Origin of the sequence: Frischella sp. Ac48, assembly GCF_019641635.1 — a bacterium.
In the GTDB taxonomy this organism is placed as follows: Bacteria; Pseudomonadota; Gammaproteobacteria; order Enterobacterales; family Orbaceae; genus Frischella; species Frischella japonica.
Window position 1 is genome coordinate 115,344 of sequence record NZ_JAETXP010000003.1, and the last position, 57,671, is coordinate 173,014.

Sequence of the window (57,671 nt, forward strand, 5' to 3'; positions counted from 1 at the left end):
ACTCTTCACCATTAGCTTCTTTGGTTAAATTAGCACTTAACACCGCATTGACTTCATCAATAGTTTCAATATGTGGATGAACCCAAATATCGCGTAATCGTGCACGTTCTTGTTCAATAGCTTCTATTTTTTGATTAAACTGTAGCCAGCGATAATCATCTACCAAACCTAACTTTCGACCAATTTCAGTTAAACGGATATCGGCATTATCTTCGCGTAACATCAAACGGTATTCAGCACGAGAAGTAAACATACGATAAGGTTCATTAGTACCTAATGTACAAAGATCGTCAACTAATACGCCCAGATAAGCTTGATCGCGAGTTGGATACCATTGTTCTTCGTCATACACAAAACGAGCTGCATTTAATCCTGCAAGCAGTCCTTGGGCAGCAGCTTCTTCATACCCGGTAGTACCGTTGATCTGACCGGCTAAAAATAATCCTTTGATCACTTTGCTTTCAAGAGTTGGTTTGAGATCCCGTGGATCAAAATAATCATATTCAATTGCATATCCTGGTCTTATAATGTTCGCATTTTCGAGACCTTTCATACTACGTACAAAAGCGAGCTGTGTATCAAATGGTAAGCTGGTAGAAATTCCGTTTGGATAAATTTCATTACTATTTAATCCTTCTGGTTCTAAATAGATCTGATGAGAATTGCGATCCGCAAAACGCATGATCTTATCCTCTATAGATGGACAATAACGCGGTCCGATCCCTTCGATCACGCCGGTATACATTGGGCTGCGATCTAAATTATTGCGAATGATCTCATGGGTTTTTTCATTGGTTGATGTTATGTAACAAGGGATCTGTTTAGGGTGATCGCTTGGTTTTCCTAAAAATGAAAACACGGGTATAGGATCATCTCCCGCTTGGATCCCTAATTGAGAAAAATCAATTGTACGCGCATCGATCCTTGGTGGTGTACCTGTTTTTAAGCGACCTATTCTAAATGGGTATTGATGCAAAGCATGTGATAAACCGATTGAAGCAGGATCACCTGTGCGTCCACCACTATAATTATTTAATCCAATATGGATCTTTCCAGCTAAAAATGTACCAGCTGTGATCACAACTGCTTTAGCTTTGAATTTGATACCCATTTGGGTAATAACACCTGTGATCTGATCGTTTTTAATGATCACATCTTCAACTGATTGTTGGAAAAGCATTAAATTAGGTTGATTTTCCAATGCAATTCGGATGTTATTGCGATATAAGGAACGATCTGCTTGTGCGCGCGTAGCTCTAACGGCAGGACCTTTACTGGCGTTTAAGATCCTAAATTGGATCCCAGCATGATCCGTTGCTTGGGCCATTAATCCACCCATTGCATCGATCTCTTTAACTAAGTGTCCTTTGCCAATGCCACCAATTGCTGGATTGCATGACATTTGTCCTAATGTATTGATATTATGGGTTAAAAGCAGTGTTTTTCTACCCATTCTTGCTGATGCCATTGCTGCTTCAGTACCTGCATGACCGCCACCGACGATGATGACATCGAAAAGATCTGGGTAAAACATATCTAACCTCAACTGAATATAATTAAAAAATGGCTATCAAGAGATAGGAATTTATTCGAATGATAAATTTTACTCGTCTTTTTAGCTACGTCAAATGATCTGTTTGTGATCACTAAATAATTAAAAGGATCTTTTATGTTTTTAGATTATATTTTTTATTATTAATAAAGAGATCTTTGTGTATAAATTTTTGTAGCCCTTATTTATCAATATGTTGTTAAGGATCAAAACGTGTTGATAACTCTAATTAAACTTAGGATTAAGCTATGGATAACGATCCTTTTTATCCACATTGATTAATATGTGAAAAGTTATTTCCATGTTGATAACAGGATTGTGATCGTTTTAATGACAGAGTTATCCACAAAAAATCAGTTTAATCGCTGTTTTTCTGTTTGTTAATAGGTTATTTTGGCAGCATGATTCGATCAATTATTTGGATCTTTTATGCTTTTTTAACAGAATTTTTATCGAGAAAATTGTAAATTTCGCTATATTAAGATCATCTTTTTACAACGAAGATAGATTTGGTTAATCTGACGATCTTATTTGATTATGTGGAAAGAGGCATTAAGAGAGGTATTTGAGTGTTTTCAAAGAGAGAAGATGATCGATTGGTAGTTATCTTAAGTTCACTTCGATCATCTTTAATTTTTAAACTATATTTAGTGCGCTTCGTCCCAGTTATTGCCAAAACCTACGTCGACTTTTAAAGGAATATCAAGTTGATAGCAGTTTTCCATAATCGTTTTTATTTGCTCGGTTATGGTATCTAGATGGGTTTCTTTTACTTCAAAAACTAATTCATCGTGTACCTGCATGACCATTTTAACATTATCTCCTTGTTTTTGAATAAAATGATTTACAGCTATCATTGCAGTTTTAATGATATCTGCAGCAGTACCTTGCATTGGTGCATTAATTGCAGCACGTTCGGCTGCGCGTTTTTCGATACCGCTTGCAGAATTTATTCTCGGTAAATAAAGTCGTCGACCTGATAAGGTTTCTACATAACCTTTTTCCGCAGCTAATTTACGAGTATTTTCCATATATTGTTCAACACCGGGATAACGCTCAAAATAGCGATCAATATAAAATTTTGCTTCATTTCTGGGAATATTAATTTGTCTTGATAAACCGAAAGAACTCATACCGTAAATTAAACCAAAATTGACAGCTTTAGCACGACGACGCTCTTCTGATGTGACTTCATTTTCTTGTTTACCAAGAATTTCACTGGCGGTAAAACGGTGAATATCTTTATTATTGGCAAAAGCATCTAATAAGTTTTTGTCTCTTGATAAATGCGCCATGATTCGTAGTTCAATTTGTGAATAGTCGGCTGAGACAATCTTATAACCTTTTGGAGCAATGAAAGCCTGACGGATTTTACGTCCTTCCTCATTGCGTACTGGAATGTTTTGTAGATTTGGATCATTGGATGATAAACGGCCTGTTACTGTGCCAATTTGGTTATAATTAGTATGTACGCGATGATCAATGCGACTTATCATTAATGGTAATTTATCAGTATAAGTATTTTTAAGTTTAGCTAGACCGCGATATTCAAGAATCAGGCGGGGTAATTCATAATCATTGGCTAGTTCACTTAACACTTCTTCATTCGTTGATGGATCACCTTTGGGTGTTTTTCTGATAACTGGTAGTTGATTTTTTTCAAACAGAATGACTTGTAATTGTTTAGGGGAAGCGATATTAAATTTTTCACCAGCTAAGTCATGAATCTGTTGTTCGAGTTGATCAAGTTTAGATTGGATCTCTGTTGAATATTGGTGTAATAAGCTTTCATCGATTAATACACCGGTTCTTTCGATATTGGCTAAGATGATCGCTAATGGCATTTCAATATCATTAAAGAGGTGCGTTAATTTACTATCTTGTTTCAGTTGAGCCCATAATTTGTTATGAATAGTAAGGGTTAAATCAGCATCTTCACAGGCATAACGTGTGGTGTGTTCGATATCGATTTTATCAATTGTTAGTTTCTTTTTATCGACTTTGGTTAATTCATCATAGGTTATTGTTTTTACATGTAGATGTTTTTGGGCTAAATGATCTAAATCATGTCTGTCATTACTATTAAGAACGTAAGATTCTAACATGGTATCATATGTAATACCTTGTACGGTAATGCCATAATTCGCTAATATTGAATAATCAAATTTGACATTTTGCCCAACTTTTTTAAGTTTTGCATTTTCAAATATTGGTTTAAGCTTTTGGATAACTTCATCAAGCGGTAACTGTTTTGGTACACCTAAATAGTGATGATGAATTGGTATATAACAGGCTTCATTTTCAGCAATACTCAACGATATACCGACTAACTCGGCGTGAAAATGATCAATATTATTGGTTTCAGTATCAAAAGCAATTAAATGGCTGGTGGCTAATTTTTTTACCCAACTGTCTAATTGTTCACTGGTTAATATAGTTTCATAATGCTTTTCCGCTTGAGGGGAAGGGATTGATGACTGACTGTTTTTATCGTTTTCTGACACTTGATTAACTAAAGGTTGCTCTGATTTGATAAATCGTCCATGATTAAGTTCGGTTAGCCAACGATTAAAACCGTGGTATTCAAAAATTTGCTTAAGTTTATTAATGTCAATTGGTTGTGGTTTTAATTGTTCATTACTAAAATTGAGTTCGACATCGGTTTTTATGGTAGCGAGTAAATAAGATAAACGAGCTTCTTGTTCATTATCGATTAATTTTTGTTGAATAGATTTAGCTCCACGAATAGATAGCGTGATGACTTTATCTATATTGTGATAGATATCATCAATACCTGTAAATTCACTAAGTAAACTACTGGCTGTTTTTTCTCCAACACCTGGTACACCAGGAATATTATCGGAGCTGTCACCCATTAAGGCTAAATAATCGATAATTTTTGTCGGTGGCACGCCAAATTTTTGTTGTACACCATTCGGATCTAAAACAACGTTATTCATGGTATTAATTAAAGTAATTTTATCTGAAACGAGTTGTGCCATATCTTTATCGCCAGTGCTGATTAATACTGATAGACCTTCTGCTTCAGCTTGTTTAGCTAGTGTACCAATCACGTCATCAGCTTCAACATTATCTACACATAATAGTGGTAATCCCATTGCTTTTAAAATGTTATGAATAGGTTCGACTTGTACTCGTAGATCTTCCGGCATAGCGTCACGTGTTGCTTTATATTCGCTGTATAACGTTTTTCTAAAAGAGCCTCCTTTGGCATCAAAAACTACCGCAATATGAGTTGGTTGATATTGATTAATCAGGCTTCTGATCATGTTTGTTACGCCATAAATCGCACCAGTTGGTTCCCCTTTGGTATTTGTTAACGAAGGTGTTGCGAAAAAGGCTCTATATAAATAGGACGAACCATCGATAAGGATAATCGGTTTTTCTGTTTTCATAGTAAATTCACTTTGATTGAATATAAACAAGTTATTAACAATGAGTATACTCAAAAGTGATAGAAATAAAAGTCATAGCGTAGAAAAGGTGATTCTTGTCAGTTAATTAAAGTATTTATTCGTTATGTTATATAAAGGGATTGGGGTAAATAAAAATAAGATTAGTCAGAATATTAGAATTAACGCTAGTATTCTGACTATCATTGGGATGGTAGATTAATCTTGTTGTAGTAAAAAATTGATTACACGTGAATAATCCTTAATATAAGTTTCATAAGAAGTAGCATCTAGACCTTGAGAATTAATAATATACAATCTGTTAACGAAAAAACTAGGAATCGATGTTGGTTGTAACTCATCTCTAGCTTCATTTTGCTGAACTTCAAAGGCTTTTACCAAAAAGTTATCTTTCATGCTTTCATACTTGGCTTCATCAATACCTAAATTGATGAAAACACCTTTAATATCGTCGGCTGTTTTGATAGTTTTATCAAGTTGAATACCATCATAAAGATCAGATGCTATTTCATTTTGGATACCTAATACATTTGCAATAGCCCATGCTTGCGACAATTCTTCAGCGAGAGGACCAAAATTATTTAAATGATAACGTTTAAATTTAATGTTTTTCGGCAAATTAGACGTAATAGTTTCGTTAATTTTATATGTTCTTTCAAGCTTAAAACAAGATGAGCAATTAAAAGAAAAAAATTCAATCACTTCTTTTTCGGGAGAAGCAAACTTGGCTAATTTATAATATTGCTTGCCATCAGTAATTTTAACCGGTTCAACGGATTCTTCAGTTTCAGCAGCCAAAGTACAAAACGATATAATAATGGCACTGATTGTCACAAAAAACTTTTTAAACATGTTAAAAGGCTCCTAAAATTTAGTCATTCAATTAGTCATATAATGATTCAAATCAGTGTAATTAAGTAATGCCACGCGCTTTCAATAAAGCGGATTTAAAATCAGCTTCATAATCTTTTTTTATACCAGGAATTGCTTCCGATTTATCTGTATCACGCATTTTCAAATGATAAATTAATACTTCATCACTCAAGTTATTTAATTCGCCTTCATAACCTGCATCACTACCTAATTTAGCTAGAAATTCAAGTAGATTTAAATCGGATTCTTTCTCCCAAGCTGGGGTAAGAAGTTCGATAAGTTCTTCAATTCTATGGCACGCCATAATAATTTACCTATTTATTTTGATTAATTTTGCTTATAGTAATGGTATTTAAAATTTTAGCAATGCTCTATAAGCGATTATTTATGTCACTAATGCCTATAACTGCAATTATTCTGGCTGGCGGTCAAAGTAGCCGAATGAATCGACAGAATAAAGGACTGCAATTATTACACGGTAATCCATTATACTATCACGTTATTAATAAAATAAAACCGCAAGTTAATCATATTGTGATTAATTGTAATCAAGATATTGAACAGTATCAAAAATCAGGCTATCCAGTTATTGTTGATGAATTAATTGGCTTTTTAGGACCATTAGCAGGGATTTTCTCAGGATTAATAACCAGTTCAACCGATTGGAACTTAGTGGTAAGTTGTGATACACCTTTTTTACCAGATGATTTAGTTAAGCGCTTACAAGCGCATTGTGATACTCATCTCGCGGCTTATGTGTTTGATGGTGAAAAATCACATCCTACATTAATGCTAATTCATCGTCAATTAGCTCCAATGATTAAACATTATTTATTACAAGGTAAACGAAAATTACTTGGTTTTTTACAGCAAATCGACGCTATTCAGGTTGATTTTAGTGATAAACCAGACGTATTTATTAATATTAATACGTTAGAACAATTGGCTTATTGGAATCAAAAGCAATGCAAATAATTGGAATATGTGGTTATAGTGGTAGTGGTAAAACTACGCTATTGACAAAATTAATCCCTTTACTAAAACAACAATCTATTCGTTTAGCCGTAATTAAACACAGCCACCATAATATGGATATTGACTTGCCCGGTAAAGATAGTTATCAGTTGCGTTATTCTGGTGCAGATCAAGTGATTGTTGCTAGTGATAAACGATGGGCATTAATGACTGAAACACCACATAATCCACCTGATTTACTGACATTAGCCAAACAATTTAATCAAGTTGATTTAGTTTTAGTCGAAGGGTTTAAACATGAAATGATTCCTAAAATTGTCTGTTATCGGCATTCTCTCGATAAACCGCCATTTTATGATGAGTATACACTGGCAATAGCTACCGATTACGAACTGGATATTGCAATTAAACAATTTGATATCAATGATTTAATAACAATTAGCCAATGGATTAAGCATTATTTATTGCTTTCAATATCTTAATCCAATTGGAGGAATCAATTATCAATAAAAATATTGATCGCTTTTATCTTGATGGTTAAAAAAATAATATCATCAATATGTAGATAATTTATTGATTATCATATCAATAGTATCTGTATTGAATTTTAAATATATCAATCCATTAGGTACGAGGTTAATGTTTGAATAAACATTATACGTTAGCATAAAATACAACAACGATAATAGAGTGATTATGCAGATCTCTTCGAGCATATAAAAATAACCTTTCGCTGCTGGATATCACAAATTTTGCTTATCATTTTTTTTTGCTCTTCTTGTCTCTAACTTAGTGATATTACACAATCAACAGCATCAATCGTTACAAGGCGCGAGTATTTTAGCTAATAGGTGACTAAAAATCTCTTGTTATGGTTATTGCAGAATGGTATCCGTTAACGATTGGTTCTTAGGTATACTGTTTAAAATATTTGGTAAAAATAACGTATCCTAAAATTTTACTTTAATAGTGACAATGGGGGAAATGGTATATTTGCTATTGAATTGGCATTCAATATTATTTTCCTACTAATGCCAAATAATTATCACCAAAGCTAACAAGTTTACTTGCTGCGGTATTACCAATTCCCCATCAATTCAATCCCATTTATCTCAATGATAGGTTACATTGTAAAGCAAACTGGATTGAGAAATAAATAGTCAATTTAGGTAAACAGAACTAGTTAGAACATCTATCGTATTAATAACCTCTTTCATCATTCATATTTATTACTAAGCGATTTTTGTTAGTAACTGTTGAATAAAATGGGGTACAATTTGGCTAGCAGGTCCATAAATTTTTAGATCAAACAGATTTTCTTTTAACGATGGTTCTAAATTTAATTCAATAGTATGTGCGCCAAACTGATTGGCTAGTTGTACAAAATTGGCTGCTGGATAGACATGACCGGATGTGCCTATGGCAATAAAATAATCTGCTTGTGTTATTTGTTGATGGATTTCATCTATATAAAGTGGTATTTCACCAAACCAAACAATATGTGGACGAATCATTTTATTTTTCTCGTAATAAATATCATCATAGCAATCGAAGATTTGACCCGTTTGTTCATCACGAACTTTTAGTAACTCACCATGCATATGAATAATATTTTTAGATCCTGCCTGTTCATGGAGGTTATCGACATTTTGCGTCACAATGGTTACATTTTCGCTGCCAATTGTGTATTCTAATTTAGCTAATGCAAAATGAGCTGTATTAGGTTTAACGTTCGGTTGTTGTAATTTTTTACGTAGCATATTGTAGAAGCGATGAACTTGAACGGGATCACGTAAATAACCTTCATATGTGGCGACATCATCCACATTATACCCTTCCCATAAACCATTTTGTGCACGAAATGTTGCTAAACCTGATTCAGCTGAAATACCAGCACCAGTTAAAATGACGAATTTAGTTTTTTTCATTATAGTTCGCTCTTTTTTAATAAGTTTTAGCTATATTGTAACGGTTTTGATATATAACTGATATTACTTAATTATTTTAAATCGAGTTTTAATGAAATAATTTTATAAAGAGATATGTAAAAATAGTATAAAATCAAATAGATATTGTTATAAAGTTTTTTTTTGGCTAATCTGTACATTAAGTAATTTTTTGATAATTTATTGAGTTTTCTACAAAAATGATAAAGTGAGTTCCATCATCACAAACTCATCGCGACGAATGATTAATTTTGTAATTTTTATAAAATAGTAAACAGGAGCAAATGATGAGTAAGAAGTACCACAAAGCCGTTATGCCAGATCAACGAGCCGTACACCCCCATACTTTTGACACCGCACCTAGTGATATCAATATCAAACCAACCCCTAAACCTACTCAGCCAGGCAGTGAACCTTATGCTGCAGGTTCACAAAAATTACCACAAAATAGTAATGCAAAATTACAAGATTTGGATACTTATCGCAGTGTCGATGATAATCAACCATTGACCACCACAACTGGGGTAAAAGTAGCGGATAATCAAAATTCATTAAAAGCCGGGGTGCGCGGTCCAACGTTAATGGAAGATTTTTTATTACGCGATAAAATGATGCACTTTGACCGTGAACGTATTCCAGAGCGGGTAGTTCACGCGCGTGGTGCAGCGGCGCATGGTTATTTTCAGCTTTATAAATCATTAGATAAATACACTAAAGCGAACTTTTTAAATGATACCGGCTTAAAAACCCCCGTGTTTGTGCGCTTTTCAACCGTGCAAGGTTCACGTGGTTCAGCTGATACGGCACGAGATGTGCGTGGCTTTGCCACTAAATTTTATACTCAAGAGGGAAATTTTGATATTGTCGGTGTGAATACGCCAACATTTTTTATTCAAGATGCAATTAAATTTCCAGATTTTGTTCATGCGGTAAAACCTGAACCGCTCAATGAAGTGCCACAAGGACAAAGTGCCCATGATAGCTTTTGGGATTATGTCTCTTTACAACCAGAAACGATACAAAATGTGATGGTTGTAATGTCTGATCGTGGTATTCCACGGAGTTATAGTAATATGGAGGGGTTTGGGATCCATACATTTCGGTTAGTGAATAGTAAAAATGAAAGCTGTTTTGTACGTTTTCATTGGAAACCGATTGCCGGAACATGTTCAATGATTTGGGATGAAGCTCAAGCCCTGATGGGACGTGATCCTGATTTTCATCGTAAAAATTTGTGGGAAAGCATTGAAGCTGGCGATTATCCGGAATATGAACTTGGTTTGCAAATTATTCCGGAAAGCCAAGTAGATAATTTTGATTTTGATATTTTAGATGCGACGAAATTAATTCCTGAAGCCTTAGTACCAGTCCAACGAATTGGTAAAATGGTCTTAAATCGCAATCCAGATAACTATTTTGCCGAAACTGAACAAGTGGCATTTTGCCCAGCAAATTTAGTTCCTGGTGTTGATTTTTCAAATGATCCATTATTACAAGGTCGTATCTTTTCGTATATTGATACTCAAATGTATCGACTCGGTGGTGCCAATTTTAATGAGATCCCGATTAATAAACCGGTTTGTCCATTCCACAATCAGCAACGTGATGGATTTCATCGGATGGAAATCAATACCAATCCGGCAAATTATGAACCTAACTCAATTAATAATAACTGGCCAAGGGAAACCGCCCCCAAAGCCCAAAATGGTGGATTTAGTAGTTATCAAGAAACATTGGATGGCGAAAAAATTCGGCAACGTAGTGAATCGATGACTAACTTTTATTCCATGCCTCGGCTCTTCTGGCAAAGTCAAACAGCAACCGAACAACAACATATTATTAACGCCTTTAGTTTTGAATTGGGTAAAGTGATGCGTCCTTATATTCGTGAACGTGTGGTTGATTTGTTATGTAACATTAATCATGATTTAGCGAAAGGTGTGGCCACTCATTTAGGTATTACATTAACCGCAGAACAAAAAGCGCGTCCCGCTCCTATTTTGTTTAATAACTTAGATAGTGATCCGACACTGAGCTTGTATGCCAATAAGACATTACCATTAACTAGTCGTAAAGTTGCTATATTAGTGAGCGACGGCGTATGTGGGGAATCTGTCGATAAAATTCGTGAAATGTTGACCAAGAAAAAGCTTTACAGCTTACTACTTGCTCCACACATGGGAGTGGTAAAAACGCAACAAGGTGACAGCTTGAAAGTAGATGGTACAATTGAAGGGAATCCTTCTGTTACCATTGATGCTGTAGTGGTTCCAACCAATCAAAATATTGAGATGTTACTCAACGACGGTAACGCTAAATATTATTTACAACAAGCTTATAAACATCTTAAACCAATTGCATTACACAATAATGCTAAACGTTTATTTGATGCGGCGATGCTTGAGGAAGATAAGGGTACGTTGATGGATGACAATATTGTTGAATTGATTTTAACCTTGATGAAAGTCCTATCCTTGCATCGTATCTGGGAACGTGAAGAAAAGGCTTTATCCGTGCCAGCTTAATACTCAAAAATGATTGGTATTAAAAACAGAATATAAATATATTATTTTTAATAAAATCAACCAGTTATAATATTATGTATAACTGGTTGATTTATTAAATAAATCAAGATATTGGTTTAATTTCTTATCTGTTAGCCAAAAAATGTCACTATATGGAATAAAAAAGTAATTATTTATCTTTAAGATCAACACTTATTTCAAAAAAGGTGTATAATTTTGCGCCTAATTATCCTGTTAATTTTTTCTGGAATCGATATTGTGATTGAAAATATAAGAAATATTGCCATTATTGCGCACGTTGACCATGGTAAAACGACATTGGTTGATAAACTCCTTAAACAATCGGGAACCCTTGATTCACGTGGTGATGACACTGAACGTGTTATGGATTCCAATGCGTTAGAGAAAGAACGTGGTATTACCATTTTGGCAAAAAATACGGCGATTGATTGGAATGGTTACCGTATTAATATTGTCGATACCCCAGGCCATGCTGATTTTGGTGGTGAGGTTGAGCGGGTTATGTCAATGGTTGATTCTGTGCTATTGCTGGTTGATGCTATGGATGGACCAATGCCACAAACCCGTTTTGTAACGCAAAAAGCGTTTGCTTATGGTTTAAAACCAATTGTTGTGATTAATAAAGTAGACCGTCCAGGTGCTCGTCCTGATTGGGTAGTTGATCAAGTTTTTGATTTATTTGTTAATCTCGGTGCCACAGATGAACAATTGGATTTTCCCATTATTTATGCTTCCGCATTAATGGGTGTAGCGGGTGAAGATCATGAGGCTATGGCAGAAGATATGACACCGCTATTTGAAGCGATTGTTAAACATGTTGAGCCACCAAAAGTTGATGTTGATGGTCCATTCCAAATGCAAATTTCTCAGCTTGATTATAATAGCTATGTGGGTGTAATCGGTATTGGGCGTGTTAAACGAGGTCGTATCAAACCAAATCAACAAATTACGATTATTGATGCTGAAGGTAAAAAGCGTAATGGTAAAGTGGGACAAGTTTTAAGACATTTAGGTCTTCAACGTTATGAAGCTGATGTTGCTGAAGCTGGCGATATTATCGCTTTAACGGGATTAGGGGATTTAAATATCTCTGATACGATTTGTGATGTCAATGCTGTTGAAGCACTACCAGCTTTAACAGTTGATGAACCAACTGTGACCATGTTTTTTAATGTTAATACATCCCCATTCGCTGGAAAAGAAGGAAAATTTGTCACTTCACGTCAAATTTTAGAGCGTTTAAAGAAAGAGTTAGTGCATAATGTGGCATTACGTGTTGAAGAAACCCCTGATCCAGATGCTTTTAAAGTCTCAGGTCGTGGCGAATTGCATCTTTCCGTATTAATCGAAAATATGCGTCGTGAAGGATATGAATTAGCAGTTTCACGTCCAAAAGTTATCTTTAAAGAGATTGATGGACGTAAACAAGAGCCGTTTGAACAAGTTACCATTGATGTTGAAGAACAGCACCAAGGTCCGGTAATGGAAGCACTAGGTTTACGTAAAGGTAATCTGACTAATATGATGCCAGATGGTAAAGGTCGAGTGCGATTGGATTACGATATTCCAAGCCGTGGCTTAATTGGCTTTAGAACTGAATTTTTAACGATGACTTCTGGTACTGGTTTACTTTATTCAACTTTCAGCCATTATGATGATGTGCGTCCTGGTGAGATTGGACAACGTATTAACGGAGTATTAATTTCTAATGGAACAGGTAAAGCGTTAGAGTATGCATTACATAGCTTACAAGATCGTGGTCGTTTATTTATCGGACATGGTGTAGAAGTATATGAAGGTCAAATCATTGGTATTCATACTCGCTCAAATGATTTAACTGTAAACTGTTTAACTGGTAAAAAATTAACCAATATGCGAGCTGCCGGTACAGATGAAGCCACAACACTATCACCACCAATTAAAATGACCTTAGAACAGTCATTAGAATTTATTGATGATGATGAATTAGTTGAAGTTACACCATTATCTGTTCGTTTACGTAAACGTCATTTAACGGAAAACGATCGTAAACGAGCGTTCAGAAATAATAATAACGACTAATTTTTATTCAAAATTAAAAAGCGTTGACGATTACGTTAGCGCTTTTTTTGTGCGCTCAGTTTTTATTTAGTATCCTCTCTTCTTTACCGATTAATTATCCTTAATACTGACTTGCTATGCTGATTAATAATAGAGGCGTAGGTGAAGTTTTCTTATATTTTGTTTAACAAATAATCTTACATGTAATATTTACATGTAAGATTATTGTGATAAAATGTCTTTATCTACTTTTATTAAATATGACAATTTTGGGTTACCCAAATTATATGGAAAAAACGCAACCAATTAAGAATTCAGCTTTTTATCAAAGACGCTACCGTCAACGTTTACAAGAACAAGGTTTTGTAAAAAAAGAAGTGTGGATTTTGCCAGAAAATACACCTAAATTGCAGGAAATAGAACTTAAATTACGCCAATTTCGAAATAATGTTGGGGATGCAAATCCGAACAAACTACAGGAAAAGAATACAATGAAAAAAAATGAAGTATGGGGTATTACCGATCTTTACCAAACCTTAAAAAAGGAACCTTTATTTACACAAGGTACGGCGAGCATTGAAATCATTGATGGTGTTGATGCCTGCTTGCATATAATTATGCATCAGTATGGTGATTTACCGTTATTTTTAAGTGTTTCTAATCAACAAATCATGGTTGAAGCATTGCTTTGGCCGGTAAACATGGTTAAACAACCAGAAAAATTTAATCAGGATGTATTGTGTACGCGTAAACTTTTCCCGTTATCGACTATTGCCATTGAAAAAGCCGGTGATGGTAGCGTTAACTATATAATGTATGGTGCATTAAGTTCAACATCGTTATTAAGTAATATTATTTATGAACTTGAAATGCTTTCCGATAATGTTATTAAAGCAACAGAAGCTTATGAACATTATTTAAATATAAATAAACAAGATTAATCATTAATCGAATTAGAAAGAATACGAGGTTTAAAAATGGCAATATTATCAAAATTAATTACGGCATTGCGTGGTGGCATAAATGAAGCTGGCGAAGCGATTATTGATACACAAGCATTACGTATTTTAGATCAAGAAATTCGTGATGCTGATAGTGAATTAAAACAAGCGAAGGAAGCGTTAGCTAGTGTTATGGCCCAGCAGAAAATGGCTGATAAACAAGTTGTTGAAACGCAATCTAAAATTACTGAATATGAAGGTTATGCACTTAAAGCGTTAGATAATAATGATGAAGTATTAGCGTTAGAAGTTGCAGAAAAAATCTCGCAACTTGAAAATGTATTAGCTGGTCAGCAAAAACAAGCTAAAGCGTTTGCTGAAAGTGTAACGAACTTGCGACAAACTATTTCACAAACCGAAATTAATATTCGCAATTTAAAACAACAAGTTGATATTGTAAAGGCAACAGAAAGTGTACAGAAAGCACAATCTGCTGTTTCTCAACGCTATGGGGGATCAACAGCAAAATTACAAACAGCATTGGATTCCTTAGATAGAATTAAACAGCGTCAGGAAAAAAATGCGGCAACAATTGAAGCGAAAAATGAATTAGCGCAGTCAGAAAATCATGATCCATTAGATGCTAAATTAAAAGCAGCCGGAATTAAATCAGAAAATCAAAATGCTGCGATAATTTTAGCAAAATTAAAAGAAAAAAATGCTAAATAAGTTAAGTGATTTATTTTTGATTTTTTTAGGCTAAAATATCAAAAAATAACTAACTAAAATATGTCACACAGATATCTTGGATAAAAGGAAAAATAACAATGGATATTTTTGTCAGTATATTTCTTGCCTTTCCTGTGGTAATTTACAGTGGCTTACTGGCTTTATGTGTTTTATATTGGCTGTTTGCGGCAATGGGTATATTGGCTATAGACTGTCTTAATTTTGATCTCGATCTTGACCTTGATGTTGATGCCTATCACGCGGAAATACCTTCTACCAGTTTGGGGGGACTTCTAATGAAATTTGGTTTTAATCAAGTCCCGTTAACCTTGATTATTACGCTAATTTCGTTAATTGGTTGGATCATTTCTTATAGTTCTTTTCAATTATTACTCCTCCCTTTTTATGATGTGCCATGGATTTATTATCCAGTGGGTATCGTTGTATTTTTTGTAGTATTAATCATCGCTATATATATTACAGCTTTTATTATTAGACCAATACGGCCGCTATTTAAGCGATTGAATGCGACAAATCATAAGACTTTACTTGGACAAACCGTCGTCATTCGTTCAAGTGTTGTAAATAATGATAAAGGTGAAGCAATTTATGAAGATGGGGGGGCTGGATTAATTTTACAAGTTAGGTGTGATGAATCATATCAATTTAAACGTGGTGATAAAGCTATATTGCTTAATTATGATGCAACTTATAATAGCTATCAAATCGTGAGTATTGATGAATTTAATGGATCGTAAAGGTAAATTTTTGGAGAATAAAAAATATGGGTTTTAGTTTTGATAGTTTAACACTTTTTGGCATTGTGATTGCGATTATTGCCATTATCATTGTCGGTTTTATAGCATTATTTAAATCATTTTATATCAAGGTACCACAAGGAACGGCGTTAATTGTTAATGATATGACATCAAGCCCTAAGGTACATTTTACTGGTGCATTAGTTTATCCGGTAATCTACAAAAAAGAGTTCATGAAAATATCTTTAATCTCTTTTGATGTTGAACGTCGTGGTAAAGATGGTTTGATTTGTAAAGATAATTTGCGGGCAGATATTTGTGTCGCTTTTTATTTACGCGTTAATGAAACAACCGAAGATGTTTTGAAAGTTGCTAAATCAATCGGTGTTGATCGTGCTTCAGATCAAAAAGCAGTGAGTTCCTTATTTAGTGCTAAATTTTCCGAAGCATTAAAAACCGTAGGTAAGCAATTTGAGTTAGCTAAATTATTTGAAGATCGAATGAATTTCCGTGAGCGTATTATTGATGTTATTGGTAAAGATTTAAATGGTTATGCTTTAGAGGACGTTGCCATTGACTATTTAGAACAAACACCAATTCGTTCACTAGATCCAGATAATATTTTTGATGCTGAAGGGATTAATAAAATCACCTATATTACAGCAATTCATAAAGATGAAACCAATAAACGTGAACGAGATCTTGAATTAGCATTAAAAAAGAAAGATACCGAAACAATAGAAGCTAAACTTGAACTTGAACGTCAACAAGCGGATGCTGAAGCGCGCCAAAAACGTGAAATTGAAACAATTCGTGCTCGTGAACTTGCTGAAACATTAAAAGTGAAAGAAGAAGAACGTTTAAAAGCAGAACAAGCACGAATTCAAGCTCAACAAGAAATTGAAGTCAGAGAAGAAAATCGTCAGCGTGAAGTGGAAGTAGCACAACAAAACCGCTTACGCGCTGTTGCGATAGAAGAAGAACGTGTAGAAAGAGCACGCTCTTTAGAAGTTGTGGCTCGTGAACGTGAAGTTGAGTTGCAACGAATTGAAAAAGATAAAGCACTCGAAGAAGAAAAAAAGAATATCGCCAATGTGATTCGTGAACGTGTATCTGTTGAAAAAACGGTTGCTGTAGAAGAGGAACGTATCAAAGAAGTGCGTGAAGTATCAAAAGCCGATCGTGACAAACAAATTGTAGTTATTGATGCGCAAGCGCGTGCCGAACAAGAATTAGTAAAACAGGTTAAACAAGCAGAAGCAGATGAACAAGCGGCGAAACATCGTGCGGTCGAAATCAGTATTATCGCTCAAGCTGAGCTTGAAGCAGCAGCTAAAAACGCTGAAGCGAAAAAACAATTAGCGCAAGGTGTTGAGGCTGAAGAAGCTGCTATTGGTCTTGCTGAAGCAACCGTACGTAAGGCCAGCGCTGAAGCTGAAGAAAAAGAAGGTTTAGTTAAAGCGCATGTTTGTGCTGAAACATTATTAGCCGAAGCGAAGGGTAATCAAGAGAAGGGCTTAGCCGAAGCAAAAGTCATCGAGGCAAAAGCAATTGCCCTTGAAAAACAAGGTTTAACAGAAGCAAAAGTGTTAGAAGAAAAACTTTCTGCTCAAGCACGTGGTGATGAAAGAATTGGTTTAGCAAAAGCTACTGCAACCAAAGAAGTTGGGATCGCTGATGCTCTAGTGATTCGTGAGCGCTTAACGGCAGAAGCAAATGGTTTGGTTGAGAAGTTCCAAGCTCTTGGTACAATGAATGAGCAATCAAAAAATCATGAAGAATTCCGCTTAGCATTGGAAAAAGGTTTTGAACAGGCGATGGCGGCGATTGCAGCGAATAAAGAAATTGCCAAAGAACAAGCCGAAGTACTTGCGGCTGCGTTTAGTAAAGCTAACATTGAAATTGTGGGTGGTAATGATAACTTCTTCAATAGCTTCTCAAAAGCAATTAGTGTAGGTAAAGCGATTGAAGGGGCTGTCGGTCAAAGCCCTGTACTACAGAATGCATTACAATCCGTATTAGCTCGCTTATCAAATAACAAGGATATCGATATTAAAGAAGCGCTTGGTAATACCGATTTAAAAGCATTAGCTAAACAGTTCTTATCTTCTTCTGATCAGAGCTAGTAAGGCGATTGTTTTATAACACTTGGTAATAAAGTGATTTTCATTATCTGTTTTTACTCAGCCGCTTCATTGGCTGAGTAAAAATAATCATCTTTTCTGTATAATAATTAATGAGTTAAAAATGACAGACGTTCAACAAGATAATCAACAGCAAACAGCACTGGATAATGCCGTAGCCGAAGGCGGTGCTTATGAAATTCTCCGTAAACGTTTAACCGCATTGGGTCAAGAGCTACAGCAAAAAACGGAAGCATTAAACCAACAAAGATTGTCTGAGTTCGGTAAAAGTGATATGTCAATTATTAGCCGAATTCGTATTCGTACGGAAAATAATTGTATCGCTCGAGATATTGTACGATTTGGTGATTGGTTATTATTTGGTTATAACGTCTTTCTAGGGTTGAAAAAAGAGACCAAAATAGCCGATGTATTTTCACTTTATCAGTTAGTAGAACGTGATGGTAATTACGAGACTGAACCGGTTGCTCTGGGTGATACCTTTTTAAATATTGAGCGTTTTGTACAAGATTTTAATGAACTTTATACTTATTATAAAAATGCTCAACTTTTGCAATTAGTTGAACGAGATGGGAAATTACTGGCAAGTTTTCAAATTGGTGAAAGGGTTAGTGATATTCGGGTTTTCCGTTGGTCTATTTCAAGTGATAAAAAAACCATTAATTATATTGATAATCGTGGTGAACGTGATATTGCCTTACCGCCCGCTTATGATTTTGAATGGGTTGAAACAACGCGTGAAAATATTGTTAATGGTCGTTTTCCGCATATCAATATTTTAGATACAGTATTTGTTGAAACGATTGGCGGTGATCTAACCATCAAATGTGAGAATAATACCAATGATGGTTTGGGTATTTATCGTGAAGAAGTTTTGGATAAAAACCAATCGCTTAACGATGCTAAAATTGAATATGCTAAAGTGGGTTCTTTAATTCTATTAAGAATATTACCTTATCGCGAAGAGAATTGGCGATATCTTATTTATAATACGTTGACTCAAAAGGTTCAGCGTATCGATTCTATTGGTCAAGCTTGCATTCAATTACCAGAGGATCATGGTGTTATTTTTCCGGGTGGTTATTATTTACAAAACGGTGAATATAAATCTTTTGATCAATCAATGGAAGGAATGCGGTTCCGCCGTATTCGTCGTTCACCAAATGGTGAAGATGTGATGTACATCTTTTATGATCCGAATTCGGGCCGTTTAGCACTGTTTAATTACAATATGATTGAACGAAAACTCAGTAGTCCGATTCTTGGTCATGGTTATGCCGTGTTTGAAGATGGACGAATGGTGGTTTTTGAAGGTGAACGTGATGAACCTACACGTGTCCATCCAATGCAAATCTGGCAAACGCCATTTTACAGTGATGAATATGCTGCACAACAACCTACTAATAATAGCTTCTTAGGTAAAATTGGAAATGCTGAATTAGTTAGGGGGATTTCTGATCTCTATTTTATTGTTCGTGAAATTGATAATCAGGCTGTTTCATCTACTCTTTATAGCAAATTGATCACCGATACCAAACGTTTATTTGATAGTTATTTTTGGTTGAACGATGAACGTCATTTATCATTTAATACCAACCTACATAATATTTGTCAAACTAGTGAATTAGTATTGGATGAGTATGAAAAAGTTGAAAGTATTCGTCGGCAGTCTGATAGTTCTATGCGTGAGGCGATATCTGATCAGAAGGCATTACTAACCACGCTTTATCCAGATACATGGCAAGAGACCCAAATGTATGTTGATGCACTTAATGCTATTAAGATGCAACTTGGGAAACTTGTTACTTTACGAAGCTATCGTTATATTGATCTCGATCAGCTCGATCAGATGGAAAATGAATTAAAAGAACGACAATCTATCGTTTCTTTGGCAACCGCAAAATTTTTAGCTGGTGAACAAGCGCTTAAGCCATTTTTAACAAAAATTAATGAATTAGAAGCTACTATTGCAAAAGCGGATACAGCAGTCCAACTTAACGAGGCCATTAAGCAAACGGAACAAATGTCGGTTGACTTAGACATGCTGTCTCAGTTAATTGCTTCATTAAAATTTGATGATGTTACATTACAGACAAAAATTATTGAAGCTATTGCTGATGTTTATAGCCAGTTAAATCAAACCAAAGCACGTATTAATCAAAAACGTAAAAGTCTAGCTAGTGTTGAAATGGTTGCACAATTTGGTGCCCAATTTAAGTTGTTTAACCAAAGCATTGCCAATGCGTTAAGTATCTCAACAACACCAGAAAAGTGTGATGATGAATTGTCGCGTTTACTTGTGCAACTGGAAGAACTTGAAAATCAATTTAGTGATAGTGACGAATTTCTTAATGATATTTTATCTAAAAGAGAAGAAGTACTTGAAACATTCGAAACCCATAAACAAGCACTACTCGAAGAGAGAACCAAGCGATCTGAAGCATTGCAAACAGCAGCGCAGAGAATTCTCGATAGCATTCCACGCAGAACGGCTAAATTTGTGGATCCTAATGAGTTAAATGCTTTTTTTATTGCAGATACGTTAGCCCTGAAAATTAAGGAATTGGTTGAAAAACTTAGGTCTCTATCTGATAACGTTAAAGCCGATGATATCGAATCGCGTTTTAAAAGTGCTAAAGATCAAGCTATTCGCACATTACGTGATAAATCAGAGATTTTTGAGTCAGGTGGTAATGTGATCAAATTAGGTCCTCGCCACAAATTCAGTGTTAATACCCAAGAGCTTGATTTAACCATGGTGGCAAAAGAAGACCATCTTTATTTACAACTTACTGGTACTGATTATCAAGAAAAAATTAACAATTCCAAACTTAATAGTTATAAAGCATTTTGGCCATTATCGTTAGAATCAGAATCTACAACGGTTTATCGTGCTGAATATTTAGCCTATTCTATTATTTCCTCGGCGCTGAAAAATGAAAATGGTTTAACCTATGCAGATTTAACAACGCAGGTAAATCAATTAGATAGTTTAAATAAAACGGTGCGCGATTATGCCGCAGTGAGGTATCGTGAAGGTTATGAAAAAGGGGTGCATGATCATGATGCGGTAAAGATTATAGCCAAATTAATTCCATTGGGTGAAAGTGCAGGTTTGTTGCGTTACAATCCTTTAGCTCGTAGTTTGGCCATCCTATATTGGCATTATAATCAAAAAAATGATATTGCGACTTTGTGGCCTGAACGGTCAAAAACCTGTATGGATATTTACACATTATTTGGTCATGACGAAGGATTACAAAACTTGCGTTTAGAAATTGCCAATGAGTTAACGTTGTTTTTGTCCCAGTATCCCATTGCACATGAACATTTTCATATTAAACAAGCCGCCGAATATCTCAGCTATGCTTTAGCTGTGGTTCCCCAAGAATTTGTATTAAGCAAATATAGTAAACGTTTATTTGACGAGTTGAAAAATCATTTAAATCAATCCCATATGTGGAGTGATTTTAACCAGTCACAGGTGAAACTAGCTGATCGCATTGCCGATCGATGGCAATTAATTGAAAATTGGTATAAAGGCTTATGTACTTTACCAAAATATCAAGCTTTACAAAGCTATATTGCTGAAGCAGTGATTTTATGTTTGTTAGATAAACAGACACATCTCAATATTACGATCAGTGAAATGGAACTGGAAATTACGATAGGGGATTTATTAGGACAACATCAACGAGTTAAGCAAGGTGTATTGACTATAAATCTTGATAATTTCTTTACCCGTATGCGCCATCAATCGCGTATTGTCATTCCTGAATTCCAGAAATATCAAGCTATACGTCAAGAAATATTAAATGAACAGCGTAATGATTTACATTTGGATGAATTTAAGGCGAAACCGTTAAGTTCATTTGTTAGAAATAAATTGATTAATCAAGTTTACTTACCGATTATAGGAGATAATTTAGCTAAACAAATTGGTACGGTAGGTGAAAATCGGCGAACTGATTTAATGGGCTTATTATTACTGATTTCACCGCCAGGCTATGGTAAAACAACGTTAATGGAATATGTGGCTAATCGTTTAGGCTTAATTTTTATGAAAATTAATGGGCCAGCATTGGGACATAGTGTTTTATCTTTTGATCCCCAACAAGCTCCAAATGCGACCGCTCGTCAGGAGTTGGAAAAACTCAATCTTGCATTAGAGATGGGCAATAATGTGATGTTATATCTTGATGATATTCAACATACCCATCCTGAATTTTTACAAAAATTTATTTCATTGTGTGACGGTTCCCGTCGTATTGAAGGGGTATGGCAAGGTAAAACTAAAACCTATGATTTAAGAGGTAAAAAGTTCTGTGTCATTATGGCTGGTAATCCGTATACCGAGTCAGGTGAAGTCTTTAAGATCCCAGATATGTTGGCTAACCGTGCCGATATTTACAATCTTGGTGAAGTGTTAGGGGGAATGGACGAGGTCTTCGCTTCAAGCTATATTGAAAACTGTTTAACGTCAAATAGTGTTTTGTCGCCATTAGCATTACGTGATTTAAATGATCTTTATCACTTAATCGATCATGCTCAAGGTAAACCGCTAAATACTAATGAATTAAGTTATACCTATAGCCAAGCTGAGATCGGTGAAATTGTTGCAGTGTTAAAACATTTGTTGACTATCCGTGAAGTGGTATTTAAAGTTAATCAACAATATATTATTAGCGCCGCACAGTCAGATAAATATCGTACTGAACCGCCATTTAAACTACAAGGTAGTTACCGTAATATGAATAAATTAGCGGAAAAAATCTCAGCGGTGATGAATGCACAGGAGATCAATCAGGTTATTGAAGATCACTATTTAGGTGAGGCTCAATTATTGACCAATGGTGCAGAGGAAAATCTCTTAAAATTAGCTGAAATTCGTAATGTATTAACAGCTGAACAAAAAGTACGTTGGCAACAGATCAAACAAGATTTTATGCGTAACAAGGCTCTGGGCGGTGATGATAGTGATACTGGCGCAAGAATTGTGACTCAGTTAGCAGATCTTGTGCAAAGCGTTCAATCCTTAAAAGTATAAATTTATTAAAACGATCCAATCCTAAATCGGAGAAATGTTTTAGGGTTGGATATCGCTAATATCTTGATTTATTGACTTTGAATTAGCTATGTTTTCTCTAATCAAACAATATGTTAGACATTTTGATTTGATAGTGAATACACATTGAGAAAATATTATTCTTTAGTATATAAAAGGTATTGATAGGGTAATATAATAAGTTATAAATCTCTCAACCGGATGAAAAATAACAAATGTTAAAACACAGGAAAAAAATTTTATTTTTTTTAATATTAAGTTTATTAAGCTGTTTTATCTATTACCGATATTTTTATTTGGAACAATTAGAAGATAAAGACAAAATTGGCCAAATTGTCGATCAATTTAACGGCGTGAATGTTTATTATAATGGTAAGATCGGTAATGTTAGCGGTCGTAATGTGACCAAAGATGGTTATAATCTAGGTCAAAAATATCAATGTGTTGAGTTCATTAAACGTTATTATTATGAGCGTTTTAATCATAAAATGCCGGATAGTTATGGGCATGCCAAGCATTTTTTTGATTCTGATATTGCTGATGGGCAAATAAATGCTAAACGTAATTTATTACAATTTCATAATGGTTCACCAACTAAGCCAGAAGTAGAAGATATCATTGTATTAGGCAAATCCTTATATGGTCATGTTGCCATAATTAGTAATGTTACAGCTAACGAAATTGAAATTGTTCAACAAAATCCAGGCCCTAATGCCAGCAGCCGTGCTACCTATCCATTAATATTTAAAGATGGCTTATGGACGATTGATAATTACCGTGTTTTGGGTTATTTACGCAAAGCGAAATAATGAAAAATTCTTTAATTAATCGATGATAAATTAAAATTTTAGGTTATAGATGCAGATAACAGATTATATATTTAACGCAGATTAATTAAATATATAATCGATGTTATTCGTTAATTAGCTTCAATATTTAAAACAATAATCTAGCTTTGATCGTTCCCGTGACCTGTTTTAGTTCGGTTAAAATATCTTCTGCTCTTGTAAAATCAACACTATCAATATCAATGACTACATAACCTACTTCTGGAGAAGTTTGCAAGTACTGACCAGCAATATTTAAACCACGGTTTGCAAATAAGGTATTGATAGCGGTTAATACACCAGGTTGATTTTTATGGATATTGATAAAACGGCTTACGCCTTTACTTGGAATCGGCAAAGAAACTTCAGGGAAATTTACTGCGCTTAACGTTGAACCAGAATCAGAATATTTTGCTAATTTGGTGGCAACTTCTATGCCAATATTTTCTTGTGCCTCAATTGTTGATCCGCCAATATGAGGTGTAATAATAACATTATCGAATTGACACAAAGGAGAGCTGAATGGTTCACTATTACTTGCTGGTTCGCTAGGAAAGACATCAATCGCCGCACCGCCAATATGTTTACTAGCTAGCGCATTAGCTAATGCATCAATATCTACCACTTTACCTCGGGAAGCGTTAACCAAAATAGAGCGTGGTTTCATCATATTAAATTCCTTTTCACCAATCATTTTTATGGTGGTCGGATTTTCTGGAACATGTAATGAAATTACGTCACTCTCGGCTAAAAGCGCTGCCAAACTTGGCATTTGTTTAGCGTTACCTAATGGTAATTTAGTTTCTATATCATAAAAAAACACTTTCATACCTAATGATTCAGCCAGTACGCTCAGTTGGCTACCGATATGACCATAACCAATGATACCTAAACGTTTACCCCGTGCTTCATGAGAACCAATGGCTATTTTATTCCATTTACCTAAATGTGCTTGTGCATTAGCCTCAGGAACTCGTCTTAACAGTAAAATCATTTCAGCTAGAACTAATTCAGCAACCGAACGGGTATTTGAAAATGGTGCATTAAATACCGGAATTCCTCTTCTACTCGCTGCCTGAAGATTAACTTGATTGGTACCAATACAAAAACAACCAATTCCAGCTAATTTAGGCGCACAATTGATGATTTCTTCCGTCAGTTGGGTTCGAGAACGAACGCCTACAAAGCGAGCATCTTTAATAGCTTCTTTTAATGCTTGCTCATCGAGTGCTCCTTTATAGTATTCAATATTGGAATAACCTGATGCTTTTAAAATTTCGATTGCGCTTGGATGAACGCCTTCCAGTAATAAGAATTTATTTTCGTCTTTATTTAATGTCTGCACGACCATGTTATTTCCTTAACAATTTTGTTGAGTTTGTCAGGCTATTATAATGCAATCTCTTTTACACCACTTTTAGTACCTATTAGCGCAATATTGGCCCCTCGGTTAGCGAATAAACCCACGGTAACCACACCAGCAATATTATTGATTTTATGTTCCATTTCAATGGCATTTGGTATCATAAAGTCGTGAATGTCTAGGATTACATTGCCATTATCGGTTACCACGCCATCACGATAAATCGGTTTGGCACCGAGTTTGAAAATTTCTCTAGCTACATATGAACGAGCCATTGGGATAACTTCAATAGGAAGGGGAAAATTTCCTAAGGTTTCAACCACTTTTGATTCATCAACGATACAGACAAATTTTTTACTAATGGCTGCGATGATTTTTTCGCGCGTAAGTGCCGCTCCACCACCTTTGATCATTTGCATTTGATGATTAATTTCATCAGCACCGTCAACGTAAATATCTAAACTATCGACATCATTACAGTCAAAAACACGAATACCATATTCCATTAATTTTTTGGTTGATGCTTCAGAGCTTGAAACAGCACCAATAATATCATTTTTAATCGTCGCTAAGGCATCAATAAAATGTGCGGCGGTGGAGCCTGTACCCACTCCTACTATAGTTTTAGGTTTCACAAATTTTAATGCGGCAAACCCGACAGCTTTTTTTAATTCGTCTTGAGTCATTGGTATTACCTTAAATTAATTATGAAAAATAATAAATTTTTATAAGCAATCTTGTGTAAGATATGGCATAGTAACCAATTGAGAAGCAAAAATCATTATGATTTTGATAAAAAATCGTAAATTTGATCAGCAATATTTAACAATAAACTATTATAATACTCATGAAACGTCCAGATTATAGAGCATTACAGGCATTGGATGCCGTTATCAAAGAACGAGGATTTGAACGCGCGGCTGATAAGTTGTGTATTACACAACCAGCGGTATCGCAACGTATAAAACAGTTGGAAAGTTTTTTCGGTCAACAGTTGTTAGTAAGAACGATCCCACCTAAAGCGACGAAACAAGGTGAGCATCTGTTAGGTTTATTGCATCAAGTTGAGTTGTTAGAACAACAATGGCTTGGTGATAATGATCACACCACGACCCCTTTATCGCTTTCTATTGCGGTGAATGCTGATTCATTAGCAACATGGCTATTACCTGCATTAAAACCGGTATTAGATAAAAATAATTTGCGTTTTGATATTCAGGTTAAAGATGAAGAGCATACTTTAGATTTATTGCGATTAGGAACAGTTGTTGGAGCGATCAGTATTCAAGAATTACCCTTGCCTGGTTGTTTATCAGATCGCCTTGGCGCATTAGATTATATTTTTGTGGCCTCACCAGACTTTGCTAAGCGGTATTTTCCAAATGGTGTAACTCGCTCAACTTTAATGAAAGCGCCAGCGGTTGCGTTTGATCATTTGGATGATATGCACCAAATGTTTTTAAATGAAAATTTTAATATGGCACCAGGTAGCGTGATATGTCATATTACCAGTTCATCAGAAGCTTTTGTTCAGCTGGCTAAACAAGGGGCAGCGTGTTGTATGCTACCAATCCTACAAGTCGAAAATGAATTAAAAAATGGTGAATTAATTAATTTAACAGAAGGGTTATTTCAGCGTCGTATGTTATATTGGCACCGATTCGGACCTGAAAGTAGTGTGATGCAAAATATTTCCGAAACCTTAACACAGTATGCTAAGAATGTACTGTGGCAACAAGATTAAAAAGTGGTGATTATCAACACTATAATTCATTTCTGTTTTACGTGGGTCACTATCTGACCCACATCTATATCAATTAAATTTACTAACGTTGAGTTTAATATTGGTATTATTTATTGCAATTGCGTTAGTAAATTGGCTAATGATCTAACCCCAACGCCTGTTGCTCCTGTTGCCCATAATGCGGTTGCTGATTTGCGGAAGGTTGCTGAACAGTCAATATGTAACCAATTTTGCTGATAGTTATTTACAAAATAAGATAAAAAAGCTGCCGCAGTGCTCGCGCCAGCAGTGTTTGGCAAACCGGAATTACCAATATCAGCAAATGATGATGGAAATTGTGAACGGTGAAATTCTGCTAATGGTAATTGCCAAAATGGTTCAAGTTCATATTGTGCACTTGTTAACAGTTGTTGAGCGAAGCTCTGATCAAACGATAGCAATGAATGATAATCGTTACCGACCGCTACTTTTGCCGCCCCAGTTAATGTTGCACAATCGATAATATATTTAGGATGTGCATCACATGCGCATAATAATCCATCAGCCAGCACTAAACGACCTTCAGCATCGGTATTTTCGATTTCCACACTGACACCATTACGGTAACGAATAATATCACCTAATTTAAAAGCTTCACCACTGACTAAATTATCTGCACAGCATAAATAGAGTTTAATACGTGATGTTAAACCACGGCTAATGGCTAAGGCTAAAGCACCGGTTACTAATGCTGCACCGCCCATATCTGCGCGCATGGTTTCCATAAATTGGGTTGGTTTTAAGCTATAACCACCAGAATCAAAGGTAATTCCTTTACCGACTAAACAAGCCATAACTGGGAAGTTATCATCGCCGGTTGGATTATAATCGAGCTCTAATAATACCGGTTCTCGCACTGAACCTTTACCAACCGTATAGATGCCCATGTAGTTATCTGCTTTTAGCGCCTCACCACAAATAAGCTTATATTTTACATTGTTTGATAAAGATGTGATTAAATCTATACTCATTTGTGCTAACTGCTCTGGACTTTGCTGCTCTGCAGGTTGATTAATCGTATTACGGGTCCAATCAATGATCGATAAACGATTGTTTAATTCATGTTGATCATCTTGATTAAGCTTAGACCAGTGAATTTTTGCTTTATGATAGCTTTTAGGATGACGATAACCAAGCCAAAAATGCCAGTTAGCTTCGAGATCCCATCCTTCGCCAGCCAAAGTAAGATCGTAAATTCCTTGGCTTTCGATTTTGCGACCTGCCTTTTGAATGGTTTCCAAATAAGGTTGAGTTGTACAATGAATAGTAATACCTTGATCGGTATAGCTGAGTAGAGCGGATTGACCCCATTGTTCATCGGCAGATTGATGGGACAGAAAAATCGACATAGTCGCCATGATATTTGTTACTCCATTGAAAGTGATTCGCGTTTTATATCACTATTTTAGCAAAATTAGTTAATAATACACCTTTGATTCATGGTTACCACGTTAATCATGGCATAAAAAATTTTGTTGATGGGGGCATTAGTAAAGTGCGTTATAATTACATCAATCATATTAATTTCGGTAGGAGGTCATTTATGTCATTATCGTCACCCCATATTGTTGCCATTAAAAATGGTATCAATTTCCGTGATTTAGGCGGAATTAAAACCAAAGATGGGCGTAAAATTCGGACAGGATTACTTTTTCGTTCGGGTGATTTTTCGCAAATTACAGATGAAGAACAGGCTTTTATTGAACAAAAATTAGCGATTAAAGCGGTGTTAGATTATCGGGATAATGGTGAAGCACAACATCGGCCAGATAAGCTTTGGCACTCAGTGCAATATTTTAATGTTCCAGCTAATCCATTAAGTGATGATGTCAGCGCCAACTTGACTAAAGAATTAACTGAAACGAATGATTTAAAACAGCATAGTCCAGCGGACTTTATGATTAAACTGTATCAGTTATTACCGTTTAATAATCCCGCTTATCAAACATTAGTTGATTTATTAGTCAATGGTAATGGTAAATCGTTAGTTCAACATTGTGCTATTGGTAAAGATCGCACCGGTATTGGTGTCGCATTAACGCTGTTAGCATTAGGCGTTGAAGAAGAACAGGTGATGCAAGACTATATTTTGTCAGAAAAATTATTAGCTCCCGTGATTGATCAGATCTTTGCTAAGTATCAAGGTAAATTAGATCAACAGTGGCTTGAAAAACGTAAGCAGATTTTTGCTGCTAATCCACTGTATTTACAAGCGGCATTTGACGCGATAAAAGCACGTTATAACACGTTCGATCACTGGCTTGAGAATGATTACCAATTAACTGATGAAAAACGACAAGTTATTCAACGCTATTATTTAATTTGATTTTATTTACTGTCATTTCGATATATACTCACCGCCCTTAAACTAACAAGTCAATTAAGGGAAATGGCAATTATTTTTAGTGCTGAATAAATATGCCAGCATGTCGATACCATAATAATATAAATCTAAAATGATCTGGGAGCCCTATTATGTTAACCAATGAAATGACAAAAAAACTCAATAATCAACTTAATCTTGAATTTTATTCATCCAATCTCTATTTGCAAATGAGCGCTTGGTGTGATGATCAAAATTTTTCAACCTTTGCCCGCTTTTTACGTGATCATGCTAAAGAAGAGATGGCTCATATGCAGCGTTTATTTGATTATGTACAAGATTGTGGTGCATTTGCTATTGTTGGGCAAATTGATGCACCAGAAACAGAATACGCCTCATTAAGTGATGTATTTAATAAAGCTTATGCTCATGAGATTAAGATCAGTCAAGCGATTAACGATTTGGTTGATTATGCGTTAACACAAAAAGATTACCCAACGTTCCAATTTTTACAATGGTATGTTGCTGAACAGCATGAAGAAGAAAAACTCTTTAAAACTATTGTCGAAAAACTGGAATTAGTGGGTAACAATAAACGTGATTTATTTTTTATGGATAAGGATTTTAATCAAATGTTGTCTGAATCCGGTTTACTTGCTAATAATCATGAGGCATAGGTTATTTATACATTATGATATGCCTGAGTTGAAAATATCATTAACATTTCTTTTAAATTAAGATGTTAGAGGCTTTATTTTTGATAAAGTTTCTAACAGTGATAAGATGATTTTTATTGATTAAGGCATATTTGAGTGATTGGCTGTTCACAACAAATCGATAAATAAATTTGTTCCAAAGGTTGATGATGGTAATAGAAATTATCGGCAAAAGAGGCGGAAATCTGTTTTTTTTGCATATTTAGTTGTAATTCTTTCATTTGCCAAACACTTTTGGCATATAGTTTTAAGGCTGCTTCCCGTAAGGTCCATAATTGCCAAAATGCAGATAATCCGTCGGTTTGTTGATTTAACCAAGTATTTTCATGTTCGGAAAAAAACTGTGCAGCGATTTTGCGATACTGTTTTCTTGGTCGATCCTGTTCAATATCAATCCCGATTTTCCCATTACTGCATATAGCTACTGCCACATAATCTCCACTATGACTGATATTAAAATCGGGTAAATTTGTTTTTTCAAACTGTGGGCGTTGGTTGTTTCCAATAATAATTAATGGTAGACAAGATATCCCATAATGATCATTAAGTAATTCGGCTAGTAAATAACGACACGTAATAAATTGTTTTTGGCGTTTACCGTGTAATTGTTTTGCATGATTGATCACTTGGGGTGAAATTAATGGTGATGCTAACATCGCTGAAATATCAAACTGATTAACATTTGCCAATTGAGCTAAAACGTAGTTTTCCCGCATATTGATAAGTGATAATTAAAAATTATGATTATTTTAACAGGATTTTGCAGAGTTGTTTTAAAACATGTTATGCTAATTAACGAATATTGATAATAATCATTGAGAAAACACTATGAAATTTCCAAATGAAGTACAAACTACTTTGGTACATGCTGGTCGTGACAAACGTTTTACCCAAGGCGCAGTAAATAGTGTAATACAACGCGCTTCTTCAATTGTGTTTGATTCTGTTGAGGACAAAAAAAAAGCTACCGAAAAACGTACTCAATATGAACTATTTTATGGACGCCGAGGTACTTTAACGCATTTTGCTTTGCAAGAAGCAATGTGTGAATTGGAAGGAGGAGCGGGTTGTTATTTATATCCATGCGGCGCAGCAGCCATAACTAATGCCATTTTAGCATTTGTTAAAACGGGTGATCACATTTTATTAACCGAAGGGGCTTACGAGCCGACACAAGAATTTTGTAATGAAATTTTAACTGACTTAGGGGTTAAAACTGATTATTTTCCTATTCTTGTTGGCGAGAATATTGCCGAATTTATCAAACCTAATACCAAAGTGGTGTTCCTTGAAGCACCAAGCTCAGTAACTATGGAAGTCCATGATATTCCAGCTATTGTGAAAGCGGTACGCAAAATCAATCCAGAAATTGTGATTATGCTGGATAATAGCTGGAGTGGCGGCGTGTTTTTTCCAGCATTAGCTCATGATATTGATATTTCAATACAAGCCGGTACTAAATATTTAGTTGGTCATTCTGATGCGATGATTGGTACAGCAGTAGCAAATGAGCGTTGCTGGCCACAACTGCGTGAACGTAGTTATTTAATGGGGCAAATGTGTGATGCAGATACCGCCTACATCACTGCTCGTGGACTACGAACCTTAGCTGTGCGCTTAAAACAGCATCAGGAAAGTAGTTTAAAAGTGGCTAAATGGTTAACTAAGCACCCGTTAGTTGAGCGAGTTAATCATCCAGCTTTAGCCAGTTGTAAAGGTCATCAGTTTTTTAAACGAGATTTTCTTGGTCATAGTGGATTATTCTCTTTTATTTTAAAAGAGCGTTTGAGCGAAGCTCAGTTAGCAGAATTTTTAGATGAATTTAAGTATTTTTCAATGGCTTTTTCGTGGGGCGGATTTGAATCATTAATTCTCGCTAACCAACCAGAGGATATTGCTCGTATTAGACCGATTAGTGGAGTTGATTTCGACGGAACTTTAATTCGTATTCATATCGGATTAGAAGATGTTGATCATTTGATTGCCGATTTAGAAGCAGGACTTAATCGCATTAATACCAACAAAAATAAAATCACTGCGTTACAGTCATTAGTATAAATCAGTTTTTAATTTATAGTATCAATTATGGGAAAACGAGCTATAACGCAGGCTATTGAGCATACAGTATTAAACCGAATTGGTGAGCATCGTGATATTTTAGTCGCTTATAGCGGTGGTATTGATTCTACCGTTTTAGTGCATGCTTTAGTCCGTTTAAAGCAGCAAGTATTACCTGAATTGCAATTAACAGCAATTTATATTCATCATGGTATTAGTACCAATGCAGATGACTGGGCAAAACATTGCCAGCAGCAGTGTCAACTTTGGCAGATACCTTGTGTAGTCGAAAAAGTGAGTCTACGGCTAGACCAAGGTAATATTGAAGCTCAAGCCAGAGCTGCACGTTATGCAGCTATAGCTAAACATTTTAATCAACAAACGATTTTATGCACAGCCCAACATCTCGATGATCAATGTGAAACATTTTTATTAGCATTGAAACGAGGCAGTGGTCCAGCTGGATTATCGGCTATGCCGGAACAGAGTTTGTTGGCAGATCATCTGTTATTGCGTCCTTTATTAACAATTTGTCGCCACCAGATCGAACAGTATGCTCAAGCGTATCATTTGCAATGGATAGAAGATGAAAGTAATCAAGATGACCATTACGATCGTAATTTTCTGCGTTTAAACGTTTTGCCACTACTTAATCAACGTTGGCCACATTTCAGTCAAATGGTGGTGCGTAGTGCTGAACTTTGTCAACAGCAAGAACAGCTCCTAAATGAGTTACTGGCTGAAACGTTAGCACAATTAACAGATAAGCAAAAAAGCTTGTCCATCCAACCATTATTATCTTTTTCCGCGGTAAAGCGTAATGCTTTATTACGGATGTGGCTAAAATGCAGCCAAGTTATAATGCCAAGTCGTAAACAATTAGCCATGATTTGGCAAACCGTTATTTTAGCCAGAGAAGATAGTAATCCAACATTTTTATTGGCGGATAAACAGATTCGTCGTTATCAAAATCGCCTTTATTTGTTGCCTCGCTATCAGGATTTGCGTGTGAACAAATTAATCTGGCAGTTAACCAATCCATTGATACTACCCGATAATGTCGGCATATTATCTGCAAATTCTGCACAAGGTAATTGTCGTTTACCGCATGAGAATGAGCTGGTGAGTGTCAGATTTTCTGCCCATGGGCAATTGCAAATTGTTGGTCGTAACGGTTCTCGATCAATAAAAAAATTGTGGCAAGAACTGAATATTCCGCCTTGGATGCGTAGTCGTATTCCGCTTATTTTTTATAATGAAACATTAATTACAGCTGTCGGTGTATTTGTAACGCAGGCAGGTAAAGGCGAACAGATTCGGTTTATCATAAATGACGGTGACCATTCAACATCTCATGTTGATTAGTTATTGAAATAAAATTTCATCACTAATGGTGTTTATACTGGATTAGCTCACCTTTTCAAGAACATTTAATAACAACTATACTAAATTGGCATTTTCAATGCCGATGGTCACAATATATTAAATTTAATTTAACATTACTGATTAAATTGTAATACATAGCATCGTTAATAAAAATCCCAGTTAAAACTGGGATTTGATATAAAATCGATTAGTGTTACGCTTCAATGGCAACACGTAATTTTTGCATAGCATTTTTTTCAAGTTGACGTATTCGTTCTGCCGAAACGTTATATTTTGCTGCAAGCTCTTGTAAAGTTGATTTGCTGTCATCCGCATCTAACCAACGAGCTTTGATAATATCCTGACTACGTTCATCTAATTGGGATAATGCATCGTGTAGTTTATCCGTGGCATCATTTTCCCAGTTGTCTTCTTCAATCGATTTTGAGAAATCTGATGAGGTATCTTCTAAATAAAGTGCCGGTGCAACTACTGAATTATCATCATCTTCGCTATCAATATCAAATGACATATCTTGCGCAGACATACGTGATTCCATTTCCATGACATCTTTGCGTGATACGCCAAGCTCATCGGCAACCATAGCGACTTCATCATGACTAAACCAACCTAAACGTTGTTTTGTTTTACGTAAATTAAAGAATAACTTACGTTGTGCTTTGGTCGTTGCAACTTTAACAATTCGCCAGTTTTTCAACACATATTCATGAATTTCCGCTTTAATCCAATGAACAGCAAAAGAGACTAATCGTACACCCATTTCCGGATTAAACCGACGTACCGCTTTCATCAAACCAATGTTACCTTCTTGGATTAAATCCGCTTGTGGTAATCCATAACCAGAGTATCCGCGTGCAATGTGTGCGACAAAACGCAGATGTGATAAGATCAGTTGTCTAGCAGCATCTACATCATTATGATAGTAAAGCTTCTCACCTAATTCTTTTTCTTCTTCTGCGCTCAACATTGGATAGGTGTTGATCATTCGTAGATAAGCATCAACATTTCCTTGTGGAATTAAAGCAACAGACTGCATCTTTAATTCGTTACTCATATCAATTCTCCCCCTTGTGGGATTACTTGTGATTATACCTTAATCACTAAGTAAAAATTCTGTATTGTAATAATAAACCCTAGATCTTTTATTACGTCTTGCTAAATTAGACTATAAAACTGTGATTTAGTTCACCATTTTTACATGTTAATTTGGTTATATTGGTTCAATAACTCTAAATCATAAAATTAATTAATATGTGGCATATTTAAATACTTTTTGGTTGCTAATAAAGCTGATAACCAACCTATCATCGTTGCAATTAAGATGATAAATAAACTTTCATCCCAATTTAAACCTTCTAAGTTGAATATTGTTCCAAAAACTGAGGAAACATTCAAGATAATCGCATCTATTCTAAAGATAAATATTTCCGATAATATTAATGCTAAAATCGCACTAATGAAACCATTAAACATGCCACTATATAAAAAAGGTCGTAAAATAAAGCCATCAGTAGCGCCAATAAGTTGCATAACAATAATGGTTTGTCGGCGACTAAAGATAGCTAACCGGATACTATTACCAATAACTAATGCTACGGCAATCATCATAAAAATTGAAATTGTCCATACAATGGTTTTAACCATGTCTGTAAAGGTGGTTAACCGAGTAAACCAACTATCATCAAGCCTAACATCATCAACGCCTTTAAGTTTAACGATTTCAGTTTGTATTGCATGTAAAATTGCCGTTTGTTTGGCTTCATCTTTGGGCATAATGATAGCAACCGCGGGAAGGGGATTTTCATCTAATAATTCTAACGCTTCGCTAAAACCAGACCATAATTTAAACTCTTGGAGTGTTTCATCGCGCGATAAATAGTTTACCCTTTCTACTTCTGGAAATTGGGTAATTTGTTTAATTAAATTATCAGTATCCTTTTGATTAAGTGTTTTATTGATATAGACGGTTAAATTTGGCGTTGGGTACCATTGATGTGCGGCTTGATTAGCATTTTTCCATAATAAATAGCCAATGGTTGGTAAGGTAATAGAAATTGCAATCACAATAATGGTGAGTAGAGAGGCTATAGCATGTTGACGAAAATCATTATATACATTTTGCCAAGCATAATGGATTTGCCTTTTCCAACGTGGGAAGAAAGAATTATCATCCCGTTGTTGATTGTTTTTTCTAATCCTCAGCATGCCTATCCCCAGTTAGTCTACCTTGATTTAAATTTAATATGCGACGATGTTTACGTCGAATTAAGCCTAAATTATGGGTTGCCATAAGAACGGTCACCCCAGTTTGGTTAAGTTCTTCAAATAATTTTAGAATATCCTTGGATAATTTATCATCTAAATTACCGGTCGGTTCATCGGCGAGTAAAACCATTGGACGATTAACAATTGCCCTAGCGATCCCAACACGTTGTTGCTCACCACCTGATAATTGAATAGGGTAAAATTTCATTTTATCGATTAAACCGACCTTATCCAATGCAGCAGAGACACGACGACGAATTTCTTCAAGTGGTTTACCTAATATGATCAAAGGGATTGCTACGTTATCATAAATAGTATGATCCATTAATAATTGGTGATCTTGAAAGATCATGCCAATATTACGACGTAAAAACGGGATATCTTGTTTTTTTAATTGACTAACATCATGACCGTTTAAAATTACTTGACCATCATTAGCCCTTTCTAATCCACAAATTAAGCGTAATAAGGTACTTTTACCTGCCCCAGAATGACCCGTTAAAAAAGCCATTTCTCCTTTATTGAGGTGAAAATCAATATTTTGTAGTGCGGGTCTGCCACCAGAATAAGCTTTACTGACACGTTTAAATCGAATCATATATCTTAATTTTCTTCCGTTGTTTGGTCAAACAATGCTTCTATGAAATCATCGGCGATAAATGGTCGTAAATCATCAATTTTTTCACCGACCCCAATAAAACGAATAGGAATATTAAATTGATCAGCAATACTGAAGATTACGCCACCTTTAGCAGTACCATCAAGTTTAGTTAAGGTAATCCCTGTTACCCCAACTGCTTCATTAAAAATTTTGGTTTGACTGATGGCATTTTGTCCAGTACTGGCATCGATGGTTAGCATAATTTCGTGTGGTGCTGTTTCATCTATTTTTTTCATTACACGTACGATTTTTTTCAATTCATCCATTAAATGGCTTTTATTTTGTAGTCGTCCGGCGGTATCTGCAATAAGTACATCGATCTTTCGGGATTTAGCTGCTTGAATAGCATCGAAAATAACAGATGCTGAATCAGCATTGATATGCTGGGCAATAACGGGAATATCATTTCTTTCTCCCCATACTTGCAGTTGTTCGACCGCAGCGGCTCTAAAGGTATCGCCAGCGGCTAACATAACTGATTTGCCTTGATTTTGAAATTGTTTGGCTAATTTACCTATAGTAGTCGTCTTACCTACACCATTTACACCTACCATTAGAATTACATAAGGTTGATGTGTTTGTATATCTAATGGTTGATCCACTTTGGTTAAAATCGCCCGTAATTCATCTTTTAAAAGTTGATTTAAGGCTTCAGCATCTTTTAATTGTTTACGTGATGCGTGCTCAGTCAAAGAGTGAATGATTTTTTGCGTAGTATCAATACCAACATCAGCAATTAATAATTGTTCTTCAAGTTCTTCGAACAATTCATCATCGATTTTCTTTCCTTTAAATAAACTAAATAAACCAGAACCAATATTTTGTTTGGTTTTGAATAATCCATTTTTTAAGCGGGCAAAAAATCCAGTTTTTTTCTGTTCACTCATATTGTAAATCGCTCCAATTTCTATTGGTAATATTTTATTATTGTCTAAAATCTCAGTTTTCTCAAATGTCTTTCAAAATAAATAAATCCATTTTTTATATTTTTAAAAGGTTTATTAATGAATTATGTGCCATTTTCTTACATACCGTATTTATAACGTTAACTAAAGTGGTTGACTGGCAATTTCAGCGGCAATACGAATCTGCTCTGCGCTGGGTATTTTTCCCGTATATAAAATAAACTGTTCAACGGCTTGTAATATCATGACCTCTTTACCCGTAATCATTATTTTATGTTGTCGTTTAGCTTCATTTATTAATGGTGTATTTGTCGGTATTGCGACCACTTCAAAAATCACTGTTGCTTGTGAGATCAATTCTCTGGAGAATGATAACTGTTTGGCTTCTTCTCCCCCATCCATACCGATGGATGTAGCATTAACTAAAATATCATAATTTTTTTGAGGTGTAGTTTGGTGAGGGTAGTGGTATTTTTGTGATAATTGCAATCCTTTTTCGCTATTACGCGCTAAAATAGTAACATCTTTAAAACCAGCATCGTGAAAAGCAGCAATCACGGCTTTGGCCATTCCACCACTGCCGTGGATAATTACGGATTGCTTGGGGGCAAGCTTATATTGGTTGATCAATTTACGAATTGCAGTGTAATCGGTATTATAGGCTTTTAAATAACCACCATTATTAACAATAGTATTGACGGAATCTATTGCTTTTACCGAATCGGTTAATTCATCTAAAAAAGGGATACAAGACTCTTTAAATGGCATCGATATTGCGCAACCGCGAATGGCTAAAGCACGAATTCCAGTAATCGCATCCTGAATGCTGTTGGTCGTAAATGCTTTATAAATATAATTTAAATTTAATTGTTGATATAAACTATTTTGAAAGCGTGTACCAAAGTTACCTGGTCTACCTGATAGTGACATACAAAGTTGAGTATCTTTATTAATCATAATAACTACTCCTGTTAAATGTATTATGTTGTTTTATATAATGTAAATTTATTTAATGATTGCCACTTTCCTAATTCAAGATGATGGTCAAATAGATTAAATTCGCCGATTTGAACTCTTACTAATCTTAGACATGGAAATCCCACAGCAGCACACATGCGCCTAACTTGTCGATTTTTCCCTTCTGTAATGGTCAAACTTAACCATGAGGTTGGGATGGTTTTTCGTTCACGAATAGGTGGATTTCTTTGCCATAAGGTGGTTGGTTCAGTAATGATTTTAGCTTTGGCAGGTTGTGTTCTGAATTCTTTAAGTTGTACCCCTTGCTGCAAATGGTGAATGGCATTTTCGGTTAATTCACCTTCAACTTGTGCCCAGTAAGTTTTTGTTAATTTAAATTTTGGTGATGCTATTTTAGTTTGAAGCTTTCCATTATTTGTGAGCAACACTAATCCTTCACTATCAGTATCTAATCTACCAGCAGGATAAAAATTGGGTAATGAGATATACTGTTTCAAAGTGGGGTGGATTTGATGTTCGGAAAACTGACAAATGACCCCATAAGGTTTATTAAATACAATTAATGACATCGCCATAATATTAGAATCTCGTAAATAACTCATAGCAATTATAACATTAATTATTATAAATAACCTATCTGCATAAAAAACCGGGCATAAGCCCGGTTTTTATGGAAGAAATGTAGTATTTTTAGACAAGTTTTTTCATTTGGTCAGCTATTTTTTCTGCTTGTTGACCAACTACGATTTGTACACCACCTTTTCCTAATTTAATCACGGCCATGGCTCCTAAAGCTTTGGCATTAGCCTCATTGATTAAATCAGAATTTTTAACATTTAAACGTAAACGAGTTATACAAGCATCGATATTGGTTAAGTTTTCTTTACCACCCACAACTGCTAAATATTGTTGTGCTAAACTGTTAATATCTTCTTTGGTTGTATGTGTTGATTCTTCAGTCGGTTGTTCACTGTCATCATTTTCACGGCCAGGCGTTTTTAGGTTGAATTTAACAATGACAAAGCGGAAGACGACATAATATATAACAAAGAAGGCTAAACCTTGTACAATCAGCATATACCATTGAACGGCTAAAGGATTACGAGATTGCAGTAACATATCAACTAAACCAGCACTGAAACCAAAGCCAGAAATCCATTGCATAGTTGCTGCGATATATAGCGAAACACTGGTTAATAAGGCATGAATCACGTAAAGTTGTGGTGCTACGAACATAAATGAGAATTCAAGTGGTTCAGTAATCCCCGTAAAGAAGGCAGCAAAAGAGGCTGCTAGCATGATAGAAGCTGTTTTGTCTTTATTACCTTTTTTAGCTGTATGATACATTGCTAATGCTGCACCAGGTAAACCAAACATCATAATTGGGAAGAAACCAGCTTGATAACGGCCGGTAATACCAATTACTGCTGAACCTGCATTGATAGATTTTTGTCCGCCTAAGAAGTTAGGAATATCGTTGATACCCGCAACATCAAACCAAAATACAGAGTTAAGTGCATGGTGTAAACCAACCGGAATAAGTATGCGGTTGAAGAAACCATAAATACCAGCACCGATAGATCCTAAATCTTTAATGTTTTCACCAAATACGACTAGACCGTTGAAAATAAATGGCCAAATATAAAGTAGTGCAAACGAAACATACAACATAACAATCGATACAATAATTGGTACTAATCGTTTGCCACTAAAAAATGCTAATGCCTTATGTAATTCAACACCACTAAAACGGTTGTAAAGTTCAGCCGAGATAACACCGACTAAGATACCAACAAATTGATTATTAATTTTTGCGAAAGCAGGTGAAACATGTTCAATTGCGGTGGAAGTTAAAAGTGAAACAGATTGTGGTGATAACAAGGTGGTAATCACTAAAAAACCAACCAGTCCACTTAACGCAGCCGCACCGTCTTTATCTTTAGACATTCCATAAGATACACCAATTGCAAATAAGATTGGCATATTATCAATAATAGCGGCACCAGATTTAATTAAAAAAGCGGCAATTATACTGTTAGTACCCCAACCTTCCGGGTCAACCCAGTATCCAACGCCTAAAAGAATTGCTGCTGCAGGTAACACAGCAACTGGAACCATTAGCGAACGCCCAATGCGCTGTAAATAAGCTAGAATTCCCATAAATTTTTTACTCCCAAAATTGTCATTCATATGTTGTTTATTTATGCTTATTATTTGACACTATAATATTTTACTTAACAAATTAATTATACTATTTTGTGACAAATATCACTAAATTTTTATACAAAATTAAGTTGCATATAAGCTTTTAACGGCTATTTATTTTATAATATAAAAAAACTTTGTAAAAATTAGTTATATTGGATAAAGTAGCGAAATAATATATTGGAAGCGAAAATAAGTACATTGTTATCCTTTCATTAAAATAAATTTAAACATACTAATAAAGCAAGATTTGTACAGGAGAAACTAAATGCGTTTAATTCCATTAAAACATAGTCAAGAAATTGGAGCATGGGCTGCGGATTACATTGTTAAAAAAATTAATAGTTTTAACCCCACTGCTGATCGTCCATTTGTTCTAGGTTTACCAACTGGAAGTTCTCCTTTAGTGATGTATCAACAATTAATTAAACGTTATCAAGCTGGTTTAGTTAGTTTTAAACATGTGGTAACATTTAACATGGACGAATATGTAGGAATCCCTGAAGATCACCCACAAAGTTACCACACCTTTATGTTTCAAAACTTTTTCAATCATATTGATATTGATAAAAGCAATATTCACATTCTAAATGGTAATGCAACTGATATTGTTAAAGAGTGTGAAGATTATGAAGAAAAAATAAAATCATACGGAAAAATTGATCTCTTTATTGGTGGCGTCGGGCAAGATGGTCATATTGCATTTAATGAGCCAGGATCATCTTTACGTTCACGTACTCGTATTAAAACATTAACTGAAGATACTCGAATTGCCAATTCACGTTTTTTTGATAATGACATCAGTCAAGTTCCTCAATATGCTTTAACGATCGGGGTTGGAACGTTGATGGATGCTAAGGAAGTGATGTTACTTATTTCAGGTCACAATAAAGCGTTAGCTTTACAACAAGCTGTTGAAGGTGCGGTTAATCACTTATGGACCGTTACAGCGTTACAAATGCACGCTAAATCATTGGTAGTGTGTGATGAAGCCAGTACAGAAGAATTAAAAGTTAAAACATTAAAATATTTTAAACAACTGGAAGCAAAAAATCTTGAGGTTACAATTTTGTAATCTTTGTTAACCCATTTAAATTATTTGAGGCGTTAAAATATAATGTATGCATTAACTAATTGTCGAATTTATACCGGATTAGAAATCCTTAATGATCATGCTGTTGTAATTGATGGTGATAGAATTGTTGATGTGTGTCATCAAGATGCGTTACCACAAAATATAACGGTTGAAAATTTAAAAGGTGCCATATTAGCTCCCGGTTTTATCGATATCCAGTTGAATGGTTGTGGTGGTGTTCAATTTAATGAAACCATGGAATCACTCAGTATTGAAACTCTTGAAATTATGCAAAGAACTAACCTATTAACCGGATGTTCTAGCTATTTACCAACTTTAATTACGTCAAGCGATGAATTTATGCGTAAAGGCGTTGAAGTTATGCGTGAATATTTGAAAAAGCATAAACATCAAGCACTTGGACTACATTTAGAAGGTCCATATATTAACGTTGAGAAAAAAGGTATTCATAATCCTGCTTTTATTCGTCAACCATCACAAGAAATGATAGATTTCCTATGTGAAAATGCGGATGTGATTAAAATTATTACCTTAGCACCGGAAAAAGTGGATAAACGTTTCATTCGTCAATTAAGTGATGCCGGTATTCATGTATCAGCTGGTCATACCAATGGAACTTATGAAGATGCTCGTGAAGGGTTTAATGCCGGTATCCGTATGGGAACACATTTATTCAATGCCATGCCTGCGATAGCTGGTAGAACGCCGGGTGTAGTTGGTGCGATTTATGACGAACAAGAAGTGTATAGTGGTATTATAGCTGATGGACTTCATGTAAGTTGGGCAAATATTCGTAATAGTCATAAAATTAAACGTGATAAGTTAATTTTAACCACCGATGCGATCATGCCGGTTGGTACTAATATGACCGAATGTACTTTTGCTGGTAAAACCATTTATTATAAAGATGGTAAATGCACCGATATTAACGGTACATTAGGTGGTTCGGCACTAACTATGATCGAAGCGGTTAAAAATGCGGTCAATTATGTTGGTATTGCACTTGATGAAGCTTTAAGAATGGCGACATTATATCCAGCTAAGGCGATTAGTGTCGATAAGGATCTGGGTACTATTACTGTGGGTAAAATTGCAAATATTGTCGTGTTCAGTCATGAATTTGTTGTTGAACGTATGATTGTTAATGGTGAATTAGTTTAATCTTTGCCTGAGTTAATTAAGAAGTGGATCGTTTTTAGCGATCCACCTCACAAAATTTCCGCCTTATTCAGGATAAGTTGACGAAAACTGCTAATTAAGGAGATTTCAGTATATAATCTTGGGTAAAAATAATTGTTAGGATGACCTCATGGCTTTTAATTATCTGAATTTAGTTGGCAATGCGGAATTGATGAAACAACTAAATTATGCAATGATTTATCGGCTAATAATACAACAAAGCCCCATTTCACGAATTCAATTGGCTGAAAGCAGCCAACTCGCACCAGCAAGTATTACTAAAATTACCCGTCAGCTTTTGAATAAAAAATTAATTAAAGAAGTTGATATTCAACAATCTACCGGGGGGCGTCCAGCCGTTTCGATTGTGGCTAAATTTGATTATTATCAGGCGATTTCGATTCAATTGAGTCGTTCTCATGTGATGATTGAGCTATATGATCTTGGTGCTAAATCCTTAGCCAGTAAACGGATCCCTTTAAATGATTTTACACAGCAGCAAACTCAAAACTATTTAATTAGTTTAATTGAATTATTTTGTCAAGAACAACAAAAAAAGATTAAACATCTGATTGCTATTGCGGTGGTAATGCCAGGGGTAATCGATTCTGTAAAAGGCATCGTCCGTTATACCCCACATATTCATGTGGATAATTGGGCTTTATGCGATATATTAAAAACAAAATTTGATGTTCCTATATTTATTGGCAATGATGTTCAAAGTTTAGCATTGGCAGAAAGTTATTTTGGTTCTACCCAATCGGTAGAAGATTCAATTTTAGTGCGTGTTCATCGTGGTGTAGGTTCTGGAGTGATAATTAATCAACAGCTATTAATGAATCACAATCAAAGTGCCTGTGAAGTGGGTCATATACAAGTTAATGAGCTTGGCGAACGATGTCATTGTGGTAATTTTGGTTGTTTAGAAAATCAAGTGGTAAATAATGCAATTGAGAAACGAGCAAAATTATTGTTAGAACAAGGGTATCGAAGTAAGTTGACAGTCGATAAATGTGATATTTTGACTATTTGTCAATTGGCTAATCAGGGGGATGAATTAGCCGAAAAACTGATTAAAAGTGCTGGTGAAAATCTGGGACGAGCGGTGGCAATGATGGTTAATATCTTTAATCCTCAATGTGTTGTGGTTGCCGGAGAGATTACAAAATCGCCTGAAATTTTACTCAATGCGGTTAATAATGCATTATATTCACAAAGTTTAAAGCAATTGCGTGAAAATCTTATAATAAATTGTTCAAGCTTAGATGATCGCTCAGCGATCGGCGCATTTGCATTAGTACAACAATCATTATTTGATGGATCATTATTAATGGCGATTTTAGAGAATAAGTCATAAATAAAGCAACTCGCTACATTGCATTGTAGCGAGTTAATTTTATTGTTAGCATAAAATGCTTAACATTCTGCGCAATGGTTCAGCTGCACCCCAAAGTAATTGGTCACCAACATTAAATGCTGATAGGAAGTCTTTTCCCATATTTAATTTACGTAAACGACCTACCGGTGTGGCTAATGTGCCGGTTACTGCTGCTGGGGTCAGTTCTTTCATGGATAATTCGCGATCATTGGGAATGACTTTAACCCATTGATTATGTGATGCTAACAGTTGTTCGATATCTGGAATAGCAATATCTTTCTTCAGTTTTATGGTGAAGGCTTGGCTATGGCAACGTAATGCCCCAATGCGTACACATAAACCATCGATTGGAATAATACTGGATGTACCGAGAATTTTGTTGGTTTCAGCCTGACCCTTCCACTCTTCACGGCTTTGACCGTTGTCTAATTGTTTATCAATCCATGGAATTAAGCTACCAGCAAGTGGCACACCAAAGTTATCTGTTGGTAGTGAACCATCACGCATTTTTGCGGTAACCTTTTGCTCGATATCTAAAATAGAAGAGTGAGGATTGGCTAATTCTTTAGCAACATCAGCATGTAGCATTCCCATTTGAGTAAGTAATTCGCGCATATGGCGCGCACCACCACCTGAAGCCGCCTGATAAGTTGAAACAGATACCCAATCTATCAGATTAGCGGCAAATAAACCACCAAGAGACATCAGCATTAAGCTAACGGTGCAGTTACCGCCAACGAAGGTTTTGATGCCATTATTCAGTGCAGAATCGATATTTGCACGGTTAATTGGGTCTAAAATGATGATAGCATCATCTTTCATTCTCAATGTTGATGCTGCATCAATCCAATAGCCCTGCCAGCCGGCATTACGTAATTTAGGATAAATATTGGTTGTATAATCACCACCTTGACAAGTAACAATAATATCTAGGGCTTTTAAGGCTTCAATATCGTTGGCATCTTGTAATAAACTTGTTTTGCCCGTAAAATTTGGTGCAGTTTGACCTGCTTGAGACGTCGAAAAAAAGATAGCATTGATTCTATCAAAATCGCGTTCTTGGACCATTCTTTGCATAAGAACCGATCCGACCATTCCTCGCCAACCAATAAAACCTACATTTTTCATAATTAATTATCCAATTTTGAGCTAATATTATTTGTCGTGGATAAAACCACATTCCATGATTATGTCTATTAAAGCAAAATACCAGTATAAAACAAGTTAGATAATAAATTATTTTAAGATAATAAATCGTTATAACTACTGATTATGATTGCTCTATAATGACGATCCAAAATCGTTATCAAAAAATGAAATAGTACACAGTGAAAATTGTCTATTGTGTTGTATTTTTATCCACCTATTAGCCATTGCATTTATGGATTGCAATATTATAATGCACGATTTATTTGATTAATTTATTGATCTTGAATATGAATTCATCACAATCACCGGCGCTATCTTTATGGGTAATAATATTAATGGCGATTGCTGTTGGTATCGCTGTAGCGAGTAATTATTATGCTCAACCATTATTACACTCGATTACTAATGATTTAAATATTTCGATTGAAAATGCTGGTATTATCATTACAACAGCCCAATTTAGTTATGCTGTGGGTTTGTTATTTGTAGCACCACTAGGTGATAAAATTGAACGTAAGGTATTGATTATTAATTTAATGATATTAACAACATTAGGATTAATTATCAGTGCGTTGGCTAATTCATCAACGCTGCTTATTGTAGGAACAGCTATTGCAGGTATCTTTTCAGCGGTAGCTCAGGTGCTCATCCCCTTTGCCGCTACGCTAGCATTACCAAACCAACGCGGTAAAGTTGTAGGAATTTTAATGAGTGGTATGCTGTTAGGAATTTTATTAGGTAGAACCTTTGCCGGTGCGATCTCAACGATGACTGATTGGCGAATGGTTTATTGGGTAGCTGCTGCTATCATGTGTGTGGTGACATTATTATTAAGCTATGCTTTACCGCGTTATAGTCATAAAAGTCATCTTAATTATTGGAAGTTGATTTTTTCTATTTTTGGACTCTATCGGCATGAGCATGTATTGCGGATTCGTTCACTAATTGGCGGTATTGCGTTTGCACTGTTTTCACTTCTTTGGACGCCACTAGCTTTTCTACTGACCGATTCTCCTTATCATTATTCTGATTTTGTGATTGGATTATTTGGGTTAGCCGGTGCTGCAGGCGCAATGAGTTCACCAATTGCTGGGCGGTTATCGGATAAAGGTAAGGGCAATGTATTAACAACCGTAGGATTGATTTTATTGCTACTATGTTGGTTACCATTATCGCTAGCAAAAATATCGATTATTGCATTAATTATTGGCATTATTATCATTGATTTTGCTGTACAGTTAACCCATATTTCATCCATGAATGATATATATCAAGGTAATCCAGCGATGCGTACGCGCTTAAATGTCGGCTACATGCTAAGTTATTTTACAGGGGGCATGTTAGGTTCGTTATGCTCAACGTATCTTTATGCCCATTACGGCTGGTATGCAATAGCGATAGCCAGTGTCGGATTAGCGATAATAGGTATTGCGTTATGGTGGCACTATCTTTATTCATTAAGGCAACAGACTGTTTAAAAAGAATACGGAAAATTCCGTATTTATCATGGTAAGAGGAAAATTTTTCTAAATTAGGTTAAGCGGTAAATCGCGATATTTGCTAGACCGATGCAAATTATCCATTACAATATACGACATCATTTTTAGGTTAATTAACGGAATACATAATGGCACAATATGTTTTTACGATGAATCGAGTGGGAAAAATAGTTCCACCCAAACGTTATATATTAAAAGATATTTCACTCAGTTTTTTTCCTGGCGCAAAAATTGGTGTATTAGGTTTAAATGGTGCAGGTAAATCGACACTATTACGTATTATGGCAGGTGTTGATACCGAAATTGAAGGTGAAGCGCGTCCACAACCAGGGTTAAAAATTGGTTATTTACCACAAGAACCAAAACTCAATCCAGAACAAACGGTGCGCGAAGCTGTAGAAGAAGCGGTTAGTGAGGCTAAAAATGCCTTAACACTGTTAAATGAAGTGTATGATGCTTACGCTGATCCTGATGCTGATTTTGATAAATTAGCAAAACAGCAAGCTGAATTAGAGGCGATCATCCAAACGCATGATGCGCATAATTTGAATGTGCAATTAGAACGAGCTGCCGATGCATTACGCTTGCCTGATTGGGATGCGAAAATTGGAAATTTATCAGGTGGTGAACGTCGTCGTGTGGCATTATGTCGTTTATTGTTAGAAAAACCGGATATGCTGTTATTGGACGAACCGACCAACCATTTAGATGCTGAATCAGTCGCGTGGTTAGAACGTTTCTTACATGATTATGAAGGCACTGTGGTGGCCGTAACCCATGACCGCTATTTCTTAGATAACGTTGCCGGTTGGATTTTAGAGCTTGACCGGGGTGAAGGGATACCTTGGGAAGGTAACTACTCTTCATGGTTAGCTCAAAAGGAGCAACGCTTAGCACAAGAAGCATCTACAGAATCGGCACGCCGTAAATCCATTGAGAAAGAGTTAGAATGGGTACGACAAAATCCGAAGGGGCGCCAAGCAAAGAGTAAAGCGCGTATGGCACGTTTTGATGAGCTTAACAGTACCGAATATCAAAAACGTAATGAAACTAATGAGTTATTTATACCAACTGGACAACGATTAGGCGATAAAGTGATTGAAGTGGAACACCTGACTAAATCGTATGGAGACAGAGTACTCATTGATGATCTTTCTTTCCGCATTCCGAAAGGGGCGATTGTTGGAATTATTGGACCAAATGGTGCTGGTAAATCAACATTATTTAGAATGTTATCTGGTCAAGAGAAAGCGGATTCTGGTACGATTACGCTTGGCGATACTGTGCAATTGGCTTCAGTGGATCAATTCCGTGATAAAATGGACGATAAGAAAACGGTATGGGATGAGATTGCCAATGGGCAAGATATTATGCGAATTGGTAATTTTGAAATTCCTAGCCGTGCTTATGTTGGTCGATTTAACTTTAAAGGGGTTGATCAACAAAAACGCGTTGGCGAGCTTTCCGGTGGTGAACGCGGTCGAGTCCATTTAGCGAAATTACTACAAGTAGGCGGTAATGTTTTATTATTGGATGAACCTACTAACGATTTAGATGTTGAGACTTTGCGTGCGTTAGAAAATGCCTTATTGGAATTCCCTGGTTGTGCGTTAGTGATTTCCCATGACCGTTGGTTTTTAGATCGGATTGCTACCCACATTCTTGATTATCAAGATGAAGGTCACGTGGCGTTTTTTGAAGGTAATTTTACCGAATATGAAGAGTGGAAAAAACGTACTTTAGGGGCTGAAGCATTAGAGCCAAAACGTGCTAAATATAAACGTATTAGTAAATAATTGGTCCTTATTTAACCACTTATGATGCATATCTGTTATTTTTAAAGCCGAATATTTCGGCTTTTTATTTGTAAAGTATAAAAAATGGTTAAGCAAGTTTAAGTAGCGTCATGCCAATAATTAAGCCTGTCACGCCTAACCATCCACGCCAATTTAATTGTTGACCGAATAAAAATTTTCCGGCGAGTGTGGTCGCAATCAGACCAAATCCCCCCCATAATGCATAAGCAACAGATAAATCTATCGTTTTAACTGCTTCGGCTAAACAGGTAAATGCAATTAAAACAAATAGAATGGATAAAATGCCAAAGATCTTATTTTCAAAGCCGTTAGAGTATTTTAAGAAGATATTAGCTACAATATCTAATATTGCTGCCAGAATTAAAAAACTGAAATTATACCAATCAAAATTAAACATATCGTTCCTATTATTATTAAGTTGTTTTTTCCCCAGATTCAATAAGCGCTATGCTGGCAAAGATAATGATCAGACCTAATATTTTTTGTCCATTCATGGGATCATTAAATAGCGTAATACTAAAAAAGATGATAAATATCGTGCCAATACCTTCCCATAATGCATAGGCGATACCGATGGGAATTTGTTTGACCGCAATGGCAAGGCAGAGATAGGAACAGGTGATCATAATATACATAACAATATGACCCAATTGATAACCATGGAGAGAGGCATACTTCATTGAAATCGTACCGGTAACTTCAAATAAAATGGCTAATAATAAAAATAATCGATAAAACATACGATTGCCTAAATAAATTTAAATTTTTAAATTGCTTTATAACGACAATATTGACTTTAATATAATAATTTTTTACGTCTAAATGCGTGATATCATTGAGATAACTAAATGGCTAACAGGATTAAGACTGATTAAAGCGAAGATCGCCAAAGAAACTCGCCTGCTAGAATTGAAGAAATATAAAATACAAATGTTAGTGTTTGAACCGAGAACATAAATTTATCATTGAATTAATATGTTAGCTTATACACTATCAATCATAGCATAGCTGTGCTAAAAAATCATCTTTTGAGAATTAATCTACATTTTTAAAAATTAATCAAATGATATTGATTAAAATGTCAATGCGATTAATCTCAAATCAAAAAATTCAGCAAAATAATATTGCCGAGATTAAAGCGATTCTTGCTTCAATTGTTTTTGTTTATTTAATTTATCGATAATTTTTTGATGAATGCCGCCAAAGCCCCCATTACTCATGATTAAAATCACATCTTTGGATTTAACATCTTTCGCGATCATTTCAATGAGTAAATCGAGATCACTTGACCAGTAAGCCGGTTGCACACATTGTTCGGTAATTTCTGAAACGAGCCATGGTAAATTCTCTGGTTGGTAAATGAATACTTCATCAGCGCGACCTAAGGCAGGAGCAATCTCATCCTTGCTGATACCTAATTTCATGGTATTAGAACGAGGTTCAAGTACAGTGAATATACGGCGATTGGCACCGACTTTACTTCTTAAAGCTTCAAGTGTGGCTAAAATTGCGGTTGGATGATGAGCAAAATCATCATAAATTTCAATATCATCAACTTTGCCATATAATTCTAATCGGCGTTTAGCATTAACAAACGAACTTAATGTTTGGCAGGCCATTTCAGGTGTAATACCGACATTTTTTGCTGCGGCAATAGCCATTAGGGCATTATGCATATTATGCTCACCGACTAAATCATAACAAACTTTGCCGACTAATTTTTGCTGAAAATAAACATTAAATTGACTTGCATCATTAGTGATTTTTTCGGCTTGCCAGCCAGTTTCAGATTCTGTTTGAATTTGTTCACTCCAACAACCTCTAGATAAAATATGTTTGATACTAATATCTTCTTGCGGTGAGATAATCAATCCTTTACTAGGCACTAGTCTCACTAAATGTTGGAACTGTTTTTGGATTGCACGCAGATCATCGAAAATATCAGCATGATCATACTCAACATTATTTAAGATCAATGTTTTTGGGCAATAATGCATAAATTTGGAACGTTTGTCAAAAAAGGCACAATCATATTCGTCAGCTTCAATGACGAAGAAAGGGCTTTCTCCTAAACGAGCTGAAACATTGAAATTACCAGGTACCCCACCAATTAAAAAACCTTGTTGATAGCCTGCCTGTTCTAAAATCCAGTTTACCATACCGGCAGTTGTTGTTTTTCCATGGGTACCGGCAACAGCAATGACCCAACGATCTTTGAGAACATTATCATGTAACCATTGAGGTGCGGAAATATACGGAATATTGTTATCTAATATGTATTCAACACAAGGATTACCTCGTGACATCGCATTACCAATAATCACTAGATCTGGTACCGGATCCAGTTGGCTTGGATCATAGCCATCAATTAACTGAATATTTTCTCGTTCAAGCAAGGTGCTCATTGGGGGGTAAACATTTTTATCCGATCCGGTTACATTATGTCCTAACGAACGCGCTATCAGAGCGATTCCCGTCATAAAGGTGCCGCAAATTCCTAAAATGTGAATGTGCATGGTAAATCCTTAATTAATTATTGCTAGTAAGTTATTATACTTATCTTAACATAAATTGATACTTCAGCTGGTTAAATATTCAGCGCTATTTTGGTGCACAATGTGCTGTGTACAATCTATTATCAGTCTATCTGAATTAATACATCCATCAGAAAATATGACATATTTTGAATGATTTGCTAGTATTAATGATTAGCTGATAGGCCAAAGATGACGAATTAACAAATTGATCGTTTCATTACCTCTAAAGTCATTGACTTCAAGGTGATAAACAATTTCTACTTTTTTGACTGATTGATCGGGCCAATAATTTAAGTCAATATTAAATGCGATAGCATTAAGTAATGGTCCTCCAGCTAAGGGTTCAAGAACCATCCTAAGATGTTTCGTGCCAATGAGCTTTTGTTGATGAACTAAAAATATACCATCAAAGATCGGTTCTGGAAAATTTGCACCCCAAGGACCGCTTTCTTTTAAGATCTTGGCCGTTTCGATATTAAAATACTTATTTTCAATCTCTCCATCGGTTTCGATCTCATTTTTTAGGCTGACTGTCTTGAGTACATTGCTGACTTCCTCTTCGAAATAACGGGTAAAAGTAGCTAAATTGGCTAGGGGTATGGTCAAACCGGCAGCCATAGCATGGCCACCAAAACCGCTAATTAGTTTAGGATCACGATTATGAATGATCTCTAGAACATTACGTAAATGAATATTATTAACCGAGCGTCCCGAACCTTTCAAAAAACCATCATCAGTTTTAGCAAATGAAATAACAGGACGATAGAATTTATCTTTTATACGTGAAGAGAGTACACCAATAACACCTTGATGAAATTTAGGATGGTAGATGACAAAGCTATTAGGAATTTCGGTAGTGGTTTTCTCGAGCTTATCAATAAATGATAAAGCTTCTTTTTGCATTGCTTGCTCAATCGCTTTTCTGTCACTATTGAGTTCTTCTAAAATATCGACGATTTCTAATGCACTATGTTCATCTTTAGCTAATAATAATTCAACGCTTAATGACATATTATCCATTCTGCCTGCGGCATTTAAACGTGGGGCTAGATAAAATGAAAGATCTTGTGCCGTTAATTTTTGTATATTACGCCCAGCACTCTTACTAAGTGCTTTTATTCCAGCACAACAGTAACCGGCGCGTATACGGCTTAATCCTTGTTGCACTAATATGCGATTATTTTGATCAAGATTAACCACATCGGCTACAGTACCTAATGCGACTAAGTCAAGTAATTGGGCTAAATTGAATTCAGATAACTGATGTATTTCGAACCAATTATGTTGTCGTAATAACGCTCTAAATGCCAACATAAAATAAAATGTTACCCCAACTCCAGCTAAATTTTTAGATGGAAATGGGCAATCATTTAAGTTGGGATTAATTATTGCATCAGCAGCAGGGAGGACTTCTGGTGCTAAATGGTGATCAGTTATGATCACTTGGATATTATGTTGTTTGGCATAATCCACCGCCTCTACCGCTGAAATTCCATTATCAACAGTGATAATTAATGCTGCCTGTTGTTCAATGGCTCGTTTAACCACTGAAACGCTTAAACCATAACCATCCTCAAAACGATCAGGAATAATATAATGAACATTTTTTATGCCAAATTGATTTAAAGCGGTCATAATCAGTGCGGTGCTAGTTGCTCCATCGGTATCAAAATCACCGACAATGAGAATTTTTTTTTCGGTTAATACCGCTTGATAAAGTAATTCTGTAGCCTGATCAATATGGGTAAGTTGTTGATATGTTAATAATACTTGTGTTGAGTGATTCAATTGTTCGTTAGCAGTTATACCACGCGCAATATAAATTCGTTGTAATAAAGGATGAATGGTATCTGGAAGTTTTATTGTTTTATCGACTTGGCGTCGTTTTATCACAGCATTTAACATAATATATAATTTTTATAGAGTTAGGTTTATGCATTAGCATAAACCTATTTCGGCGATTAAATAAATGTATTTTTAATTAGTGTTATTGAGTATCTTTAATAAAGTTTCTGCTGGGACATAACCGGAAAGAACTTCTCCAGATGGCAGTATAATTGCAGGCGTGCCTGAAATACCAATCTGATGACCAACCTTATATTGCATTTCTACATAGGGTACAAGACTTGAAGCTGGGGAGATAGTACCTCCTTTATACGCATTATCAAATGCTGCTTTACGATCTTTGGCACTCCAAATGGATTGCATATCTTTTGCTATTGGGGAATCTAAGCCTTGTCTTGGAAAAGCAAAATAGTGGATCGTAATACCGGCATCAAGGTAACTATCAATCTCGTTATGAAGTTTTTTACAATAGGTGCATGTATAATCCGTAAAGACAGAAATAACAAATTTTTCATTTTTGGCTTTGTATACAATCGCATCCTTATCGATGGAAGCAACTAATCGTGCATAATTGGCATTGGCAATATCTTTTGCTCGGCCACCTTCAATATTATAAATCGGACCTTGGGTGATAAATTTGCCGTCATCAGTCGTATAAAAAATAGCATCAGGTGTCGTCACCATTTTGAGTGACTTTATTTCTGATTGTTCGATTCGAAGCTGTTTTGAGTTATAGCCCATTTTATCAAACGTAGCTAAAATGTCATCATCGCTCGCTTGTGCGACACTTACAGTAGCGCCAATGCTAATAAGTATTGTTAATGTAGAAAAAATTTTTTTCATTTAGTCTGTCCTGTGATTAATATCTTAATAAATAAAAATAGTTATGCTCTTGGATGAAATTTTTGATGTAATTGTTTTAAACGTTCCGTTGCTACATGAGTATAAATTTGCGTTGTTGATAAACTACTATGACCTAACAACATTTGTACAACTCGTAGATCCGCTCCGTGATTAAGCAAATGCGTGGCAAATGCATGGCGTAATACATGAGGAGATAATGCATTAATATCAATGTTGGCTAGTATGGCATAATATTTGATTCGATGCCAGAACGTCTGACGTGTCATTGCTGTCCCTAAGCGGCTAGGAAATAAGATATCACTTGGTTTATATTTGAGTAACTCATCGCGACTATATTTTAAATAGTACTCAAGCCAATAAATTGCTTCTTCTCCCAATGGTACTAATCGTTCTTTATTACCTTTACCAATAATCCGGATTACACCTTGATTTAAACTCATATCATTTAATTGTAAACCGACTAATTCAGAAACACGTAAGCCCGTGGCATAAAGTAATTCCAACATGGCTTTATCTCGAATTTCCAATCTATCTTCAGTATTAGGTGCTTGTAATAACGCTTCTACCTGTGATTCAGTTAAATCTTTAGGTAAATTTTTCGGTAATTTAGGTGATGATAAAGCGGCTGAAGGATCATCAATACGATAATTTTCACGATATAAATATTGATAAAATTGTTTGATGGCACTAAGTAGACGTGCTGAACTACTGGCTTTATAGCCTTGGGTCACTCTTTGTAATAAAAAATCTTGTAAGTGCGCCATTTGCGCCGTTAATAATGTCACATTTAATTTATGTAATACATTACTCAGTGCCTGTAAATCTAGACGATAAGATTGAATAGTATTATCTGCCAAACTTTTTTCTAACCAAAGAGAATCCAGAAACTGTTCTAACAATACATTATCTTGTGACATAATTAACGGTTATTCCTGTGATAATTAATATATGGTACGACTATTTCTAAACAATAGCCGTTCGATACCACTCACGATATTTTTAGTTAATCGATCAGTAAGTTTTTTACGGCGATGATATTTAACACTCATAATTTTGTAATTTTCTAATAATGATAATATTACATCATCACTAGTATTGATTTCATCAATGAGACCTTTATCTTTTGCTTGTACTGCAAACCAATGTTCTCCAGTTGCTACTTCTTCAATATTAACATTAGGGCGATTTTCAGCCACAAAATCCTTAAATAGTAAATGTGTTTCTTCCAACTCTTGCTGGAATTTTTGACGACCTGCTTCAGTGTTTTCACCAAACATCGTCAAAGTACGTTTATATTGTCCGGCAGTTTGTAATTCAATATCGATATCATTTTTTTTCAATAACCGATGAAAGTTAGGTATTTGCGCTACCACGCCTATTGAGCCAATAATGGCAAATGGTGCAGCAATAATTTCATTGGCTGTGCAAGCCATCATGTAGCCACCACTAGCGGCAACTTTATCAACAACCGCAGTAAGATGAATATCGCGTTGGCGAAAACGTAATAATTGAGATGCCGCCAAACCATAACCATGTACGACGCCGCCAGGGCTTTCTAGTTTTAGTATTACTTTATCTTCTGGTTTAACAACGGATAAAACGGCGGTTACTTCCTGTCGTAAATCTTCTACTTCATGAGCATCGATGCTGCCATTAAAACTCAATACATAACAATTAGGTTTACAAACGGTAGAATCCACATTTTTTGTTTGTTCCTCTTGCCCTGCGAGATTATCAGTTTTGGTTTTTAATGCTTGCTTCTGTTGTTTTTTTTCTTCTTTACGTATCTTTTTTTGTTGCTTGTTGTATTCCTTGTTAGCAAAATCATCCATAGTACTTAGTAGCATCGTTTCTTTAATATCGCGATATTCTTCGGTTAAATCTTTAATTTCCAAGCTACCAGAAGGGGCAGATTTTTTGCGTTGTACCAAAATAAACAGTAAGATCGTTATAATTGCGATAACAATCGTGACTGTTTCGGCAAGAAATACTAAATATTGAGAAAGCCATTCCATAATTAATCTATCCTTCTTTTTAAATGCAATAAAATAGTTTATATCAAGATAAGTTGATACTGATATTTTGTTCAAAATAGGCTAAGTTAAGCTTATTTATTATATTCAATGTATTTTAGTAGTGAAATAAAGCTAATATAGCAAATTTACGTTATTCTTGCCGAATTTACATGCTTTTTACTTTATCCTGTGTTATAAAAATAAGATTATTAAACGACATTAGGTTACCCTATTTCTAAGAATATTGGTTAGTGTATCATATGTTAAAATCATGTCTTTATTCAATAAAGTAATTTTATTATACTAACAGCCCGATATACACGGTATTATAACAAAACAATGAGACGCTCATTATGACAACAACAAGCCAGTTACTACCAATTAGCCAGATTGCACAGCATTATCAAATTCATGATGACTATTTAATCCCCCATGGCAAATATGTTGCTAAAATTGATTTATCTATCATTAAGGCCAATCAAAATAAGGAACAAGGTAAACTCGTACTTGTTACGGCGATTACACCCACCCCTTTAGGTGAAGGGAAAACCGTTAATACGATAGGTTTAAGTGAAGGTTTGAACTATATTGGTAAAAAAGCGATTGCCTGTATTCGGCAACCGAGTTTAGGACCAGTATTTGGTGTGAAAGGGGGGGCTGCTGGTGGCGGCCAGGCCGAAGTATTACCAATGGAAACCTTAAATCTTCACTTAACTGGTGATATTCATGCCATCACAGCTGCTCATGATTTGGCCTCTGCTGCAATCGATTCACGGTTGTATCATGAAGAGCGTTTAGGTGATGAATTTACAGCCAAAACAGGCTTAGCCCGACTTAATTTTGATAAAGAACGTATTATTTGGAAACGTGTGATTGATCATAATGATCGTGCTTTGCGTCATGTTACCGTTGGTGTTGGTGGCGGCGTTAATGGCATTGAACGCCGCGATGGTTTTGAAATTACCGCTGCATCCGAACTTATGGCAATTTTAGCATTAGCCAACGATTTACAAGATATGCGTAAACGTATTGGTAATATTATTCTTGCTTATAACACGGATGGTAATGTCATCACCGCTGAAGATTTAGAAGTTGCAGGAGCGATGACGGTTTTATTAAAAGAAGCGATTAACCCAAATCTAATGCAAACCATTGAAAATACACCAGCATTGATCCATGCAGGTCCATTTGCTAATATCGCTCATGGTAATTCTTCGGTGTTAGCCGATCGAATTGCATTACCATTAGCCGATTATGTGATTACTGAAGCCGGTTTTGGTTCTGATATGGGGATGGAGAAATTTTTTAACATCAAATATCGCCAATCGGGTATAGCGCCATCTTGTGTAGTTTTAGTGGCGACAGTAAGAAGTTTAAAATCTAACAGTGGTAAATTCAATATAAAACCAGGACAACCGATTCCCAAAGAGATTACTGAATCAAATGTTGAGCTGTTAGAAATTGGTGCTGCAAATTTAGCATGGCATATTCAAAATGCAAAAAGTTATGGTATGCCGGTCATTGTGGCAATTAATCGCTTCCCACATGATAGTGAAGAAGAGTTAGCATTTTTACAGCAGTATGCGCTGGCACATGGCGCATTTGCTTGTGAATTGAGTGAAGTTTTCATCAAAGGTGGGAAAGGTGCTGAAAAACTGGCACAACATGTGGTTAAAGCATGTGAAATGGAAAGTAAGGTAATATTACCTTATCAGGATGATGATAAGTTAATTGTAAAAATAGAAAAATTAGCGCAAAAATATGGTGCTAGTAAAGTTAATTTGGCTGAGCAGGCATTAAAAGATATACAGGATATTGA

44 protein-coding genes and 1 pseudogene (2 of these 45 cut by a window edge) are annotated in these 57,671 nt (G+C 35.4%); 21 read left to right on the forward strand and 24 right to left on the reverse strand.

Annotated features, from left to right (window positions below; genetic code table 11):
* The 4 genes from mnmG to JMI89_RS02955 form a co-directional block, all read right to left on the reverse strand.
* On the reverse strand, positions 1-1,534 hold the 5' portion of the coding sequence (mnmG, locus tag JMI89_RS02940) for a tRNA uridine-5-carboxymethylaminomethyl(34) synthesis enzyme MnmG (protein WP_220679297.1). The gene continues 359 nt to the left of window position 1, outside the view; the window shows 1,534 of its 1,893 coding nt (coding positions 1-1,534); its start codon is at positions 1,532-1,534; its stop codon lies off the left edge, out of view.
* A gap of 665 nt (positions 1,535-2,199) precedes the next feature.
* The gene (gene polA / locus JMI89_RS02945) at positions 2,200-4,968 is read right to left on the reverse strand and encodes a DNA polymerase I (protein WP_220679298.1); all 2,769 of its coding nucleotides are present in this window, start codon (positions 4,966-4,968) and stop codon (positions 2,200-2,202) included.
* 216 nt (positions 4,969-5,184) lie between these two features.
* Positions 5,185-5,838 carry a DsbA family protein gene (locus JMI89_RS02950; RefSeq protein ID WP_187756322.1) on the reverse strand — a complete coding sequence of 218 codons (654 nt, stop codon included), beginning with the start codon at positions 5,836-5,838 and terminating at the stop codon, positions 5,185-5,187.
* A 61-nt stretch (positions 5,839-5,899) separates the two neighbouring features.
* Entirely contained in the window at positions 5,900-6,163 is a 264-nt protein-coding gene (locus JMI89_RS02955; RefSeq protein WP_220679299.1) for a YihD family protein, read from the reverse strand.
* An 83-nt stretch (positions 6,164-6,246) separates the two neighbouring features.
* Between JMI89_RS02955 and mobA the strand changes: the two genes are divergently transcribed.
* Together mobA and mobB are read left to right on the forward strand one after the other, a co-directional pair.
* Entirely contained in the window at positions 6,247-6,834 is a 588-nt protein-coding gene (gene mobA, locus JMI89_RS02960) for a molybdenum cofactor guanylyltransferase MobA (protein ID WP_187756320.1), read from the forward strand.
* Positions 6,825-7,316: a molybdopterin-guanine dinucleotide biosynthesis protein B gene (gene mobB / locus JMI89_RS02965; protein ID WP_187756319.1), complete on the forward strand. Its 492-nt coding sequence runs from the start codon at positions 6,825-6,827 to the stop codon at positions 7,314-7,316. Before mobA ends, mobB begins: the two co-directional genes overlap by 10 nt.
* Positions 7,317-8,066: 750 nt before the next feature.
* On the opposite strand, the gene cobB is transcribed toward mobB, so the two are convergent.
* Positions 8,067-8,762, reverse strand: coding sequence for a Sir2 family NAD+-dependent deacetylase (cobB, locus tag JMI89_RS02970; RefSeq protein ID WP_187756318.1), 696 nt, complete (start codon positions 8,760-8,762; stop codon positions 8,067-8,069).
* A 305-nt stretch (positions 8,763-9,067) separates the two neighbouring features.
* Here cobB and katE point away from each other — a divergent pair, with 305 nt between their 5' ends.
* From katE to JMI89_RS03010, 8 genes are all read left to right on the forward strand, one after another.
* A complete protein-coding gene (gene katE, locus JMI89_RS02975; protein WP_220679300.1) occupies positions 9,068-11,305 on the forward strand; it encodes a catalase HPII in 2,238 nt (745 codons plus the stop codon).
* A gap of 258 nt (positions 11,306-11,563) precedes the next feature.
* Positions 11,564-13,387: a translational GTPase TypA gene (gene typA / locus JMI89_RS02980; protein ID WP_187756426.1), complete on the forward strand. Its 1,824-nt coding sequence runs from the start codon at positions 11,564-11,566 to the stop codon at positions 13,385-13,387.
* Between the two features lie 266 nt (positions 13,388-13,653).
* Positions 13,654-14,307 (forward strand): YjfI family protein, encoded by a 654-nt coding sequence (locus JMI89_RS02985; RefSeq protein WP_220679301.1) that lies wholly within the window; start codon positions 13,654-13,656, stop codon positions 14,305-14,307.
* A gap of 36 nt (positions 14,308-14,343) precedes the next feature.
* A complete protein-coding gene (locus tag JMI89_RS02990) occupies positions 14,344-15,036 on the forward strand; it encodes a PspA/IM30 family protein (protein ID WP_187756315.1) in 693 nt (230 codons plus the stop codon).
* 98 nt (positions 15,037-15,134) lie between these two features.
* Positions 15,135-15,794, forward strand: a complete 660-nt coding sequence (locus tag JMI89_RS02995; RefSeq protein ID WP_220679302.1) for an OB-fold-containig protein — start codon at positions 15,135-15,137, stop codon at positions 15,792-15,794.
* A gap of 26 nt (positions 15,795-15,820) precedes the next feature.
* Entirely contained in the window at positions 15,821-17,920 is a 2,100-nt protein-coding gene (locus JMI89_RS03000) for a hypothetical protein (RefSeq protein WP_187756313.1), read from the forward strand.
* Between the two features lie 121 nt (positions 17,921-18,041).
* A complete protein-coding gene (locus tag JMI89_RS03005; RefSeq protein WP_220679303.1) occupies positions 18,042-22,985 on the forward strand; it encodes a DNA repair ATPase in 4,944 nt (1,647 codons plus the stop codon).
* A 314-nt stretch (positions 22,986-23,299) separates the two neighbouring features.
* Positions 23,300-23,812 carry a CHAP domain-containing protein gene (locus JMI89_RS03010; protein WP_220679304.1) on the forward strand — a complete coding sequence of 171 codons (513 nt, stop codon included), beginning with the start codon at positions 23,300-23,302 and terminating at the stop codon, positions 23,810-23,812.
* A gap of 127 nt (positions 23,813-23,939) precedes the next feature.
* On the opposite strand, the gene serA is transcribed toward JMI89_RS03010, so the two are convergent.
* Both serA and rpiA read right to left on the reverse strand, forming a co-directional pair.
* Positions 23,940-25,181 (reverse strand): phosphoglycerate dehydrogenase, encoded by a 1,242-nt coding sequence (serA, locus tag JMI89_RS03015; protein ID WP_187756310.1) that lies wholly within the window; start codon positions 25,179-25,181, stop codon positions 23,940-23,942.
* Positions 25,182-25,219: 38 nt separating this feature from the next.
* Entirely contained in the window at positions 25,220-25,879 is a 660-nt protein-coding gene (gene rpiA / locus JMI89_RS03020) for a ribose-5-phosphate isomerase RpiA (protein WP_187756309.1), read from the reverse strand.
* A 161-nt stretch (positions 25,880-26,040) separates the two neighbouring features.
* On the opposite strand from rpiA, the gene JMI89_RS03025 reads away from it, so the two are divergent.
* A complete protein-coding gene (locus tag JMI89_RS03025) occupies positions 26,041-26,937 on the forward strand; it encodes a LysR family transcriptional regulator ArgP (RefSeq protein ID WP_187756308.1) in 897 nt (298 codons plus the stop codon).
* 110 nt (positions 26,938-27,047) lie between these two features.
* On the opposite strand, the gene pepB is transcribed toward JMI89_RS03025, so the two are convergent.
* Positions 27,048-28,325, reverse strand: a complete 1,278-nt coding sequence (gene pepB, locus JMI89_RS03030) for an aminopeptidase PepB (protein ID WP_370633705.1) — start codon at positions 28,323-28,325, stop codon at positions 27,048-27,050.
* 194 nt (positions 28,326-28,519) lie between these two features.
* Here pepB and JMI89_RS03035 point away from each other — a divergent pair, with 194 nt between their 5' ends.
* Both JMI89_RS03035 and ftnA read left to right on the forward strand, forming a co-directional pair.
* The gene (locus tag JMI89_RS03035) at positions 28,520-29,302 is read left to right on the forward strand and encodes a tyrosine-protein phosphatase (RefSeq protein WP_220679306.1); all 783 of its coding nucleotides are present in this window, start codon (positions 28,520-28,522) and stop codon (positions 29,300-29,302) included.
* Between the two features lie 149 nt (positions 29,303-29,451).
* Positions 29,452-29,976: a non-heme ferritin gene (gene ftnA, locus JMI89_RS03040; RefSeq protein ID WP_220679307.1), complete on the forward strand. Its 525-nt coding sequence runs from the start codon at positions 29,452-29,454 to the stop codon at positions 29,974-29,976.
* A gap of 113 nt (positions 29,977-30,089) precedes the next feature.
* On the opposite strand, the gene JMI89_RS03045 is transcribed toward ftnA, so the two are convergent.
* Positions 30,090-30,731, reverse strand: a complete 642-nt coding sequence (locus tag JMI89_RS03045) for a 4'-phosphopantetheinyl transferase superfamily protein (protein WP_220679308.1) — start codon at positions 30,729-30,731, stop codon at positions 30,090-30,092.
* 112 nt (positions 30,732-30,843) lie between these two features.
* On the opposite strand from JMI89_RS03045, the gene metC reads away from it, so the two are divergent.
* Both metC and tilS read left to right on the forward strand, forming a co-directional pair.
* Positions 30,844-32,073: a cystathionine beta-lyase gene (gene metC / locus JMI89_RS03050; protein WP_220679309.1), complete on the forward strand. Its 1,230-nt coding sequence runs from the start codon at positions 30,844-30,846 to the stop codon at positions 32,071-32,073.
* Positions 32,074-32,100: 27 nt separating this feature from the next.
* On the forward strand, positions 32,101-33,438 hold the full coding sequence (tilS, locus tag JMI89_RS03055) for a tRNA lysidine(34) synthetase TilS (RefSeq protein ID WP_220679310.1): 1,338 nt from the start codon (positions 32,101-32,103) through the stop codon (positions 33,436-33,438).
* A gap of 214 nt (positions 33,439-33,652) precedes the next feature.
* Here the strand turns inward: tilS and rpoH are convergent, their stop codons facing one another.
* From rpoH to nagE, 7 genes and pseudogenes are all read right to left on the reverse strand, one after another.
* The gene (gene rpoH, locus JMI89_RS03060; protein WP_187756301.1) at positions 33,653-34,513 is read right to left on the reverse strand and encodes an RNA polymerase sigma factor RpoH; all 861 of its coding nucleotides are present in this window, start codon (positions 34,511-34,513) and stop codon (positions 33,653-33,655) included.
* A 188-nt stretch (positions 34,514-34,701) separates the two neighbouring features.
* Positions 34,702-35,664, reverse strand: a complete 963-nt coding sequence (gene ftsX / locus JMI89_RS03065; protein ID WP_187756300.1) for a permease-like cell division protein FtsX — start codon at positions 35,662-35,664, stop codon at positions 34,702-34,704.
* Entirely contained in the window at positions 35,651-36,322 is a 672-nt protein-coding gene (gene ftsE, locus JMI89_RS03070; protein ID WP_187756299.1) for a cell division ATP-binding protein FtsE, read from the reverse strand. Before ftsE ends, ftsX begins: the two co-directional genes overlap by 14 nt.
* Positions 36,323-36,327: 5 nt before the next feature.
* Positions 36,328-37,257 (reverse strand): annotated as a pseudogene (gene ftsY, locus JMI89_RS03075) (signal recognition particle-docking protein FtsY); the annotation flags it as partial.
* Between the two features lie 177 nt (positions 37,258-37,434).
* Positions 37,435-38,247, reverse strand: a complete 813-nt coding sequence (locus JMI89_RS03080; RefSeq protein ID WP_187756298.1) for a shikimate 5-dehydrogenase — start codon at positions 38,245-38,247, stop codon at positions 37,435-37,437.
* Between the two features lie 23 nt (positions 38,248-38,270).
* Positions 38,271-38,870 (reverse strand): pseudouridine synthase, encoded by a 600-nt coding sequence (locus JMI89_RS03085; protein WP_255562842.1) that lies wholly within the window; start codon positions 38,868-38,870, stop codon positions 38,271-38,273.
* Between the two features lie 88 nt (positions 38,871-38,958).
* Complete coding sequence (gene nagE, locus JMI89_RS03090; protein ID WP_370633706.1) at positions 38,959-40,428, reverse strand: N-acetylglucosamine-specific PTS transporter subunit IIBC; 1,470 nt, start codon at positions 40,426-40,428, stop codon at positions 38,959-38,961.
* Between the two features lie 313 nt (positions 40,429-40,741).
* On the opposite strand from nagE, the gene nagB reads away from it, so the two are divergent.
* From nagB to JMI89_RS03105, 3 genes are all read left to right on the forward strand, one after another.
* A complete protein-coding gene (nagB, locus tag JMI89_RS03095) occupies positions 40,742-41,548 on the forward strand; it encodes a glucosamine-6-phosphate deaminase (RefSeq protein ID WP_187756296.1) in 807 nt (268 codons plus the stop codon).
* Positions 41,549-41,590: 42 nt separating this feature from the next.
* The gene (nagA, locus tag JMI89_RS03100) at positions 41,591-42,730 is read left to right on the forward strand and encodes an N-acetylglucosamine-6-phosphate deacetylase (RefSeq protein WP_220679313.1); all 1,140 of its coding nucleotides are present in this window, start codon (positions 41,591-41,593) and stop codon (positions 42,728-42,730) included.
* Positions 42,731-42,878: 148 nt separating this feature from the next.
* Positions 42,879-44,105 (forward strand): ROK family protein, encoded by a 1,227-nt coding sequence (locus tag JMI89_RS03105; protein WP_187756294.1) that lies wholly within the window; start codon positions 42,879-42,881, stop codon positions 44,103-44,105.
* 45 nt (positions 44,106-44,150) lie between these two features.
* Here JMI89_RS03105 and asd read toward each other — a convergent pair whose 3' ends face one another.
* Entirely contained in the window at positions 44,151-45,254 is a 1,104-nt protein-coding gene (gene asd, locus JMI89_RS03110) for an aspartate-semialdehyde dehydrogenase (protein ID WP_220679314.1), read from the reverse strand.
* A 308-nt stretch (positions 45,255-45,562) separates the two neighbouring features.
* On the opposite strand from asd, the gene JMI89_RS03115 reads away from it, so the two are divergent.
* The gene (locus JMI89_RS03115; RefSeq protein WP_187756292.1) at positions 45,563-46,753 is read left to right on the forward strand and encodes an MFS transporter; all 1,191 of its coding nucleotides are present in this window, start codon (positions 45,563-45,565) and stop codon (positions 46,751-46,753) included.
* 149 nt (positions 46,754-46,902) lie between these two features.
* Positions 46,903-48,570 carry an energy-dependent translational throttle protein EttA gene (gene ettA / locus JMI89_RS03120; RefSeq protein ID WP_220679315.1) on the forward strand — a complete coding sequence of 556 codons (1,668 nt, stop codon included), beginning with the start codon at positions 46,903-46,905 and terminating at the stop codon, positions 48,568-48,570.
* Between the two features lie 88 nt (positions 48,571-48,658).
* Here the strand turns inward: ettA and mdtI are convergent, their stop codons facing one another.
* The 7 genes from mdtI to sohB form a co-directional block, all read right to left on the reverse strand.
* The gene (gene mdtI, locus JMI89_RS03125; protein ID WP_220679316.1) at positions 48,659-48,988 is read right to left on the reverse strand and encodes a multidrug/spermidine efflux SMR transporter subunit MdtI; all 330 of its coding nucleotides are present in this window, start codon (positions 48,986-48,988) and stop codon (positions 48,659-48,661) included.
* Between the two features lie 16 nt (positions 48,989-49,004).
* Positions 49,005-49,331: an SMR family transporter gene (locus tag JMI89_RS03130; protein ID WP_187756289.1), complete on the reverse strand. Its 327-nt coding sequence runs from the start codon at positions 49,329-49,331 to the stop codon at positions 49,005-49,007.
* A gap of 393 nt (positions 49,332-49,724) precedes the next feature.
* Entirely contained in the window at positions 49,725-51,107 is a 1,383-nt protein-coding gene (gene mpl, locus JMI89_RS03135) for a UDP-N-acetylmuramate:L-alanyl-gamma-D-glutamyl-meso-diaminopimelate ligase (protein ID WP_187756288.1), read from the reverse strand.
* A 192-nt stretch (positions 51,108-51,299) separates the two neighbouring features.
* Positions 51,300-53,033, reverse strand: coding sequence for a single-stranded-DNA-specific exonuclease RecJ (recJ, locus tag JMI89_RS03140; protein ID WP_187756287.1), 1,734 nt, complete (start codon positions 53,031-53,033; stop codon positions 51,300-51,302).
* 72 nt (positions 53,034-53,105) lie between these two features.
* The gene (gene dsbC, locus JMI89_RS03145; RefSeq protein WP_187756286.1) at positions 53,106-53,816 is read right to left on the reverse strand and encodes a bifunctional protein-disulfide isomerase/oxidoreductase DsbC; all 711 of its coding nucleotides are present in this window, start codon (positions 53,814-53,816) and stop codon (positions 53,106-53,108) included.
* Between the two features lie 41 nt (positions 53,817-53,857).
* Positions 53,858-54,757: a site-specific tyrosine recombinase XerD gene (gene xerD / locus JMI89_RS03150; RefSeq protein WP_370633707.1), complete on the reverse strand. Its 900-nt coding sequence runs from the start codon at positions 54,755-54,757 to the stop codon at positions 53,858-53,860.
* A gap of 21 nt (positions 54,758-54,778) precedes the next feature.
* A complete protein-coding gene (gene sohB, locus JMI89_RS03155; RefSeq protein WP_187756284.1) occupies positions 54,779-55,852 on the reverse strand; it encodes a protease SohB in 1,074 nt (357 codons plus the stop codon).
* Positions 55,853-56,205: 353 nt separating this feature from the next.
* Here sohB and JMI89_RS03160 point away from each other — a divergent pair, with 353 nt between their 5' ends.
* Positions 56,206-57,671, forward strand: partial view of a formate--tetrahydrofolate ligase gene (locus JMI89_RS03160; RefSeq protein WP_220679318.1) — the 5' portion only. 247 nt of this gene lie beyond the right edge of the window; only the first 1,466 of its 1,713 coding nucleotides appear in the window; the start codon lies at positions 56,206-56,208; its stop codon lies off the right edge, out of view.

What these genes read in the sequence shown, in the direction of transcription:
- ftsE (WP_187756299.1), bottom strand. Translation starts at nt 36,322, where the DNA reads ATGATTCGATTTAAACGTGTCAGTAAAGCTTATTCTGGTGGCAGACCC.
- JMI89_RS03000 (WP_187756313.1), top strand. Translation starts at nt 15,821, where the DNA reads ATGGGTTTTAGTTTTGATAGTTTAACACTTTTTGGCATTGTGATTGCG.
- JMI89_RS03085 (WP_255562842.1), bottom strand. Translation starts at nt 38,870, where the DNA reads ATGAGTTATTTACGAGATTCTAATATTATGGCGATGTCATTAATTGTA.
- metC (WP_220679309.1), top strand. Translation starts at nt 30,844, where the DNA reads ATGAAATTTCCAAATGAAGTACAAACTACTTTGGTACATGCTGGTCGT.
- nagA (WP_220679313.1), top strand. Translation starts at nt 41,591, where the DNA reads ATGTATGCATTAACTAATTGTCGAATTTATACCGGATTAGAAATCCTT.
- polA (WP_220679298.1), bottom strand. Translation starts at nt 4,968, where the DNA reads ATGAAAACAGAAAAACCGATTATCCTTATCGATGGTTCGTCCTATTTA.
- asd (WP_220679314.1), bottom strand. Translation starts at nt 45,254, where the DNA reads ATGAAAAATGTAGGTTTTATTGGTTGGCGAGGAATGGTCGGATCGGTT.
- pepB (WP_370633705.1), bottom strand. Translation starts at nt 28,325, where the DNA reads ATGTCGATTTTTCTGTCCCATCAATCTGCCGATGAACAATGGGGTCAA.
- rpiA (WP_187756309.1), bottom strand. Translation starts at nt 25,879, where the DNA reads ATGACTCAAGACGAATTAAAAAAAGCTGTCGGGTTTGCCGCATTAAAA.
- recJ (WP_187756287.1), bottom strand. Translation starts at nt 53,033, where the DNA reads ATGTTAAATGCTGTGATAAAACGACGCCAAGTCGATAAAACAATAAAA.
- mobB (WP_187756319.1), top strand. Translation starts at nt 6,825, where the DNA reads ATGCAAATAATTGGAATATGTGGTTATAGTGGTAGTGGTAAAACTACG.
- JMI89_RS02985 (WP_220679301.1), top strand. Translation starts at nt 13,654, where the DNA reads ATGGAAAAAACGCAACCAATTAAGAATTCAGCTTTTTATCAAAGACGC.
- tilS (WP_220679310.1), top strand. Translation starts at nt 32,101, where the DNA reads ATGGGAAAACGAGCTATAACGCAGGCTATTGAGCATACAGTATTAAAC.
- mdtI (WP_220679316.1), bottom strand. Translation starts at nt 48,988, where the DNA reads ATGTTTAATTTTGATTGGTATAATTTCAGTTTTTTAATTCTGGCAGCA.
- mobA (WP_187756320.1), top strand. Translation starts at nt 6,247, where the DNA reads ATGTCACTAATGCCTATAACTGCAATTATTCTGGCTGGCGGTCAAAGT.
- nagB (WP_187756296.1), top strand. Translation starts at nt 40,742, where the DNA reads ATGCGTTTAATTCCATTAAAACATAGTCAAGAAATTGGAGCATGGGCT.
- nagE (WP_370633706.1), bottom strand. Translation starts at nt 40,428, where the DNA reads ATGGGAATTCTAGCTTATTTACAGCGCATTGGGCGTTCGCTAATGGTT.
- JMI89_RS02990 (WP_187756315.1), top strand. Translation starts at nt 14,344, where the DNA reads ATGGCAATATTATCAAAATTAATTACGGCATTGCGTGGTGGCATAAAT.
- dsbC (WP_187756286.1), bottom strand. Translation starts at nt 53,816, where the DNA reads ATGAAAAAAATTTTTTCTACATTAACAATACTTATTAGCATTGGCGCT.
- JMI89_RS02955 (WP_220679299.1), bottom strand. Translation starts at nt 6,163, where the DNA reads ATGGCGTGCCATAGAATTGAAGAACTTATCGAACTTCTTACCCCAGCT.
- JMI89_RS03115 (WP_187756292.1), top strand. Translation starts at nt 45,563, where the DNA reads ATGAATTCATCACAATCACCGGCGCTATCTTTATGGGTAATAATATTA.
- JMI89_RS03045 (WP_220679308.1), bottom strand. Translation starts at nt 30,731, where the DNA reads ATGCGGGAAAACTACGTTTTAGCTCAATTGGCAAATGTTAATCAGTTT.
- cobB (WP_187756318.1), bottom strand. Translation starts at nt 8,762, where the DNA reads ATGAAAAAAACTAAATTCGTCATTTTAACTGGTGCTGGTATTTCAGCT.
- ftnA (WP_220679307.1), top strand. Translation starts at nt 29,452, where the DNA reads ATGTTAACCAATGAAATGACAAAAAAACTCAATAATCAACTTAATCTT.
- JMI89_RS02995 (WP_220679302.1), top strand. Translation starts at nt 15,135, where the DNA reads ATGGATATTTTTGTCAGTATATTTCTTGCCTTTCCTGTGGTAATTTAC.
- JMI89_RS03005 (WP_220679303.1), top strand. Translation starts at nt 18,042, where the DNA reads ATGACAGACGTTCAACAAGATAATCAACAGCAAACAGCACTGGATAAT.
- JMI89_RS02950 (WP_187756322.1), bottom strand. Translation starts at nt 5,838, where the DNA reads ATGTTTAAAAAGTTTTTTGTGACAATCAGTGCCATTATTATATCGTTT.
- JMI89_RS03105 (WP_187756294.1), top strand. Translation starts at nt 42,879, where the DNA reads ATGGCTTTTAATTATCTGAATTTAGTTGGCAATGCGGAATTGATGAAA.
- serA (WP_187756310.1), bottom strand. Translation starts at nt 25,181, where the DNA reads ATGGTCGTGCAGACATTAAATAAAGACGAAAATAAATTCTTATTACTG.
- JMI89_RS03080 (WP_187756298.1), bottom strand. Translation starts at nt 38,247, where the DNA reads ATGATTAATAAAGATACTCAACTTTGTATGTCACTATCAGGTAGACCA.
- ettA (WP_220679315.1), top strand. Translation starts at nt 46,903, where the DNA reads ATGGCACAATATGTTTTTACGATGAATCGAGTGGGAAAAATAGTTCCA.
- ftsX (WP_187756300.1), bottom strand. Translation starts at nt 35,664, where the DNA reads ATGCTGAGGATTAGAAAAAACAATCAACAACGGGATGATAATTCTTTC.
- mpl (WP_187756288.1), bottom strand. Translation starts at nt 51,107, where the DNA reads ATGCACATTCACATTTTAGGAATTTGCGGCACCTTTATGACGGGAATC.
- sohB (WP_187756284.1), bottom strand. Translation starts at nt 55,852, where the DNA reads ATGGAATGGCTTTCTCAATATTTAGTATTTCTTGCCGAAACAGTCACG.
- JMI89_RS03130 (WP_187756289.1), bottom strand. Translation starts at nt 49,331, where the DNA reads ATGTTTTATCGATTATTTTTATTATTAGCCATTTTATTTGAAGTTACC.
- JMI89_RS03035 (WP_220679306.1), top strand. Translation starts at nt 28,520, where the DNA reads ATGTCATTATCGTCACCCCATATTGTTGCCATTAAAAATGGTATCAAT.
- JMI89_RS03025 (WP_187756308.1), top strand. Translation starts at nt 26,041, where the DNA reads ATGAAACGTCCAGATTATAGAGCATTACAGGCATTGGATGCCGTTATC.
- katE (WP_220679300.1), top strand. Translation starts at nt 9,068, where the DNA reads ATGAGTAAGAAGTACCACAAAGCCGTTATGCCAGATCAACGAGCCGTA.
- rpoH (WP_187756301.1), bottom strand. Translation starts at nt 34,513, where the DNA reads ATGAGTAACGAATTAAAGATGCAGTCTGTTGCTTTAATTCCACAAGGA.